General features: G+C 46.2%; 52 protein-coding genes and 1 other RNA gene (2 of these 53 only partly in view). 13 read left to right on the plus strand and 40 right to left on the minus strand.

Annotated elements, in window-relative coordinates:
• Positions 1–204, minus strand: partial view of a response regulator transcription factor gene (locus tag C6P39_RS26595; protein WP_095172516.1) — the start only. 471 nt of this gene lie to the left of the window's left edge; the window shows 204 of its 675 coding nt (coding positions 1–204); the start codon lies at positions 202–204; its stop codon lies beyond the left edge, outside the window.
• Positions 205–532: 328 nt separating this feature from the next.
• Entirely contained in the window at positions 533–1,303 is a 771-nt protein-coding gene (locus tag C6P39_RS26600; RefSeq protein ID WP_104805737.1) for a Tim44 domain-containing protein, read from the minus strand.
• Between the two features lie 187 nt (positions 1,304–1,490).
• Here C6P39_RS26600 and ssrA point away from each other — a divergent pair.
• Positions 1,491–1,842: a transfer-messenger RNA gene (ssrA, locus tag C6P39_RS26605) on the plus strand.
• A gap of 211 nt (positions 1,843–2,053) precedes the next feature.
• Here the strand turns inward: ssrA and C6P39_RS26610 are convergent.
• Complete coding sequence (locus tag C6P39_RS26610) at positions 2,054–2,542, minus strand: GNAT family N-acetyltransferase (protein ID WP_104805738.1); 489 nt, start codon at positions 2,540–2,542, stop codon at positions 2,054–2,056.
• Positions 2,543–2,782: 240 nt separating this feature from the next.
• On the opposite strand from C6P39_RS26610, the gene C6P39_RS26615 reads away from it, so the two are divergent.
• The 6 genes from C6P39_RS26615 (at position 2,783) to C6P39_RS26645 (ending at position 8,226) form a co-directional block, all read left to right on the plus strand.
• Positions 2,783–3,106: a sporulation initiation factor Spo0A C-terminal domain-containing protein gene (locus tag C6P39_RS26615; RefSeq protein WP_095172513.1), complete on the plus strand. Its 324-nt coding sequence runs from the start codon at positions 2,783–2,785 to the stop codon at positions 3,104–3,106.
• Between the two features lie 286 nt (positions 3,107–3,392).
• The gene (locus C6P39_RS26620) at positions 3,393–4,058 is read left to right on the plus strand and encodes a response regulator transcription factor (protein WP_104805739.1); all 666 of its coding nucleotides are present in this window, start codon (positions 3,393–3,395) and stop codon (positions 4,056–4,058) included.
• A 2-nt stretch (positions 4,059–4,060) separates the two neighbouring features.
• A complete protein-coding gene (locus C6P39_RS26625) occupies positions 4,061–5,140 on the plus strand; it encodes a sensor histidine kinase (protein WP_330407134.1) in 1,080 nt (359 codons plus the stop codon).
• Between the two features lie 244 nt (positions 5,141–5,384).
• Positions 5,385–6,230: an ABC transporter ATP-binding protein gene (locus C6P39_RS26635; protein ID WP_104805742.1), complete on the plus strand. Its 846-nt coding sequence runs from the start codon at positions 5,385–5,387 to the stop codon at positions 6,228–6,230.
• Positions 6,230–7,222, plus strand: a complete 993-nt coding sequence (locus C6P39_RS26640; protein WP_104805743.1) for an ABC transporter permease — start codon at positions 6,230–6,232, stop codon at positions 7,220–7,222. Before C6P39_RS26635 ends, C6P39_RS26640 begins: the two co-directional genes overlap by 1 nt.
• A gap of 2 nt (positions 7,223–7,224) precedes the next feature.
• Positions 7,225–8,226 carry an ABC transporter permease gene (locus C6P39_RS26645; RefSeq protein ID WP_104805744.1) on the plus strand — a complete coding sequence of 334 codons (1,002 nt, stop codon included), beginning with the start codon at positions 7,225–7,227 and terminating at the stop codon, positions 8,224–8,226.
• A 52-nt stretch (positions 8,227–8,278) separates the two neighbouring features.
• Here the strand turns inward: C6P39_RS26645 and C6P39_RS26650 are convergent, their stop codons facing one another.
• The 11 genes from C6P39_RS26650 to C6P39_RS26700 form a co-directional block, all read right to left on the minus strand.
• Complete coding sequence (locus tag C6P39_RS26650) at positions 8,279–9,958, minus strand: M3 family oligoendopeptidase (protein WP_104805745.1); 1,680 nt, start codon at positions 9,956–9,958, stop codon at positions 8,279–8,281.
• Between the two features lie 43 nt (positions 9,959–10,001).
• Positions 10,002–10,469 (minus strand): SsrA-binding protein SmpB, encoded by a 468-nt coding sequence (smpB, locus tag C6P39_RS26655; protein WP_095172506.1) that lies wholly within the window; start codon positions 10,467–10,469, stop codon positions 10,002–10,004.
• Between the two features lie 4 nt (positions 10,470–10,473).
• Complete coding sequence (gene rnr / locus C6P39_RS26660) at positions 10,474–12,702, minus strand: ribonuclease R (protein WP_207657158.1); 2,229 nt, start codon at positions 12,700–12,702, stop codon at positions 10,474–10,476.
• Positions 12,703–12,778: 76 nt separating this feature from the next.
• Complete coding sequence (gene secG, locus C6P39_RS26665) at positions 12,779–13,015, minus strand: preprotein translocase subunit SecG (protein WP_095172505.1); 237 nt, start codon at positions 13,013–13,015, stop codon at positions 12,779–12,781.
• Positions 13,016–13,229: 214 nt separating this feature from the next.
• Complete coding sequence (gene eno / locus C6P39_RS26670) at positions 13,230–14,549, minus strand: phosphopyruvate hydratase (protein WP_104805746.1); 1,320 nt, start codon at positions 14,547–14,549, stop codon at positions 13,230–13,232.
• Positions 14,550–14,634: 85 nt separating this feature from the next.
• A complete protein-coding gene (locus C6P39_RS26675) occupies positions 14,635–15,327 on the minus strand; it encodes a TasA family protein (protein ID WP_095172503.1) in 693 nt (230 codons plus the stop codon).
• On the minus strand, positions 15,302–15,799 hold the full coding sequence (locus C6P39_RS26680; protein ID WP_158661699.1) for a signal peptidase I: 498 nt from the start codon (positions 15,797–15,799) through the stop codon (positions 15,302–15,304). The genes C6P39_RS26675 and C6P39_RS26680 overlap by 26 nt, the downstream gene beginning before the upstream one ends.
• The gene (locus C6P39_RS26685; RefSeq protein ID WP_095172501.1) at positions 15,796–16,452 is read right to left on the minus strand and encodes a hypothetical protein; all 657 of its coding nucleotides are present in this window, start codon (positions 16,450–16,452) and stop codon (positions 15,796–15,798) included. Before C6P39_RS26685 ends, C6P39_RS26680 begins: the two co-directional genes overlap by 4 nt.
• Entirely contained in the window at positions 16,449–17,030 is a 582-nt protein-coding gene (locus C6P39_RS26690) for a hypothetical protein (RefSeq protein ID WP_095172500.1), read from the minus strand. The genes C6P39_RS26685 and C6P39_RS26690 overlap by 4 nt, the downstream gene beginning before the upstream one ends.
• Positions 17,023–20,121 carry an MSCRAMM family protein gene (locus C6P39_RS27640; RefSeq protein WP_158661700.1) on the minus strand — a complete coding sequence of 1,033 codons (3,099 nt, stop codon included), beginning with the start codon at positions 20,119–20,121 and terminating at the stop codon, positions 17,023–17,025. The genes C6P39_RS26690 and C6P39_RS27640 overlap by 8 nt, the downstream gene beginning before the upstream one ends.
• Before the next feature lie 232 nt (positions 20,122–20,353).
• Positions 20,354–21,610, minus strand: coding sequence for a uroporphyrinogen decarboxylase family protein (locus C6P39_RS26700; RefSeq protein WP_104805748.1), 1,257 nt, complete (start codon positions 21,608–21,610; stop codon positions 20,354–20,356).
• A 336-nt stretch (positions 21,611–21,946) separates the two neighbouring features.
• Between C6P39_RS26700 and C6P39_RS26705 the strand changes: the two genes are divergently transcribed.
• Complete coding sequence (locus C6P39_RS26705) at positions 21,947–22,822, plus strand: helix-turn-helix domain-containing protein (protein ID WP_104805749.1); 876 nt, start codon at positions 21,947–21,949, stop codon at positions 22,820–22,822.
• 298 nt (positions 22,823–23,120) lie between these two features.
• Here the strand turns inward: C6P39_RS26705 and gpmI are convergent, their stop codons facing one another.
• The 5 genes from gpmI to C6P39_RS26735 all read right to left on the minus strand — a co-directional run bounded on the left by gpmI (position 23,121) and on the right by C6P39_RS26735 (position 28,863).
• Positions 23,121–24,662: a 2,3-bisphosphoglycerate-independent phosphoglycerate mutase gene (gpmI, locus tag C6P39_RS26715; RefSeq protein ID WP_095172495.1), complete on the minus strand. Its 1,542-nt coding sequence runs from the start codon at positions 24,660–24,662 to the stop codon at positions 23,121–23,123.
• 233 nt (positions 24,663–24,895) lie between these two features.
• The gene (locus C6P39_RS26720; protein ID WP_095172494.1) at positions 24,896–25,636 is read right to left on the minus strand and encodes an amino acid ABC transporter ATP-binding protein; all 741 of its coding nucleotides are present in this window, start codon (positions 25,634–25,636) and stop codon (positions 24,896–24,898) included.
• Positions 25,626–26,321: an amino acid ABC transporter permease gene (locus C6P39_RS26725; protein ID WP_095172493.1), complete on the minus strand. Its 696-nt coding sequence runs from the start codon at positions 26,319–26,321 to the stop codon at positions 25,626–25,628. The genes C6P39_RS26720 and C6P39_RS26725 overlap by 11 nt, the downstream gene beginning before the upstream one ends.
• A gap of 79 nt (positions 26,322–26,400) precedes the next feature.
• Positions 26,401–27,180: a transporter substrate-binding domain-containing protein gene (locus tag C6P39_RS26730; RefSeq protein WP_104805751.1), complete on the minus strand. Its 780-nt coding sequence runs from the start codon at positions 27,178–27,180 to the stop codon at positions 26,401–26,403.
• Positions 27,181–27,414: 234 nt separating this feature from the next.
• Complete coding sequence (locus tag C6P39_RS26735; protein ID WP_104805752.1) at positions 27,415–28,863, minus strand: L,D-transpeptidase family protein; 1,449 nt, start codon at positions 28,861–28,863, stop codon at positions 27,415–27,417.
• 189 nt (positions 28,864–29,052) lie between these two features.
• Between C6P39_RS26735 and C6P39_RS26740 the strand changes: the two genes are divergently transcribed.
• Positions 29,053–29,973, plus strand: coding sequence for a radical SAM protein (locus C6P39_RS26740; RefSeq protein WP_167398053.1), 921 nt, complete (start codon positions 29,053–29,055; stop codon positions 29,971–29,973).
• A 50-nt stretch (positions 29,974–30,023) separates the two neighbouring features.
• Here C6P39_RS26740 and tpiA read toward each other — a convergent pair whose 3' ends face one another.
• From tpiA to gap, 3 genes are all read right to left on the minus strand, one after another.
• Complete coding sequence (gene tpiA / locus C6P39_RS28085; RefSeq protein WP_065541205.1) at positions 30,024–30,773, minus strand: triose-phosphate isomerase; 750 nt, start codon at positions 30,771–30,773, stop codon at positions 30,024–30,026.
• A 45-nt stretch (positions 30,774–30,818) separates the two neighbouring features.
• Entirely contained in the window at positions 30,819–32,012 is a 1,194-nt protein-coding gene (locus C6P39_RS28090) for a phosphoglycerate kinase (RefSeq protein WP_095172489.1), read from the minus strand.
• A 402-nt stretch (positions 32,013–32,414) separates the two neighbouring features.
• Positions 32,415–33,434 carry a type I glyceraldehyde-3-phosphate dehydrogenase gene (gap, locus tag C6P39_RS26755; protein WP_104805754.1) on the minus strand — a complete coding sequence of 340 codons (1,020 nt, stop codon included), beginning with the start codon at positions 33,432–33,434 and terminating at the stop codon, positions 32,415–32,417.
• A gap of 208 nt (positions 33,435–33,642) precedes the next feature.
• Between gap and C6P39_RS26760 the strand changes: the two genes are divergently transcribed.
• Complete coding sequence (locus tag C6P39_RS26760) at positions 33,643–34,443, plus strand: histidinol-phosphatase HisJ family protein (protein WP_104805755.1); 801 nt, start codon at positions 33,643–33,645, stop codon at positions 34,441–34,443.
• Between the two features lie 105 nt (positions 34,444–34,548).
• Here the strand turns inward: C6P39_RS26760 and C6P39_RS26765 are convergent, their stop codons facing one another.
• The 5 genes from C6P39_RS26765 to C6P39_RS26785 all read right to left on the minus strand — a co-directional run bounded on the left by C6P39_RS26765 (position 34,549) and on the right by C6P39_RS26785 (position 38,651).
• A complete protein-coding gene (locus C6P39_RS26765; protein ID WP_242987228.1) occupies positions 34,549–35,118 on the minus strand; it encodes a GNAT family N-acetyltransferase in 570 nt (189 codons plus the stop codon).
• Between the two features lie 312 nt (positions 35,119–35,430).
• A complete protein-coding gene (gene mnmA / locus C6P39_RS26770) occupies positions 35,431–36,507 on the minus strand; it encodes a tRNA 2-thiouridine(34) synthase MnmA (RefSeq protein ID WP_104805757.1) in 1,077 nt (358 codons plus the stop codon).
• Complete coding sequence (nifU, locus tag C6P39_RS26775) at positions 36,507–36,944, minus strand: Fe-S cluster assembly scaffold protein NifU (protein WP_065541200.1); 438 nt, start codon at positions 36,942–36,944, stop codon at positions 36,507–36,509. The genes mnmA and nifU overlap by 1 nt, the downstream gene beginning before the upstream one ends.
• Before the next feature lie 39 nt (positions 36,945–36,983).
• Positions 36,984–38,183, minus strand: coding sequence for a cysteine desulfurase NifS (nifS, locus tag C6P39_RS26780; RefSeq protein ID WP_095172485.1), 1,200 nt, complete (start codon positions 38,181–38,183; stop codon positions 36,984–36,986).
• A 12-nt stretch (positions 38,184–38,195) separates the two neighbouring features.
• Complete coding sequence (locus C6P39_RS26785; protein WP_065541198.1) at positions 38,196–38,651, minus strand: RrF2 family transcriptional regulator; 456 nt, start codon at positions 38,649–38,651, stop codon at positions 38,196–38,198.
• Positions 38,652–38,863: 212 nt separating this feature from the next.
• Here C6P39_RS26785 and C6P39_RS26790 point away from each other — a divergent pair, with 212 nt between their 5' ends.
• Positions 38,864–40,195 (plus strand): polysaccharide biosynthesis protein, encoded by a 1,332-nt coding sequence (locus C6P39_RS26790; protein WP_104805758.1) that lies wholly within the window; start codon positions 38,864–38,866, stop codon positions 40,193–40,195.
• Positions 40,196–40,215: 20 nt separating this feature from the next.
• Here C6P39_RS26790 and C6P39_RS26795 read toward each other — a convergent pair whose 3' ends face one another.
• The 3 genes from C6P39_RS26795 to C6P39_RS26805 are packed head-to-tail and all read right to left on the minus strand — an operon-like array spanning position 40,216 to position 43,355.
• On the minus strand, positions 40,216–41,598 hold the full coding sequence (locus C6P39_RS26795; RefSeq protein WP_104805759.1) for a M56 family metallopeptidase: 1,383 nt from the start codon (positions 41,596–41,598) through the stop codon (positions 40,216–40,218).
• Between the two features lie 12 nt (positions 41,599–41,610).
• Positions 41,611–41,970 carry a BlaI/MecI/CopY family transcriptional regulator gene (locus C6P39_RS26800; RefSeq protein ID WP_104805760.1) on the minus strand — a complete coding sequence of 120 codons (360 nt, stop codon included), beginning with the start codon at positions 41,968–41,970 and terminating at the stop codon, positions 41,611–41,613.
• Between the two features lie 38 nt (positions 41,971–42,008).
• The gene (locus C6P39_RS26805; RefSeq protein WP_158661702.1) at positions 42,009–43,355 is read right to left on the minus strand and encodes a C40 family peptidase; all 1,347 of its coding nucleotides are present in this window, start codon (positions 43,353–43,355) and stop codon (positions 42,009–42,011) included.
• A gap of 298 nt (positions 43,356–43,653) precedes the next feature.
• On the opposite strand from C6P39_RS26805, the gene C6P39_RS26810 reads away from it, so the two are divergent.
• Positions 43,654–44,685 carry a 3-deoxy-7-phosphoheptulonate synthase gene (locus C6P39_RS26810; RefSeq protein ID WP_095172482.1) on the plus strand — a complete coding sequence of 344 codons (1,032 nt, stop codon included), beginning with the start codon at positions 43,654–43,656 and terminating at the stop codon, positions 44,683–44,685.
• Positions 44,686–44,829: 144 nt separating this feature from the next.
• Here C6P39_RS26810 and xerD read toward each other — a convergent pair whose 3' ends face one another.
• From xerD to C6P39_RS26860, 9 genes are all read right to left on the minus strand, one after another.
• Positions 44,830–45,714, minus strand: coding sequence for a site-specific tyrosine recombinase XerD (xerD, locus tag C6P39_RS26815; RefSeq protein ID WP_095172481.1), 885 nt, complete (start codon positions 45,712–45,714; stop codon positions 44,830–44,832).
• Between the two features lie 282 nt (positions 45,715–45,996).
• The gene (locus C6P39_RS26825) at positions 45,997–46,566 is read right to left on the minus strand and encodes a stage II sporulation protein M (RefSeq protein ID WP_104805762.1); all 570 of its coding nucleotides are present in this window, start codon (positions 46,564–46,566) and stop codon (positions 45,997–45,999) included.
• A 699-nt stretch (positions 46,567–47,265) separates the two neighbouring features.
• A complete protein-coding gene (gene rny / locus C6P39_RS26830) occupies positions 47,266–48,825 on the minus strand; it encodes a ribonuclease Y (RefSeq protein WP_095172479.1) in 1,560 nt (519 codons plus the stop codon).
• A gap of 128 nt (positions 48,826–48,953) precedes the next feature.
• Complete coding sequence (locus C6P39_RS26835) at positions 48,954–49,565, minus strand: regulatory protein RecX (RefSeq protein ID WP_104805763.1); 612 nt, start codon at positions 49,563–49,565, stop codon at positions 48,954–48,956.
• Positions 49,566–49,708: 143 nt separating this feature from the next.
• Positions 49,709–50,842, minus strand: a complete 1,134-nt coding sequence (gene recA, locus C6P39_RS26840; RefSeq protein ID WP_095172477.1) for a recombinase RecA — start codon at positions 50,840–50,842, stop codon at positions 49,709–49,711.
• Between the two features lie 353 nt (positions 50,843–51,195).
• Positions 51,196–51,453, minus strand: a complete 258-nt coding sequence (locus C6P39_RS26845; RefSeq protein ID WP_065541188.1) for a spore coat protein — start codon at positions 51,451–51,453, stop codon at positions 51,196–51,198.
• Positions 51,454–51,466: 13 nt separating this feature from the next.
• On the minus strand, positions 51,467–51,652 hold the full coding sequence (locus C6P39_RS26850; protein ID WP_065541187.1) for a hypothetical protein: 186 nt from the start codon (positions 51,650–51,652) through the stop codon (positions 51,467–51,469).
• Between the two features lie 87 nt (positions 51,653–51,739).
• Entirely contained in the window at positions 51,740–53,740 is a 2,001-nt protein-coding gene (locus C6P39_RS26855; RefSeq protein ID WP_104805764.1) for an FtsX-like permease family protein, read from the minus strand.
• Positions 53,730–54,497 (minus strand): ABC transporter ATP-binding protein, encoded by a 768-nt coding sequence (locus C6P39_RS26860; protein ID WP_095172475.1) that lies wholly within the window; start codon positions 54,495–54,497, stop codon positions 53,730–53,732. The genes C6P39_RS26855 and C6P39_RS26860 overlap by 11 nt, the downstream gene beginning before the upstream one ends.
• A gap of 431 nt (positions 54,498–54,928) precedes the next feature.
• Here C6P39_RS26860 and C6P39_RS26865 point away from each other — a divergent pair, with 431 nt between their 5' ends.
• On the plus strand, positions 54,929–56,893 hold the full coding sequence (locus C6P39_RS26865; RefSeq protein ID WP_104805765.1) for a sodium-translocating pyrophosphatase: 1,965 nt from the start codon (positions 54,929–54,931) through the stop codon (positions 56,891–56,893).
• Between the two features lie 61 nt (positions 56,894–56,954).
• Here the strand turns inward: C6P39_RS26865 and C6P39_RS26870 are convergent, their stop codons facing one another.
• Positions 56,955–57,671, minus strand: partial view of a sensor histidine kinase gene (locus tag C6P39_RS26870; protein ID WP_104805766.1) — the 3' portion only. Its footprint extends 300 nt past the window's final position; the window shows 717 of its 1,017 coding nt (coding positions 301–1,017); the start codon falls outside the window, past its right edge; the stop codon is at positions 56,955–56,957.

Consider the following 57,671-nt stretch of genomic DNA (forward strand, 5'->3'; position numbering starts at 1 on the left):
CCTGCACACTTCCCAGCCGTCCATCTTAGGCATCATCACATCAAGGATCAAAAGAGCAATATCCTTTGTAGCATAAAAAATATCCAGTGCCTCCTCACCGTCGCCGGCCTCCAGCACCTCGAAATCTTTCTTTACCAGGAAGTCCCGCACCAGCTTGCGCATCCTGCTCTCATCATCCACTACCAGTATTTTGCATTTTTCCATATCGGTTCCCTCTTTCTATCTCTGCAGACTTATCTGTCCGATCTACTCTATGATAACGGTTCATTTCCTTTACAATCACTGGCAAAAATCCATATAAAAACTTTTGGCCATGGGATTCTGCCTGGCGGCTGAATCGTTCCATTGTATGTACTTAAATATATCAGAAAATTTTGTTGAATCTGTGAACAGTAATATTAATACGTTTCACGATACACATAAATCGAGTATTTTGCACCATACCCCGCTGGCGGCCTTAGGGGCTTCATAAGCAGACACCTAAAAAGCACTTGACAGGACAGCGGCTGTGAATGGTAACCCACAATTAATTTTATATAAACTGATTGATATCCATTTCATCCTGCTGCCTGATCTCATGCAGTACCCAGCGTTCATTTCGGTAAATAAATTTCCAGTATTCATAAAAGCTCTCTTTTTTTGTGTTGCCGCGCACACAGATCCTTGTGTTCCTGTTCATATAATAGCCCACCATACTGCCGTGGATCAGATACCAGATACAATCGTTTTCCTCCCCCAGCTCATCGTAAGCACTCACAGGCACAGCGCTCAAAAGCTTTACATGCTTCTGAACCACCGCTTCCTCCCTCACTTCCATCCACTGGATTTTCATATTAAAGTCTTCCAGCAGTTCTTCGCTGAGATAAGCCGCCGCGTAGCCTGCATCCATCCGCCTCCAGCACTCCTGGATCTGAAAGTAGGCTTCCTCTACCTGACGCTGCACTTCCCGGTAATCCCAGTTACCGCCGATTTTTTCATACTGCCGCATTAAATTTTTGCTTTTCATGGCCGCCTTTTTTGATTTAACGGCAAACACAATAGCTCCGCCGCAGGTGATCAAAACGGCATTGACCCCGAAAACAATATTTCCCACTAAATTGCTGCGGGATGAGGAACGGCCGCTGTGGTAACTGCCTCCGCCGGAGCTGCCGCTGTATCCGCCCCCGCCTCCTGAACTTCCGCCGCCTCCTGAGCTTCCCCCTCCGCCGGCCCGTCCCCAGACAGGCACTGCAAGAATGATCATCAGTATTGCCAAAAGCAAAAAACCATGCCGCAATTTTCTTTTTTTATTAAAAAACTTCATATTTCCCAAATCTGCAAAGAAACCGTCATGCTGCCCGGATACTATGCTCTCCCCTTTTATTTCTTTTTAATAAGTCTATCCCAGACATAAATATCTGTCAAGACTGGTAAACTTTTTTCATTTCTCCTTGACAAAATCATAATAAAGTGATAATCTATAATACACTTCCACAGTGAAGTCCAGAAATGGGCTTGTACTGGTTTCGACGGGGGTTTTGAAGTTGGGGAAGCCATCCGCAGACTCCGGGACTGCGTACCAACCTGGAACTTAAATATAAACGCAGACAATAATAATTTAGCGTTAGCTGCCTAATTGCAGCTTGTCGGCCCCAGGTCACCTGCTGCCTGGGAATCCGGCATCGACTTTGCAGGGCCCTTTACTTTCAAAGCTTTGAGAAAGTAAAAGATTTATGAAGCTACTAAGTACATCAGCCTGTCATCCGGCGGTTGTATAAGGGAATGTTAAAAGAATGACTGTGATGGGAGATGCCTCAAGGGATAGACTTTCGGACGCGGGTTCGATTCCCGCCAGGTCCACTATTTGTAAGCCGCCGGAAGCGGCTTACCTGCACAGAGCCATTGAATCCGGATGAAGTTTGGATTCAATGGCTCTGCTTTACTTAAAATGTAACGGATCCGAACTTTTCACAGCATTCGGATCGTTACGTTTTACTCCAATGACAAAGGGTTCCTTTATTATAAGGGAGCCCTTTTATTTAGACCCATTACACCAATACTCCCCGTGCGATGTTCACCGGAATGTCTGGCTGTTGTTGATATCATATACAAAATGCGGAACCGGCCGATTGTCCACTATAGATTTTGACTCTCCATCCTGTACGGCACCCATTTTTTCATAAAATCCTGTGGCCTGAGGGCTGGTGACAAAATGTATTGTTAGAATCCCCTGTGCCTTGCACCAGCCAGTCATATGGTTCCACATCTGCTTTCCGTATCCTCTGCCAATCTCCTGCTCCGCCACATAAAAGTATTCCAGCTCCCCTTGTTCTGCATTCCGCCTCAGGCCCCAAAATGCAGCTGGTCTCCCGCCTTCCCGGCACACATAAACCGGATTTTCTAAAATAAACTGTTCTGTGATATTAAACTTATGGTCAAATACCTCCATAAATTCTTTTTTATATCCCCAGTGCTCTTCTGACTTCCACGCAAGGAGACGCAGACTCCGTGTATCTTCCGGCTTCGCCGGTACGAAATCCATGGCTCTTTTGGCTGCTGCCATAATATCCCGCCTTTCCGCATTCCATAGAATACATGATGTACTTTTTTAATACGATGATGCTACAGGCCAATTTTACTATTGCAAGGTTAAACTGTCAAACACTGGCCCGTGCCTAAACGGTCCGGCAGGGTGAAAAAAAAGGGACCGGAGGTCTTTTTTTGTATTATAATGTCGAACTTTCCTTCCTTGACAGCTTTCTCCTCTATAATATTATAGAAAATATGAGGAGGGTTAATAAATATGCATACAAAGGATAGAATCATACGCCAATTCGGCATCACATCAAAATATAAGGGGTACCGCTATCTGCTGGACGCCATTCATATTGCCGCCGAAAATTATGATGAGTGTCTTAAAGTGACAAAGGATATCTACCCTGTCATTGCCCATAAATATGGGGTTACCAAAGTCAGTGTGGAACGCGACATCCGGACTGTAATAGAAAAATGCTGGGATAATAATAAAGCATATCTGCAGGAACTATCCGGGTATAAACTCTCCAGATGCCCTTCAAACAGCGAATTCATAGATATTATTGCCTACAAAGTGTACTGTAATAAATGAATTACCGCGGATTTCTCCATAACTGAATTACCTGTCCTGAATGCAAAAATAAATCTCACACCAATGCACATCACCTAAAAAGGGCTGTCTGCCGGATGATATGTGATCTGATGCCTCCTAAGTGGACAGCTCTCTTTCTGTTTGCATTCCCTTTTAGAACGTAATATAATGAAATCGAATCCAGCGGATTTCATGACCGCTGACACAGGTAAGTCCCTGTCCGTACCTTTTCTACTATATTATGACAGGTCCTTACAGGATAAAGCAAATACAAAAGGAGGCAAAAATGGCTCTCATATTAATAGCAGAGGATGAAAAAGGTATGCAGGAAATCCTTACGGACTATATGCGCCGCGGCGGACATACCTGTATAACGGCTGATGACGGTATAGACGCTGTGACAATCTTGAAAAACAATCCTGTAGATTTGGCAGTGCTTGATATTATGATGCCCCATCTGGACGGACTCTCTGTATGCCGGATCGCCAGAGAAATGTGTAATATTCCCATCATTTTTCTCACAGCAAAAGACAGCGAGACAGATAAATTAAAAGGCTATGAGTACGGAGCTGACGATTATATCACAAAGCCCTTCAGCCCTAAATTACTTCTCGCAAAAATCAATGTCCTTCTGCGCCGGGCCATGTCCGTCAATCCCCATGATATTGTAACAGCCGGGGAAATCGTAATGCAGCTCTCCTCCCACACGGTCACCGTCTGCGGCAGGGACACGGTGCTGACTCATAAAGAATTTGAACTGCTGCGCCTCTTTATGCTGAATAAAAATCAGGTCTTTTCCCGTGACCAGCTCCTTAACCGTATCTGGGGATATGATTTTGAGGGAAATACCAGAACAGTGGATACCCATATGAAAACCCTGCGCCAAAAGCTGGGCAGTGAAGGACAGCATATTGTAACCCTTATCCGCTCCGGTTATAAGTTTGAGGTATGACTATGGAAAAAATAGTATCTGCATTTCACTTGAACACTGTCCGCAAAAAAACCCTTCTGCTTTCAAAACTGGTGGGAGGAATCATTGTTTTATTCTACCTTTTTACTTCAGAGCTTCCCACAAACCGCAGTTTCGCCTTTCTGATATGGTTTATTCTTATGGCAGCCGTTATCACAAGTATAGATCATCTGCTGGGTCGTCTGATCTCTAAACCTTTAAATGAAATTAACCGGGAAGCCGAGCGAATGGCTCGTCTGGATCTCACTGCACGCTGCCAAATCAAGTCTAATGATGAGTTTGGCAGACTTTCACAAAACCTGAATACCATGTCCGCTAATCTGCAGGATACTCTGCAGAAACTGGAGTGTGCAAATATCCAGCTTGAAAAGGATATGCAGAAAGAACGGCTCCTGCAGGCTCAGAGAAAAGAGCTGACTGATAACCTGTCTCACCAAATGAAAACGCCCCTGGGACTTATACGTGCCTATGCAGAAGGGTTAATAGACGAGGTGGATGATACAAAAAAGCAGCAGTATATCCATGCCATATTATCTGCTGAGGACCGAATCAACCGTATGCTTGTATCACTGCTGGATCTGTCTGCAATGGAAGCCGGTTCCGCAGAGCTTTTAGATGAAACCTTTGATTTCATTGAACTGGCAGAGACATCTGCAGGCCGCCTTCTTCTCGACACCCCGGATCGTGATTATCGTTTCACTTACCAGCTTCCCGATCATCCCGTTTTCATTCAGGCAGACCCCAAACGCATGGAACAGGTGCTGGACAATCTCTTTGAAAACGCCGGAAAAAATGTCCAAAAAAAGGGAGAAATCCGTCTTACAATAAGCTGTACGGAAAAGGAACTGCTCTTTTCCCTATATAACCAGTGCTGTCCGATCCCGGATGAGGATCTTCCCAAAATCTGGTCCAAGTTCTACCGCGGACAAAATACTGCCGGCAGCGGCTCCGGCTTAGGACTGGCAATTGTAGCTCAGGTTCTCTGCCTCTATCAGGCTCCTTATGGGGTACAAAATCTGGATAACGGGGTAGAATTCTACTTTTCCTTTCCCTTTCTCACATAACCAACTGCAAGGCATAATTTCACATGAACTTCACAGCAGCCTCATACTGACTTCACCTTCCCTGTATAAACTCTCTTATACAAGGGAGGTGATTTTATGTTATTAGGACTTAAGTGGTATTGGTGGCTTATACTCACTGTGATTTTCATACTCTCCTTACCTCTTAAAGTTATTTTTGTGAAATGGTGGAGCAGACACCGTTCGGATAAAGAGAGACAGCAGAAAGATAAATGGGGGAAGGATCATGATCGACGTGAAAGACTTGCGCTTTTCTTACAAAAAGGCCCGTGAAACGCTGCATGGCCTTACATTCTCTGTGACAGACGGAGAAATTTTCGGATTTTTGGGACCAAATGGTTCCGGCAAATCCACAACGCAGAAGATATTAACAGGAATCCTTGGGGGTTACCATGGTGAGGTGTCACTTTTCGGACAAAAACCAAATGAAGGCCAAAAGGACTTCCGGAATGAAATAGGTGTTCTTTTTGAATTTCCATATCTTTATACTAATTTGAGCGCTCTCGATAACCTGAATTATTTTGCCTCTTTCTATCCGGCGGGTAAAAGAAGGGATGCAATGGAACTTTTAGAGATGTTGGAATTTAAAAAAGATTTTTTGAAAAAACCGGTATCTTTTTATTCAAAAGGAATGAGACAGCGTGTCAGTATGGCCAGAGCTTTGATGAATCATCCCAGACTACTGTTTCTGGATGAACCAACCAGTGGACTTGACCCATCAGGTGCAGTCCTGTTTCGGAAGATCATTGAGCAGGAACGCCGAAAAGGCACTACTGTCTTTCTCACCACCCATAACATGATGGACGCTGACCTGCTGTGTGACAGGGTGGCGTTTATTGCCGACGGTGAGATCAAAGCGCTGGACACACCTAAAAGGTTAAAAGAGCAAAGGAGCGGCAATGCAGCGGAAATCGTATATACCTACGAAAACAAACGCTGTTCTCTCAGTCTTGAACTGCCCCGGCTGACCCAGGCTTTCCCATTTCCCCATGATAAGATCATAAGTATCCATACAAAAGAACCGACTTTAGAGGACATCTTTATCCAATATACAGGAAAGGGGCTGATATAATGGGACATGCGCTGTTGTCTTTGGTTAAAAAAGATCTGCGCCTGATGGTGGCTTCAAAGTTTTTCCTGCTGGCGCTTGGTTCCCTAATTCTCTACTCCAGCTATATCCATCTGGCCTATGTACGCCTGGATCAGGAAATTTACCCGGTATACCTCTATGATCCTCACGGCATTCAAACTGTAGCCGCACAAAAAACCGTGAAAGCAGATACCCTCAAGCAACTGCAGGAAGCCTGTTCAGACGGCTATGCCGTAGGCATCGACGCTTCAGGTCAGATTCCGCGGATATATATGGTCTCTTCCGGTTTGGAGAGCACAGACAACAGCCGGGCAGCTTATGCAGTGTCACTGCTTTCTTCTATAGACCGAACAAAAGCTGAAATCATAGGCGCTCATGACAAAGAGATGAAAAGCCGGCGGGAGATCACCTGCGAGTTTCTCTTTTTTGAATTGTCCGCGGTAGGTTTTCTTGGCCTGGCCTCAACACTATACAAAGAAAAACAGATGGGGGTGATCCGGGTACACAGTACACTGCCGGTAAGCCGGACAGCCTTTATTCTCACAAAACTGACACTCTTCGTTCTAGCGGACTTAATCTTCTCCATTTTGCTCACACTGATAAACCTGGGACTTTTGGGGGGATTTTCTGTACTGCCTGCAGTTATGGTCCAGGCAGGTATCCTTTCGGCCATCATGGCACTTACTGGCTTCTTCTTTGCTATATGCCTGCAGGGTTTCCGGCAGTTTTCTCTTCTGTATCTTGTATTTGCCGTATTTATCACAACACCTGTATTTCTTGCAGGACAGACGGGTATTTCCTTGGACTGGATCGTGTACCATCCTATGTATCACCTGTTTATGGCTATGAAAAACGCATACTTCGGTGTAAAACCGGCGGGAATTCTCTGCTATACTGCCTGTACAACTGCTATTATCCTATTGTTTACAGCCGTCCGCCAGGCACTGGTTCGGGAAATGGCAAAGGAGGGATGACATTGCTTGGGATAAAATTTCAATTAAAAAACATTCGCCGGGACAAGATGTGTATTCTGACCTTTCTCCTTCCTATCCTGGCCGGATTAGCTATCAACCTGCTGTCAGGCATTGGCTTCACCTCTGTCAGTGAAACTGCTTTTGCTGCCGTCAAAGGAAATCTCAGACCTGATACTGCCTCTTGGCTTCAGAGCATAGGCCGGGTGGAAACTTTTGAGAATATGGGAGATCTGAGGATCGCAGTCAATGAACCTTCCACACAGCTTATTGGAGTGATACAAAAAGGAGAGGACATTACAGCTATTCTTTCCGGTGATGAACTGGAAGTAAATACTGTTATAGGAAATACCCTCCCACAGCTATATAAGGAGCGCTTAAAACTATCCTCCTATGAAATGGATATTCAGCCGGGCAAAAGCAATGATAGTTTAAGATCACTTTTGACCGCCATTACACTGGTAACTGCACTGTTCATGGGGTGTACATTCAATGCTATGAATATGATCAGCGAAAAAGAAGATGGTATTGGATTTGTTAATGAAGTGATACCTATGACTAAGATGAACTATATGGTCCAGAAAATTTCTCTTGGGTATATGGGTGCCGTGCTGTCCGCTGTTCTCACAGCATTAATCTGTACGCATATACAATCCCGCATGATGCTCCCCTTGGTCTTGATCATTATGTTGTCCGCTTTCTTAGCTGCTCTTGTGGGATTGTTCATTGGACAATTTTCAGATGGGCTTATGTCCGGGATTGTCTGCATCAAGATAATTATGATACTGTTTCTCGCACCTCCGGTGCTGTTCTATCTGGTTCTTTCAAAAGACAGCGTTCTGTATACCTTAACGTATCTGCTGCCATCCAGCGCGGCTTTTTACGGAATTCTGGATCTCATAACCGGGTCTGCCAGACAAATACCGGAATACATCTGTGTGCTTCTGTTTCACTGTATTGTCTGGCTGACCGTATATCTTTTTATAAATCACCGCAAAAGTTCCTAGGCAGGAAAACTCATATGCTTTACAGCGGCCGGACAATCCCCGGCCGTTTCTTTTATCTGGAGATATCTTTTCTTAATTTATCAACTATTTCCCGGATACACCCATCCTCAAAGGGGGAGCGCAGACCGGCTTTCTGAAGAAGATTTTCAAAATAATCTGAGGCAGATAGTCTGCAGAGCTTTAAATAACTCTTCCAAGCCTCCTCATAATTCTCCTGCATTTTATTTTTATATTCAAATGCACAGAGCTGTGCGATCACATAGTCGATATAGTAGAGAGGAAAACTGTATATATGATGCTGTCTCTGCCAGTAACCGCCATCCGCAAAGAACTGCAGGCTGCCGTAATCCAAATGAGGCTTATAGACATGTTCCAGCTCCTTCCAAACGGATTTTCTTTCAGCCGGCGTCATATCCGGTTTATCATAAATCCGGTGCTGGAATTCATCCACCATGCAGCCGTACGGGATAAATAGAACCGCATCCTCCAGATGCATTTCCTGATATGCCTTTGCCTCTTCTCCTGCAAAAAACAGTGAATACCAAGGTTCTGCAAAGAATTCCATAGACATGGAATGGATCTCTGCAGTCTCCATACCGATATCTGCGTGTTCACGAATCAAGTCTTCGGATGCCAGATATCCCTGAAACGCATGACCACACTCGTGAGTAATCACATTCACATCATCACTGGTTCCGTTAAAGTTGGCAAAAATGAACGGAGACTTATAGTCCGGTATATACGTCATATATCCGCCTACTGCTTTTGTCTTTCTTCCAAACACGTCCAGCAGTTCATTCTCTATCATAAAATCAAAGAATTCTCTAGTCTCTTTGGAAAGCTCCCCGTACATTTTCTGTCCGGCTTCCAGAATCTCTTCCGGTTTACCAAAAGGCTGGGGATTCCCTTTTGTTCCATACACCTGTTCATCTGAAAAATACATCTTAGAAAGCCCCAGACGCTTTCTCCTCTGCTCATACAGACTTTCCGCGAACGGAACAAATACTTCCTTTACCTGCCGCCTTAAATTCTCCACCTGTACTCTCTGGTAACTGTTCCTCTGCATGCGCAGATATCCCAGTTCTGTATAGGTTTCAAATCCCAGCTCTTTTGCCTGAAGCGTCCTGTTCTTTACCAGCTTATCATACAGTTCATCCAACTTGTCCTCAATACTCATAAAAAACGCATTCTGTTTTTCATAGGCTTTTCTTCGGACTTCGGGGTCTTTGTGCTTGAGGTAAGGACCTAACAGAGACAGATTTAAAGTCTCCCCATCCCAATCTATTTTTGCACTGGCCAGCAGTTTTTCATACTCTGTCACCAGGGCATTTTCCTCCTGCATGAGGGGAATCACCGCTTCACTCACAGAGCGGAAGGAAAGTTCCATATTCTTAAAAGCTACAGGCCCGATTATCTGCTCCAGTTCCTCCCGGTACAAAGAATGATACAACAGTTTCAAATATTCCACAGATAAGTTGCTGTAAGCGGGAACCTGCTCATCATAATAAGCCTTTTCTTTTTCATAAAAAGCGTCTGTGGTATCCATACTGTGCCGGATGGATGCCAGGGTCACCTGTGTGGACACTTTATCTGAGAGCCGATAATATTTTTTATGGATCTCAAACTGTTCCTGTGCGCTTTTCGCCATTTTAAAGGCTTCCATCAGTCCCAGCAGTTCCTCTTTTACCTTCTCAAAGTCAATTCTCTCATAGGGCATGTCACAAAATTTCATATTGGTCTCCTCGCTTTTCACTGGATTTATTACTATGCGGTTCTTACAGGTTCTTTACTTTGAATTCCCGCTCAGCTTCCCTTTTCTGGTCCTTTTTGGCAATATCCTGTCTCTTATCGTACAGCTTCTTGCCTTTTGCGATTCCGACCTCCACTTTCACAAGGCTGCCTTTAAAGTAAACTTTAAGCGGTACCAGAGTATATCCTTTCTCTGCTATTTTTCCCGCAATCTTGCGTATTTCATACTGATGCAGCAAAAGTTTTCTGGTTCTGAGAGGATCTTTATTGAAAATGTTTCCTTTTTCATAAGGACTGATATGCATGCCATAAACAAAGACCTCACCTCGGTCAATCTGGATAAATGATTCCTTGATGCTGCATTTTCCCATGCGCATGGACTTTACCTCAGTACCTGCAAGCTCGATCCCTGCCTCATAGGTATCCTCTATAAAATAATCATGATATGCTTTTTTGTTGTTTGCGATCAGACGAATCCCTGATTCTTTTCCCATAATCTTATTCCTTTCCTCTCACCTTTTCTGCACTCTCCTCGGTTACTGGCGAAAAATCCACTGTCTTTGTAACGATATCCGCATTCTCTACCCGTACCTTTATCTTTTGTCCCATAACATATTGTCTCTTGGTGGTTTCTCCGGTCAGACTGTAATGTTCCCTGTCAAAGACATAGTAGTCATCTGTCAGAGTGTTGACATGTACCAGCCCTTCCACAGTACTTAAAAGCTCCACATATAGTCCCCACTCCATAACACCGGATATGGTCCCCTCAAAGATCTCACCGAGATGGGCTGCCATATATTCTGCCTTCTTCATTTTCACAGTTTCCCGTTCCACTTCCTCTGCCCTGCGCTCCAGGGTACTAGACTGGTTGGCCACTGCATCCAAAAAATCAGCATAATGCTTTTTCTTCTCCTGGGTCATCCTTCCATGAATGGTCTCTTTTATGATCCGGTGTATCTGCAGGTCAGGATATCTCCTGATCGGGGAGGTGAAGTGGCAGTAATATCTGGCCGCCAGTCCAAAATGCCCGCTGCAGTCTGTGGTGTATTTGGCCTGTTTCATAGAACGCAGAAGGAGTCTGGAAAAGAATGGCTCACAGTCCATACCCTCAATCTCATCCAGAATACGCTGTACTTCTTTTGGGTGTATCTCCTGTTTTGCCTTTTTCACTTTAATTCCCGTTCCGCGTACCATACTAAGCACTGCTTCCATCTTTTCTGGGTCCGGATTATCATGTGTTCTGTATACAAACGGAATATCCCTGAAATAATACTCTTCCGCAACCGTCTCATTTGCCAGCAGCATAAAATCTTCGATGATCTCTGTCGCCACGTTCTGTTCATAAGAATATATCTCCGTGGGCCTGCCGTTCTCATCCAGTTTGATCTTGCTTTCCGGAAAATCAAAATCAATGGCTCCCCGCTTTCCTCTTTTCTTTCTTAGAATTCCCGACAGTTCCTGCATGAGAAAGAACATGGGCGCCAGCTCTGCGTATTCCCTGGTAATCTCCTCATCTTCATGAAGAAGAATCTTTTTCACATTTGTATACGTCATCCTCCTGTCCACATGGATGACCGTCTCGGCGATCTTATGGCCGATCACATTGCCCTTCTTATCAATATCCATCAGACAGCTCAGTGCCAGGCGGTCTTCACCGGCATTCAGGGAACAGATTCCATTGGACAATTTTTTTGGCAGCATGGGAATGACCCTGTCAACCAGGTAGACACTGGTGCCTCTTTTCAGTGCTTCTCTGTCAAGCGCGCTGTTGTACTGTACATAATTACTTACATCGGCAATATGCACTCCCAGGTGGTAAAATTCCCCTTCCTTGGTAACAGAGATGGCGTCATCCAGGTCTTTTGCATCTTCACCGTCAATGGTAACCATGGTCCAGTCTCTCAAATCCATGCGCCCGTAATAGTCCCCCTCATTGAGGGAATCTTTGATTCTCTCCGCCTGGTTCAGCACCTTTTCCGGAAATTCCATAGGCAGGTCATAACTTCTGGCCACTGACATAACATCCACGCCTTTTTCACCCTGATGTCCCAGGATCTCCTTTACTTTCCCCTCCGGATTTCTGCTTCTGGTGCCATAATTACGGATAGATGCAACCACCTTATCACCGCTGACAGCCCCCATAGAATGTTCCATGGGAATAAAGATATCCCTGGAGAATTTTCTGTTGTCAGGAACCAGAAAGCCGAAACTGTCACTTTTCTCATATGTGCCCACGACTTCTTTCATTCCACGTTCCAGCACCTTGACCACCGCGCCTTCCCTGCGGCGCCCGTCACGCTCCTCTTTTAAGATACGCACCTGCACGGTATCCTTGTGGAGCGCATCACCGGTGTGTTCCTCCGGGATAAAAATATCTTCCGCCTCACCTTCCACTTCCACAAAGCCAAACCCCTTGGCATTGCCCACAAAGATTCCGGTCAGATAAAATTCCCGTTTTCCTTTATTTTTCTTCTCATATTCACGGGAAGGCTCTTTTTCTTTCTTCCCGCTTTCTTTTCTAACCGCCTCATAGCGGCCCCGCTTGTTGATGCTTATCTTGCCTTCCTCCAGCAGCATGTCCAGGGTTTTATGAAGCTCATCCCTTTTTCCTGCCGGAATCTGCAGAAGCACTGCCAGGTCCTTTGCCCGCATGGGCGTGTACTCTTTGCAGCACATGATTTCATACAGCATCTTTCTGCGTTTTTTTACTTGTGCATTTTTTTTCAAATATTTACTCCTAACTTAAGGCGTGTTCCGCCTATAAAAATATGACACCCTTGCGTGACTGCAAGAGTGCCATCTCTTAAAATTTCAGATTCAAAACCAGTGCCAGAACGAAGAACAAAATTCCCATGATCTTTGTGGCTTTAACCAGTGCCCCTTCCATAGAACGGCCCTTGTTTTTACCCCAATAGGTATCAGCTACACCGGCAATTGTGCCCAGTCCCTGAGATTTTCCTTCCTGCATCAGAATAATAACGGTCAACCCAATACAATCAATAACGAATAAAATCGTCAGTACAATTCTCAAAATTTCCATGATTACACCTCCTAATCGTCAAACAAAATTAGTGTATCACAGTATTTCCGAGATTTCAACTGTTTTTCGGCGATTCCGACCTGTTTCTGGAAATATTTTGTTACTGCTCGCAAACAGCCGTCCCAAAAGGCGTTTTCCCCACGGGAAGCCGCGCAAAGCGTGTTACTGAACAAAAAACTACGCTTTCAGCATATTGTGAGCTGCTGCACATCTTTTATCTCTCAAATGGTGTCTCGTAGCAGGCCTGTGCGTCGAGAGAATCCTCAATTCTAAGAAGCCTGTTATATTTTGCTGTACGTTCTGAGCGGCACGGGGCCCCTGTTTTGATCTGTCCTGCATTCACTGCTACCGCCAAATCAGCGATAAACGTATCTTCACTCTCACCGGAACGGTGTGAGATCACTGCTCTGTACCCTGCTTTCTGTGCCATCTCCACAGCATCCATGGCCTCTGTCAGTGTACCGATTTGATTTACCTTGACTAGTATGGCATTTCCCGCATTTAGTTTAATACCGCATTTAAGCCTTTTAACATTTGTGACAAACAGATCGTCTCCCACAAGCTGTACTTTTTCACCCAGTTCCTGGGTCATAAGCTGCCATCCATCCCAGTCATCTTCATTTAAACCGTCTTCGATCGAAACAATGGGAAACTGATCAAGCAGTTCCCTGTAGTATTCCACCATCTCTCTGGAACTCCTCTGTACTTCACTGCCGCTCATCTGGGATTCCCCAGGGAAATAATAACAGTCTTTTTCCTGGTCATACAGTTCGCTTGCTGCAGCATCCATGGCATAACAGATTTGTTCTCCCGGTGCATATCCGCACTTTTCCACAGCCTGATTCAGGATTTCAAAGACTTCCTTGGCACTGCTTAAATTTGGTGCAAAACCACCCTCATCGCCTACGCCTGTAGACAAATCTTTATCTTTCAGTATTTTTTTCAATGCCTGATAAATCTCCGTACACATGCGCAGCCCTTCATGAAAACTCTCTGTTCCCACAGGCATGATCATAAATTCCTGAAAATCCACAGTATTATCTGCATGTTTTCCACCATTTAAAATGTTCATCATAGGTACCGGCATTCTTTTTGCATGGCAGCCTCCCAGATATTGATAGAGAGGAAGCTTCAGCGCTTTAGCAGCCGCCTTTGCTACAGCCAGTGATACGCCCAGAACTGCATTGGCGCCTATATGCTCTTTGTTGTCTGTTCCGTCTGCCTCCAGAAGAAGGCTGTCAATATGGCACTGCTTCAGGGCATTTTCTCCCAGAACCGCATCTGCCAGTTTTACATTGACGTTGTTCACAGCCTTCTGGACACCCAGGCCTCGATACCTCTTTTCTCCGTCTCTAAGTTCCACTGCTTCAAATCTTCCCGTGGATGCACCGGAAGGAACGATTGCCCTGCCTGTCACCCCGTCTTTTCCCACTATTCCTTCACCGACTGTCACTTCAACTTCCACGGTCGGATTTCCTCTGGAGTCTAATACTTCTCTGGCGTATACCTTTCGTATTGGCAAATAACGATACATGGCATTACCTCCTGCAATTTCTTCATACAAAACTAGTATTGTCTGGCTGAAGTAAAAATATGCCTTGACAAATTATTTTACGTTGTCAGGATTTATTCTGTGTTTCAAAAATTTTCCATACATTTGCCGGGTCTGTCACATCCTTTTCCGTAAGATCTGTGGTCTGGATCGCAAAAGCCTTCAGATCAATATCCGTCTCCGCCTCCTCCATGGAAGTTCCGTCCGGCATCTTTTCCCCTTCAATCACATTGGCAAATGTCACGGAACTGAACAGCTCCGGTGTTGTTACTCCTTTTGCCAGTGCAGTACAGACTGAATCTGTTCCGTATACATATTTATACTCATGTGCCACAACTACATTACTCTCATTTTTTACTTCTGCAGCATTTCCCATTTTCGTCCAGCCGCTGTTGACCGTCCAGGAATAGAGTTCCGTAAGTGCCTTTGGGTTTCTGCTACCATCCTGATTTGCAGTGATAACATTGGCAACAGGCACCTGGACTGTGACAAAGACAAAGGCGTCATTTATTCCTACGTTTGTCACTTTTGGATCTTTTATCAGTTTTTTATTTGGCGTAATATCCTGTTTTTCCTTGTCCGGTACTGCGTCCCACTTGGGTTCTGTCAGTGTGATATCCACTTTACCGATGGTGAGATGGTTTTTCACCTGTTCTGTATCCGTAAAATAGGCTGCTGCACTTCCAATCAAAAATATAGCTGCCAGTGCCAGGCATAAGATCACTGCTTGTTTCTTATTTTTCATTGTTATTTTTCTCATGGTATTTTCCTCCTGAAAATTTCACTGTTTTTAGTAGTATAAATAAAACCACACTGCCCACTGTAAAAAATACGGCAAACTCTCCGGCATTTCTCATAAATGCTTTTCCCACATACGGAACCGTAAACAAAACCCGTCCTTTTATCTGGTGTTCTCTCACCAAAGCCGGATCCGGTGTTTGATTTGCATCCCCCTTAGTCACCATTCCTGCTTCTGTCTTTCGGATGATCCGATGCAGGACCAATTCCCCGTCGTTTCTCTTAAAAGCCAGAATATCCCCCTGTTCCATGCAGCTGGCATCTGCATGGAGATTTACCCAGGATATACTTCCCGTTTTTATAGCCGGTTCCATGGAACCGCTGACCACAATAAAAGGGCGTATCCCTATGATGCATAACAGAAGGTTGAGTATCAATACCAGGCATAGTGCCCAGTAAACGATCTCCCCGGCCAGATAACATGCCCTTTTCATGACTTTCTCCATTTCCAGGCTGCGAAAGCTCCGGCTAAAGATCCCAGACACAGGACTGCCGTCAGAATGATCGGTGCATCATCCCCTGTTTTCGGGGAGTGCACCGTCTGTACCTCTTTTGACCAGTCCCCATCCCCCACAGCCTCCACCGTCACCACGATATCCAGACTGTTTTCCGTATAATATTTTCTGATATTCCCTTTGTCGTCATATTTTGTATTCCAATTTGGGGGGATCGTGAAAGAACGGAAGATATCTGTTTTCTCACCTTTTTTTAATTTTTTCTCATAGTAATACCAGCCATCCTCATGCTTTTTCCAGCCCTTTGGCATTCCCTTTATCATATCCTCCGTGACAGGGATTTCCACTTTCTTCCCCATGGAAACTTCAATCTTAGCCCTGATCTCACATGTATTCTGCAGATTGGTGACTCTGGGGATCTTCACAATTTCCTGTCCCGGCATCACAGCCTCCAAGTCTTGCCATGTCACCTCCCGGCCTTTTTTATCCAGAGTAAACTCTTCAAGCCTGATATCCACCTTTCCCTTTGCCTTCTCCAATCCTGTCTGTCCGGCAAAGACAAGGCGGGGCAGGCTTAATCCCAAAAGCAGAAGGAAGAAACACAATGTCTGAAAATATCGCTTTCTCCTCATACACTCCCCTCCTCATTCCACGCCTTCTGATTCTTTTCAAAATGTTTCCACGCTTCCTGCCAGGCCTCTTTTAAAAACTGCCCCTGCTGGTAGGATTCCGCATAGACGTTCAGAGAGAAGCCGCGCTTTAGCAGTTCTTCCGGGGCATCTTTTGCCACTTCAATCTGTTTCAAAAGTTCTGTTGTGATCTCACCTATCTCCAGCGCACTTTTATAATAATAATATCCGTCTTCCGCTTTTACCCAGTTTTCTGTGTCCAGTCCCAGGTTCAGATATGGCAGGATCCCCTCGTCATCCAGAAGAAGCCTGCACCGCACAAAACAGCTGGATTTACCTTTATTGGTGATCTGCACACTTTTTGCTATGATCTCACCGGGCTTCAGTTCATCCGGTGGATGGAATTCCTCTGTTATCTCCAGATTGCTGTCTCCCGGCTTGATCCGGTTGCTGCGCGCGTCCTGGTCACTGAAATAGGCACTCCCCACGCCCACCGCTAACCCGGCTGCTGTCAGCAGAAGGATCAGCAGCAGCAGTGCCGCAGCTTCTCTCCGCATCTCTCTTTTCCTGACTTCACTCATTTTCTACCTTTTCCCTCTTCAAAATAATATTTTCACAGACAGATGTATCTGACCAGTCCTGCCATTCATCTTTCCGGTTGATAAAGACTGCATGACCTGCATCGTTTTGGATCAGATCAAATTCCACGGTATCCAGTGCTCTGACACCTCCTGAAATTTCTGTAATGTCTTTCAGTGAATACCGCATGACTTTCATCTCACGAGCGGTATATGTGCCGGCTGGCAATTCCAAAAATGTGATGGTCCTGCGGACTTTATTATCATTGTTTTTCTCCTGTTCCACATATTCTTTTGTAAATTCCGTAATGCCGTGAAGAATATGGGAGTTTCCTTCCAAATCCACCCCTTCTACTTCAAACAGAAAAATAGGATTACCGTTTGCAAAATTTATTTCATCGGCATTTATCTCCTTCTCCAATACGATCTTTACGGTCCTCGGCGTATTTTCTGCGGTAAGCTCCACTGTTTTGCCGGTGGATTCCTTATTTATGGCAAACTCAATCTTTTTGTCAGACAGCTCATATCCATCCGGAGCCGTCTGTTCAATAAAGAAGTAACTGTTCCAGGGTAAATCCTTGACGATGATACACCCCTCCTCGTCCGTGGTATACTCTCCTACTTTTTGGTTTTTGCCTGTATACAGATAAAAGACCGCCCCTTTTAAGGTTTTGCCAGACCCTGAAGATATTTTTTTCAGCGTCACACTTCCCTTTTTCACAGGCTCTTCTGACCGTACGCTTTTACGGTACACACTCTGAGTCAAATCTGTATTTGTAAAGGTCACTGTGTAGGTTTTTTTATCCAGTTCATACCCTTTTGGGGCAGTAATCTCCTTTACCGTATAGGTCCCTGTGGCAAGTGGAACACTGGTTGCTTTTCCTGATGTATTTGTGGTCATTTTATCAACCACAGTGCCGGCCTTATTTTTTACCTCATATACCGCACCCGAAAACTCAGCATTTCCCTGCGGTTTTGTCTCACCGGTCTCCTTGTCCGCTTTTTGGAGATCTATGTAGCAGCTCACTGCCTTTTTGGGAATCTGTGCCGTGACTGTTTTTTTGTGGGCTGCAGAACCCCCACCGCCCTCCAGCATGGTCACCATTTGGTATTTGGAATTATTGCTTTTATAGACCCAGCCCGCCAGATACAGAGAATGTTCGCCTGATATGGAAGCTGTGACCTTAGCACCTTTTTCCTGCAGCAGCAGATATTGTGATTTGGGAATCCAGATTCTGAACGCTGACGCGTCACCGCTGTCTTTCCAGATAACTGTGGCACCGTTGTCCGCGGTTCCTTTTTTTGAAGTGATATACTCACTGCAGTCTGTGATCCCGTCTGACAAATTCTGGTTTATCCATTTTGTTATAAATCCCTCTTTGCCATTATAAGCCTGCGCGGTCCATGTAACACTTGTCTCGGACAAGGTATAGTCAAAGCTTCGCCAGCCATCGGCAAAAGGTGTATAATAGGGGGGATGATTTGCATCGTTCACCATCTTGTTTATGATGTTATAGAATTGCTCTTTTTTTGATCCTTTGAGATGATTGTACAGAGTGTTCAGGGAGAATTCCCCGTTGACTATATGAATCGCATACTGAGTGGCCAGCGCATCGTATTTCCAGCCGTATCCTGTCCTGTAATTCGGCCACAGACTCTCTTTCCCCCAGTATCGGCAGCCCCAGTACATAAGATATGCAATAGACGGTGAGACACGCCCTGCCCCATCCCAGGTGATCTGCCCTTCCGGCGCATTATGCTGATACTGCACACAGTATAGAAGACGCCACTTTCCCCGCATATCCGGGTTGTCGGTATCGCTGGAGTCCACATACTTGATAGATACGTTATAAGGGTCATCCAGATTTAAAAGTCCGGGATCTATAGAACCCAGGGATTCCTTCCAGCCAACCTGTATGGTGCTGGTCACTGCACTTCTCATGTGCATATCGGAAATTCTGGAATACTGGCCCGGTACCGGTTCCTCCAGCGCCTTTTCCAATGTATCCTGTTCCTCCTTATGCTCTTCCTCCTTCCGGTTTTCTTCCTCTGTGTTCTCTTCCCCTGTGTTTTCTTCCTCTGTGTTTTCTTCCTCTGTGTTTTCTTCCTCCTTGTTTTCTTCCTCCTGCTCGTTTCCCTGGCTTACTTCCGTATTGCCGCTTCCGAAAGAATTATCGGGCTGTTTTTCCCCAGTGCCGGTTTCCGCATTATCCGAACGTTCCGGCTCCTTGAGACTGCCTGGGTCTTCCGGACTTTCCGCATCAACATGAGGCTCTGAATCTGCCGTTCCATTTAAATCATCCGGATTCTGCTCTGCCTTTTGCGCTTTTGCCTTCTCCTGTATCTGCGCAGACCTTCCTTCTTCTGTCTTTTTCTGTATCTGTGCAGTCATCAGATCGACCTTGGCTTTCGCACAAATATTTTCCCTGTTTTTCTGTTTATATTTGGATTCCACGACAGAATTTTGGAGGATTGCGCTCTTTTGTACAGCCTCCTGACCGGATATACAGAGCTCCCCTGATCGCAGCACTCCTGGCCGACCGGAAACCTTCTGCATTCCTTCTGTTTCCAAACCTGAATGACCGGAGACTTTTTGTGATCCTGCAGATGTACCGGGGACAGACTTTTCCCTTCCCCCTGTCTCCAGACCGGAACTCTGGCCTGTTCCTGACATCTGCCCGGATTCCATGTCTTTTTCATAACCTGACGTTCCCTTATCACCTGTCTTGATACCGGAACTATATTTTGCTTCCTCCCCTGTGGTGCTGCACAATCTCCTTTTCTGACTGTTAACATGCTCTGCATCCTCCTTTGTGGTGCTGCACAATCTCCTTTTCTGACTGTTACCATGCTCTGCTTCCTCCTTATGATATGCGATTTTCTCCTTTTCTACGGACTGCAGTCCGCGTTCCTGTACTCTGCCTGCCCTGAATGGAGGGCCTTTTCCCTCCGAAGCGGTCCGGATAGCCTGCCCCATTGCATCTGCATACAGAATCTCCCCGCCTTTTTCGGCAGAAACCGCCTGTCCACAGACAGCATTGGAAAAAAGGACCGTAAGAAGCCCTGCTGCCAGAACCTTCTTCCATTTTTTCATAAAATAACGCCCCTTTCCGCATCAGGGCATAAAATCCCCTGTAAAGGCATTTTTACCCCTTCTGCTTTTTCTTTACATTTGGAAATTTCGGCCGAATGGCCTTTTCAGATTTTCGGAATCATTCCGAGATTTGAAATGTAGATAAATCATAGCACAGGAAATTCGCAAAAACAAGACGGAAACTTTCACAAATTCCCGCCTTGTTTTACCCTGCAATTTTGTACAAATATTTTTACTTATCCCCGTTAAACTCTTTTACCGCATCAATCATAGCAACTATATTTTCAATGGGTGTGTTGGCCTGAATATTATGTATGGTGTTGAAAACATATCCCCCGTCCTTAGAGAATATCTCCAGCCGCTCCAGGACCTGCCTGCGCACTTCCTCCGGCCTGCCAAAGGGCAGTACCTGCTGCGTATCCACACCGCCGCCCCAGAACACAATATCTTTGCCGTATGTATCCTTCAGCGTTTTGGGGTCCATTCCCTCCGCGGAACATTGTACCGGATTGATCCCGTCAAATCCGCCCTCGATCATGTAGGGCAGGATTGGGAAAATACCGCCGCAGCAGTGTTTCAGTGTTTTCCATGTTGTGTGCGCATGCACCCAGTCATTCATCTTTTTATAATAAGGCATATACAGGTCCCGGAACACTTCCGGACTCATAAAAGGCCCTCTCTGGGTTCCAAAGTCCGTACCGCAGATAAACAGGATATCAATATCTGAACCGAATGCATCCCAGTATTTCCTGAAACTTTCAATGGCAATCTCTGTTCCCTTCTCAAAAACCTCCTCCACATATTCAGGATAGAGAAGGGGGGCCATATACCACTCCTGAATACTTCTGATCCCCCTGGGATTCTTCAGATTCGGTCCCGGTATATTATTAGCGTCACCCAGTCCAAAATAGCCAGGCCCCACCTGAATGGCTCTCTGTGAGCCGCTCACTTCAGCCAGAACTTTTTTGTGGTAGGCGATCTGTTCATCTGTCACATGGGTATAATCTTCCACATTGTCATCGGGATTGGCCTCATCCTCATCAAATTCCGGTGTACGTGTCAGATTGTCAAAATAAAATCCATTGGCCGGCATATGACCGGACGGCGGCAGGGTGTCATCCCCTTCTGGATATACGAAATAACCACCCTTACCGTCATCCTTTACAACTGCGTTGGATGGGATCAGAACTGTCTCACCGCGGTATTTCCACTCTTTCCAGTCTGTATTAATATGTCCGTAAGTATCTCCATAATTATAAAGCTGCTGCACATCACATCCCAGACAGTCTGCCAGATCAGGCTCCACAAAAGCTGTCATGGTGGACATATCATTGATTTTCGGCGGACGGTACTCCAGCCCATAATATGCCCGCAGGTCCTTCAGCACAATGGCATTGATCATGGAACAGCACATACCCCCAAAATCTACCGGCACCTTATCCGGCTGCCTGTGTTCAAACGCCGCCCGAACTCTTTCTCTTGATGTCATAACACTTCTCCTTTCTCACAGTATAGAAAGCATCCACCAAAATTGAAATCCACCTGCGCAGATACCCAAAACACTTGGTAACCATAACTGCTGACAACAGTTATAAGCTTTCTATTGCTGTACACCCATCAGCAAAATACTTTACCCTGTTTTACTGTACATCCTAAGCACACAATGCCCTCATAATAAACAAAACGTGCGCAGATAATAATTACCCACAAGTCTCCACATTTCCGTCTTGCTTGTTTCTAACTCCTAATATATACTATTCTTATAGTTTTTTCACTACTCATTCATGCTCATTAATATACATTTTGTGCTATAAGGAGGCTGCCTATGATACTGGAAAAAATACACGAGGAAGGTATGATCCCGGGAGAGCGGGGAATCATGAGCAAAAAAGGGATTTACTTCCACTCTCCCTCCCCCTTTGCCAAGGAACATCTTTTCTGCGTCTACTGGGGCGCTGAATATCTCTGTGCGCCGCCCTACCAGGTCCGGCGGAGTGGTCTGCACTCTTACCTTTTCTTCTGCATCCTGTCAGGAGAACTGCACTTTACATACAGAGAGCACGCCTTCACAGCCGCAACAGGAGATATTGTCCTTCTGGACTGTATGCACCCGCACCACTATTATACCCCAAGACAGGTCAGGTTCCAGTTCTTTCACTTTGACGGGAACATCACCCCGGACTACTGTGAATACCTCTACCGGAAAAACGGTGCCTTATTCCGGAATAAATCCGAGGCCGCCTTAACCTTCCAGCAGATTTTGGACCAGCTCCGCCTTCCCCAGCCTGATGACCACCGCCTGTCTTCCATGGTCCACACCTTACTGGGCTCCCTTGCTGCCAAGATCCGGAAGCCTCCCAGCCCATCCATCCAAAAAGCCTGCCGCTATCTGGAAACACACTTTCAGGAACCCGTTACCGTGGAGGATGCAGCACGCCAAACAGCCCTGAGCAAATATCACTTTTCAAGGGTTTTTAAGGCCGAGACCGGCTCCTCCCCTCATGAGTACCTGTCCACCCTCCGCCTGCGGCATGCAAGGGAGCTGGTCATGGAAACTACACTCTCCATAGACGCCATAGCGGCAGAATGCGGCTTTTCCAGTACCTCACACTTTATCCGGGCATTTAAAAAAGACCTGGATTTCACTCCTGCTGTTTACCGCAAATTCTTTGACCCTTCCGGATTTCAGAAGTTTCCATGATCGTAACAGTTCAGCCTTCCTCTGTCCCGTGAGGTGTTGCCTTGCAATTGCAAGGCAATCCCGAGACAGCCACGCGCCAGACTGCGGTTTATGCAGTCTGTACCCTGAAGGGCAGTACTGTGCATGCTTTTGTTGCTATGAAGCCGGAAGGCTGAATAGTAACCCCTGATCTGCATCCTGCCGCATAAGAAAGTTTGACCGAACTTTTCCGCAGCACAAAAAGAACGCTGTTCCCCGCCGGCTGCTGTAAACCGGCTGCAAGAACAGCGCTCTTTAACATTCCGTTGTATTTAGCGGATCATTTCTTGATCAGCAGGGATTTTCCGGTCATTTCTTTCGGCTGTTCCATCCCCATCATTTCAATCAATGTAGGTGCAATATCTGCCAGGCATCCGCCCTCTCTCAGACCATAACCCGGTTCTGCATTGACCAGGATAAACGGCACCGGATTTGTTGTGTGAGCAGTAAAGGTTTCGCCCGTCACATAGTCTTTCAGCTGCTCCGCGTTTCCATGGTCCGCGCAGATGAACATCTGTCCGTCCACTTCCTTCACAGCATCCACGGCTTTGCCCACACATGCATCCACGGCTTCCACGGCTTTGATAGCCGCATCTTCCACACCTGTATGGCCTACCATATCCGGATTTGCAAAGTTGATGATGATCACATCGTATTTGCCGGAACGAATGGCCTCTGTCAGCTTGTCGCAAACTTCGTATGCGCTCATCTCCGGTTTCAGGTCATATGTGGCAACCTTGGGGGATTTCACCAGGATTCTGTCCTCCCCTTTGTTTGGCTCCTCCACACCGCCGTTAAAAAAGAATGTAACGTGTGCATATTTCTCCGTCTCCGCGATACGTGCCTGCGTCATGCCATTGGCAGCCAGGAATTCACCGAACGTATTACTGATAGCTACCTTATGGAAGGCCACGTCTTTATTGGGGATGGTGGGATCATACTCAGTGAAGCATACATATGTCAGATCCAGCCTCTTATCTCTTGCAAATCCGGTAAACTCGTCATCACAGAAAGCTCTTGTGATCTCACGGGCTCTGTCAGGACGGAAGTTAAAGAAGATCACAGAATCTTTGTCTTTGATGATCCCAACCGGCTGACCGTCCTTTACAATGGCTGTCGGCTCTACAAATTCATCTGTCTTCTCTGCCGCATAGGAATCTTTCACCGCGCAAACTGGGCACTCTGCCTGATTTCCTTCCCCTTTTGTCATAACATTGTATGCTCTCTCCACACGGTCCCAGCGGTTGTCACGGTCCATGGCATAGTAGCGTCCCATAACAGATGCTACCTGGCCTACACCCAGCTCTTTCATCTTGTCATTCAGCTCTTTGATATATTCTTTGCCCGCTGTGGTAGGAGTATCACGTCCGTCCAGGAAGCAGTGTACAAATACTTTGGAAAGCCCTTCTCTCTTAGCCAGCTCCAGAATACCATATACATGAGTATTATGGCTGTGCACACCACCGTCAGAAAGAAGTCCGAATAAATGCAGTGCGGAATCATTTGCTTTTGCATTGCGTACTGCTTTCAGCAGCGCTTCGTTCTGAAAGAAATCACCGTCTTCAATCTCTTTTGTGATCCTCGTCAGCTCCTGGTAGACAATGCGGCCTGCACCCATATTCAGATGACCCACCTCGGAGTTTCCCATCTGACCTTCCGGAAGGCCTACTGCCATTCCGCTTGCATTGCCCTTTACAAAGGGGCACTGGGATTTTAACTGGTCCATAATAGGGGTCTTTGCCTCGCATACGGCATTCGCCTCACAATTGTCGTTCAGGCCATATCCATCGAGAATCATTAATACGGTTGGTTTTTTACTCATATTTTCTCTCCTTTATATGTCAAATTCCATTTCTGCGTCTTATACCTTTTTTATTTTAACAGAAATCCAGAATTTTTCAATCCTAATTACAAGATTTGGACGGTTTTTGTTAAAAAAATGACAGAAATTATAATGCATTTTGGCTCCGCTGTACAGTGGACAATAGCAGAAAACCGGGGGCTAAACAGCAAAGGACAGGAAGATCTTAGATCCATCTGTCCTGTCCCCGGTCATTATAATACTTTTGATAAAAATTCTCTTAATCTGGGATTTTTCGGGTTTTCAAAAAATTCCTTTGGATGGTTTTCCTCCTGGATCTTTCCCTCATCAATGAAGATCACCCTGGATGCCACCTCTTTGGCGAATCCCATCTCATGGGTGACAACCACCATGGTCATTCCGGACTCTGCCAGTTCTTTCATAAGCTCCAGCACTTCCCCCACCATTTCAGGGTCCAGGGCGGAAGTGGGTTCGTCAAACAGCATAACATCCGGGTTCATAGCCAGTGCTCTTGCGATAGCAATCCTCTGTTTCTGGCCGCCTGAGAGCATGTCCGGGTATGTGTCTGCTTTTTCCGGGAGCCCGACTCTTGCCAGAAGCTCATCCGCTTTCTGTGACGCTTCGCTCTGTGTCATGAGTTTTAACTTCACAGGGGCCAGCATAATATTTTCCTTTACTGTCATGTTCGGAAAAAGGTTAAACTGCTGGAATACCATGCCAATCTTCTGGCGGTGACGGTTGATATCAACCTTTGGATCCGTAATATCTGTACCCTCAAACAAAATCCTGCCGCCTGTGGGCACTTCCAGCAGGTTCAGGGAACGAAGAAATGTGGATTTACCGGAACCGGAAGGACCAATGACTGCAACCACTTCACCCTGACGGATATCCGTTGTTATGCCGTCCAGCACGTTATTCTCTCCAAAAGCTTTCTTAAGCCCCTGTACTTCCAGTAAAATGTTGTTATCGCTCATTGGTTCTCAACTTCCTTTCCAGCTTATTCATACATGCTGTTAAAATCATAACCAGTACCAGATAAATCAGGGCGGCTGCCAGCAGAGGCAGGTACGCATTATAAGTACGGCTCTGGATCAGCATAGCGCCCTTTGTCAGATCCATCATACCGATGTAGCCCACAATAGAAGTCTCTTTTAAGAGCACGATCATCTCATTGACCAGTGCAGGAAGCACATTCTTAAATGCCTGGGGCATAACAATGGACTTCATGGTCTGAGAATAGTTAAGCCCCAGAGAACGCCCGGCTTCAAACTGTCCCTGGTCCACTGACATAATACCGGAACGGACAATCTCCGCCACATACGCTCCTGAGTTAATACCAAAAGCAAGGCCGCCCACCAGCACAGGGTTGATGGAAAAGCTGCCAAAAATAACAAAATTCATGATCAATAACTGGATCATGGTTGGCGTACCGCGGATAACCGTCAGATAAACTTTAAATACCCCGTTCAGGATCTTAAAAGAACCGTTTTTGTCATGGCTGGAACGCACAATGGCTACCAAAAATCCGATGATGATACCGATGATCACTGCCAGAAGTGTGATGAGCAGTGTATTTCTCAAACCTTCCAGCAGCCACATATACCGGTCATCTTTTATAAAGTTGTTATAAAGCTGTTGTGAAATCCCTAATACACACATTTTTCCACCTGTCTTACTTTCTCCCGCAAGGAAAGCTGCCGGCAGGATCGTCAGCAGCTTTTCTTTTCAAGGGTCCTCTTTATTTCTTTACTATGATAACCTGGCTTGCATTTGCATAAGTATCCGTAAAATCAACACTTTCCAGACGTTCTTCATTTACAGTCATACCAGCTGCACCAAAGTCTGCTTTTCCGGACTGCACTGCAGGAAGGATCGCGTCAAATTCCATATCGGAAACTTCCAGCTCATATCCCAGTTTGTCACAGATAGCCTGAGCAATATCTACGTCGATGCCCACAATAGATTCACCGTCGTGGTATTCCCACGGCTCAAATTCCGCGTTGGTCGCCATTACCAGTTTGCCTTTGGAACGGTCAGCATCCGCAGGTGATTCATATGGGTTTTTGCCCGCCTCATCGCCAATGTAATTGTTTACGATATCGGAAAGAACACCTTCCTTTTCCAGTTCTCCCAGAGCTTTGTTGAAGGCATCTTTCAGCTCTGTATTTCCCTTTTTCATACTGATGGCATACTGCTCATCATCAAACTGGTCCTCGATCATCTTCAGGTCGTCATTCAACTCAACAAATTTCTTGGCCGGCTCTGTATCGATCACCACACAGTCAATCTGGCCTTTTTTCAGCGCCTGGATTGCCTGAGCGCCTTTGTTATAGCGCTTTACTTCTTTGGCCCCCACAGAAGGTTCTGATACCGTAGTATCACCTGTTGTTCCAAGCTGTACGCCGATAACGGCATCCTTCAGATCCTCTTTTGACTCAATTTTCTTTGTGCTGCTGCCGCATCCTGCCAGAGACAGTACCATGGCAGCTACTAAAGCTGCTGCTGCTAATTTTTTCATATTCCTCTCTCCTTATGCATTCATTTTTATGCATTATTAATGTATATTATGTATTTTTATTCAACTGATTAGCATTATATCAGTTTTACACACAAATTTCAACAGAAAACCGCAAAAACAATACACGCGTTTACACCTTCCCGCGTCACAGCACTGCTGTTTTATGGGTATAAAGGCAAAATCCTGATTTCTGGACATAGTTTCAGCCGGAGCATATAAACTCCGGCTGTTTTCCTAATACACTACAATCGGTGTATTCACTTCAATATTATTGTAAATCATTTGTACCGCATCAATCGGCGTGTTGACACAGCCATGAGAACCATTGCTCAGATAGATATCACCGCCGAACGCATCCCTCTTCACCAGGTCGTGGATGCCCACGCCGCCGTTGAATGGCAGCCAATAGGTAACCGGCTCTTCATAATCAATACTTCCGTCCGGCTTTTTCCCCACAAGGGTGAAAGGACTCTTTTTGTCTTTCAGATTCCAGGCACCTCCTGCCGGTGTTGCATGTCCTGTGTTTGGATTACCAGTCACTACCGGAGTATCCACAACAAGGCTGCCGTTTTTATAGAACCACATATGCTGCTGGGAAATGGATATCTCCACATAAGTGCCGTCAATCTCATTGCCGTCATGTTTCTGTGCCTTGTACAGCCAGGTCACTTCCAAAGTTGTACTCTGTCCGGCATTGAGCGTGTTCATCAGGGACTCTGTGGTCTTATCCTGCCACAACTGCCAGCCATAGTCGCCTCCGGTAAGATGAACCGTACTTCCGCCTGTAGTAACAAAGTCTCTAGCTTTTCCTTTAGTGTTGTATACTGTGGAAAGGTCTATAATATATTGCTTCACCGTAGGCTCGTCAAAATAATAATTGCCAGCGTCGTCTTTCTTCAGCCAGGATTTCAAAAGGTCTCTGGTGATCGTTTCCTGCCCATGACCGAAATCCAGAACGATCTGCATGGTAGTCAATGCATTCAGCTTATCTCTTTCCTGGGTCAGAGCCGCGTCATCCTGCCGTACAGCAGGCGCCTGATAACAGCCTGACTCCTCCAGGGAGACTTCCCCTTTCCTTCCGTTCACAGCATCCTTGATCACCTTCACTGTCTTTTCCTGATCCAGGGTATTGCCTTCCACCTCAGGGACAATCTGATATGCTTCCCCGGTATCCTCCAGATAAGCATCCTGCGGCGCTGTCATATTTTCCGGCTTGAGACAGGCCAGGCTGCTGATAACCGTATCCAGACTTGCCTCATCATAGGAATTATCCAGGCTCACCTCATAATTCTTATTTTTTGCCAGGCTGAATATCCACAGCCAGGAATTCTGGTCCTTCAAAAGCTGTTCCAGTTCTCCGTCATCCTTATAAGTCAGCTTGATGTCAGCGGCCTGTACCACATCCTGCTTGTCATCCCGCTCTTTGATGGTCAATGCATAAGTTTCCGCTTCCTTTTTGATGATCTCCTTGATGTAGTCCACCGATTTTTCACTGCAGTCATATCCATTGATGGTGGTTCCGCTGTAGAATTTATCCTGGTAATAATACCCTACCGCACAGTAAATTCCTACCACTGCCAGCAGCAGCACGATCAGCAATGCTATCAGTATTCTTTTGACAACCTTGCTTTTTCCCTTATTCTTTTTTTCTGTTTTTTTGTTTTCTTTTGTTTTTTTACTCATTTTCACACCCTTTAATTATTAGACGCATTTCTCCCCTAAAAAGTTTCACATGGATTATTTTAACGCAAAATACGACAAAAAGGAAGAGGTTTCAGGCATACACTTGAAATTTTAGGAAATTTTCATTATGATGTTAATAAAACGAAACAGTTTTGGTAAAGAAATGAAATGTTTGGAGGAAAATCGCTGATGAACCAGACGGACGAATATAAAAATTGTTCACTCTGCCCAAGAAACTGCCATGTTGACCGTCATTTGCGCAGAGGCTACTGTCAATGTACCGACAAACTGATGGCTGCCAGAGCTGCCCTGCACCATTGGGAGGAGCCGTGTATCAGCGGTACAAAGGGCAGCGGCACTATTTTTTTCACAGGCTGTACACTCCGCTGCTGCTTTTGCCAAAATCATTCCATAAGCAGCCAGGGGTTTGGAAAAGAAATCTCTCCGGACAGACTGTCTGAAATTTTCCTGGAGCTACAGGATGCCGGGGCCCACAATATCAATCTGGTGACACCCACTCAATATCTGCCCTCCATCCTCCCTGCCCTTGACCGGGTAAAAAGCCGTCTTCATATACCGGTTGTCTACAACTGCGGAGGATATGAAAAACAGGAAACCTTAGCGCTTCTGGATGGCTATGTGGATATCTATCTGCCGGATCTAAAATATCATGACAGTGAACTGTCCGCTTGTTACTCCGGAGCCGCCGATTATTTTTCCGTGGCTTCCAAAGCCATTCAAGTTATGATAGAACAGAAGGGTGCACCCGTCTTTGACAAAGACGGCCTTTTGAGAAGCGGTGTCATCATCCGGCACATGGTTCTTCCCGGCAGCCGAAAAGACTCCCTCCGTCTGCTGCACTGGATAAAGGAAACGCTTCCGGATGACCACTATCTCATCAGCCTGCTGAGCCAGTTTACTCCTTTCTATAAAAGCAGCGAGCATCCAAAGCTCAACCGCAGAATTACCACATATGAATATGAAAGTGTACTGAACGAAGCCATCCGCCTTGGCCTCACAGACGGATATATGCAGGAAAAGAGCAGTGCCAAAGAGGAATATACCCCGCCTTTTGACCTTGAGGGAATCCAGGCCCCGGGTCATCCCTGACAAAAAAGCCCTCCCTTTTACAGGGAAGGCTTTTCTAATGCTGCAATAGATTATTTATAATTGACGATCTGTCCAAAATCCGGTTTCAGGGAAGCGCCGCCTACCAAACCGCCGTCGATATCGTTCTGAGCGAACAGTTCCGGAGCTGTCTTAGCATTTACAGATCCGCCGTACTGGATACGGATAGCTTCTGCAGTTGCCTGGTCATAGACTTCAGCGATACATGCACGGATGTCTGCACAAACTTCCTGTGCCTGCTCTGTCGTAGCTGTTTTTCCTGTTCCGATAGCCCAGATCGGTTCATAAGCGATAACCGCTGTCTTTGCCTGGTCTGCTGTCACACCCTGGAATCCAACTTTAACCTGCTGACGGATAAAGTCCATGGTCACACCCTGTTCCCTCTGCTCCAGAGTCTCTCCGCAGCACATGATCGGAGTGATTCCGTGTTCAAATGCTTTCAGCATTTTTTTGTTTACCGTCTCATTTGTCTCTGCGAAGTATTCTCTTCTCTCAGAATGACCTAAAACAACATATTTTACACCTGCGTCTGTGAGCATGTTGGGAGCGATCTCGCCTGTGTAGGCACCTTTCTCCTCATAGTACATGTTCTCAGCGCCAACCTGGATGTTTGTGCCTTTGCAAGCCTCCACGACCGGGATGATATCAATTGCAGGTACGCAGAATACTACGTCCACTTCTTCGTTTGCTACCAGAGGTTTTAATGTGTTTACTAATTCAACTGCCTCGCTGGGAGTCATGTTCATCTTCCAGTTACCAGCAACAATTTTTCTTCTTGCCATGATCCGATTTTCTTCTTTCTATCTTCCCGCAAGCGGCGGGATATTTTATTTATCGTTCGCTGCTGCCACACCCGGCAGTTCTTTGCCTTCCAGGAATTCCAGGGAAGCACCGCCTCCTGTGGAGATGTGTGTCATCTTGTCCCCATATCCCAGGATATTGACAGCTGCTGCTGAATCACCGCCGCCGATAATGGTGGTAGCGTCTGTATCAGCCAGTGCTTTTGCAACTTCTTCTGTTCCATGAGCAAAATTCGGCATCTCAAAACATCCCATTGGTCCGTTCCATACTACAGTCTTGGCATCTTTGACAGCTTCACAGAAAATTTTCTCTGTCTCAGGTCCGATATCCATGCCTTCCCATCCGTCCGGAATCTCACCGCGTTTTGCCACCTGGATGTTGCAGTCATTTGAGAAGTCATCACCAATACGGTTGTCCACCGGCAGTAAAAGTTTTACGCCTTTTTCTTCTGCTTTTTTCATCATATCCAGTGCATACTGCAGATAGTCATCCTCACAGAGAGATGTACCGATGTGTCCGCCCATAGCCTTTGAGAATGTGTAGGACATTCCGCCGCCGATGATCAGGGTGTCCACTTTGTCAAGCAGGTTGTTGATAACAGAAATCTTGCTGGAAACTTTAGCGCCGCCTAAGATCGCAACAAAAGGTCTCTTAGGATTGTCCACTGCATTTCCCAGGAAGTCGATCTCTTTCTGCATCAGATATCCGACAACTGCGGTATCTACAAACTGTGTCACACCAACATTGGAGCAGTGTGCTCTGTGGGCAGTACCAAATGCATCATTTACAAATACATCGCACAGAGATGCCAGCTCTTTGCTGAATGCCTCTCCGTTCTTCGTCTCTTCTGCACGGTAACGTGTATTTTCCAGTAAAACAACATCTCCGTCTTTCATTGCCTGGACAGCAGCCTTTGCATTTGGTCCGACTACTTCCGGGTCAGCGGCAAATTTTACTTCCTGTCCCAGTAATTCTGACATTCTCTTTGCAACAGGTGCTAAAGATAATTCCGGTTTTGCCTCTCCCTTGGGTTTGCCCAGGTGAGAACACAGGATCACTTTTCCGCCGTCAGCGATCAGCTTCTTGATAGTTGGAAGAGCTGCTACCAGACGATTTTCATCTGTGATCTTACCATCCTGAAGGGGAACGTTGAAATCACAGCGGACTAAAACTTTTTTACCTTTTACGTTGATGTCATCAACTGATTTTTTGTTGAGCATTGGATGATGCCTCCTTTAATATTTGTTCTTGTAACGGTTCAGTATCCCCACATCTGCAGACAAAGATCCATGCAGAATTGCCTTTGGTGATGGGATTTTACCTGGCTGCGGAATGTTTTCCTTACGGCCAGCTCAGTAAATGGGCAGACCTGCTGAATCGTTACTTGTTCTTATCAAATAATACTTCCCATTTCACGAATGGACGAAAGAAGCCCGGTCCAAAATAGACCGGACCCCTTAATGAGTCATTATTCATAACTATTCCATCCATGGAGCAGTTACGAGTATCCGCCCGTTAAAATCGCTCTGCGATGGAACGAATACCTGCTGCCGCCACTCTTATGCACGGTCTGCTCAGTAAATACGCAGGCCCGGCTGAATGGTTATCTTTATTCTTAATGATTATTTCTCTAATAATTTTCCGAAGTATTTGATTGTTCTTACCATCTGGCTTGTGTAAGAATTCTCATTGTCATACCAGGAGATTACCTGTACTTCTGTTGTGCCATTGTCTAACGGCATAACCATTGTCTGAGTTGCATCAAACAGAGAACCATATCTCATACCGATAACATCGCTGGATACGATTTCATCTGTGTTGTATCCGAAGGACTCTGTAGCCTGCTCTTTCATGATTGCATTTACCTGATCTACAGTTACAGTTCCGTCAACAACTGCTGTCAGAATTGTAGTAGAACCTGTCGGGGTCGGAACACGCTGAGCAGATCCGATCAATTTGCCGTTCAGTTCCGGGATAACCAGACCGATAGCTTTTGCAGCACCTGTGCTGTTCGGAACGATATTAACTGCTGCTGCACGGGATCTTCTTAAATCACCTTTTCTCTGCGGTCCGTCCAGTGTCATCTGATCACCTGTGTAAGCGTGGATCGTGCACATGATACCGGATTTGATCGGAGCCAGGTCATTTAATGCTTTTGCCATTGGTGCCAGGCAGTTTGTTGTACAGGAAGCAGCTGAGATGATGTTGTCATCTTTTGTCAGTGTCTCATGGTTTACATTGTAAACGATGGTCGGAAGGTCGTTTCCAGCCGGAGCGGAGATAACAACTTTCTTAGCGCCTGCTTTGATATGTGCTTCTGCTGCACTTTTGGATGTATAGAAACCTGTACATTCCAGAACTACATCTACACCGATCTCTCCCCAAGGAAGTTCTTCAGCTTTTGCTTTTGCGTAGATCTTGATCTCTTTTCCATCAACTGTGATGGAGTCTTCACCTGCTGTTACTGTATCGCCAAGTGCATATCTTCCCTGTGTAGAGTCATATTTCAGTAAGTGAGCTAACATTGTCGGAGATGTTAAATCATTGATCGCTACGATTTCAAATCCTTCTGCTCCAAACATCTGTCTGAAAGCAAGACGTCCAATACGTCCAAATCCATTGATTGCTACTTTTACTGCCATGTTATTCATTCCTCCTAAAAGTGTTTGTATTCCGTGAGGTTTCTATTAAGATTGTTAAAGAAACATCAACCTATTTGATATTGTACCTAATCTGAGACAAAAATTCAAGCATAAAATGAAAAATCGTACCAGTTTTACATTCTCTTTATGTACAATTCCCTTTCTTTCCTATATAATTAGGGCAGCAAAAGAAAAGGAGATGTCATCTATGTACGCAGATTATCACATGCACACGTCATTTTCCAGTGACAGCGAAGCCCCTATGGAACATATGGTCCTTGGGGCTATTCACAGAAATATGCCCAGCATTTGCTTCACGGAACATATGGATTTCGATTTTCCTCCCGGAGAGTTTGATTTTCTGGTGGATATGCCGGCCTACCGGAAGAAACTGATGGAACTCAAAAAGAAGTATGAGGATAAAATAGAGATATATTTCGGTATGGAGCTTGGACTCCAGCCCCATCTGACCGGAAAACTGCCCTCCTTTGCCGCCAGCTTTCCCTTTGACTTTATCATCGGCTCTGTACATGTTGCGGACGGATGTGACCCCTATGACAGGATATTCTTTGAAAACCGCAGTGAGGAGGAGGCCTACCGCAGTTACTTTACCTGTCTTCTTGAAAACCTGAAAGTCCTTTCCTGCTTTGATGTATGCGGTCATATTGACTATGTGGTGCGCTATGGCCCCAACCGTAATCTGTACTACTCCTACGAAAAATACAGGGATATCCTGGACGAGATTCTTCATGTGCTGGTGCAGAAAGGCATTGGTCTGGAGTGCAATACAGCCGGCTTCAAATACGGCCTGGGCCACCCCAATCCCACAGAGAACATACTGATCCGTTATCGGGAACTGGGCGGCGAAATCCTGACCATCGGTTCCGACGCCCACGCACCGGAACATATCGCCTATGATTTTGAACGTGCCGGAGCGCTTTTAAAGGAATGCGGCTTCAAATATTATACTGTTTTTAAAAACAGAAAACCGGAATTTCTTCCTTTATAAAAGAATCCCGGTCCCAAAAAGCATCAGGCCGGCAGCCTTTCCTGCCCGCCAACGGTTCCCACAGGGTATTGTTCTGCGCGGCTGCCTGTACTGGTGCTGTTTTTATCACAGCCATTTCACCTGGCTGCCATATGCGATCTTAGGTATCACAGTGCGATAAATACTGTCCAGTTCTTCCCTGCAGCGCATTTGTCTATGCTCTTCCTCCATACAGTCCGCCTTTCCCAAAATCCTGTATTCCACGCCAAACAGGCGGCATATATTCCGGGAATCAAAAAAGCCGTTCTTTTCATAAAAGCTGATTCTTCTTCTGCGAACCTGTCTTTCCGTCTCCCGGGCTGCAAAAGATGGTTCTTCAGATTCTACCATGACCAGATTCTCCCCAAATACATCCTGAAGTGCCCGAAGACACGCGCTGCCATATCCTCTGTCTCTCAGGGACGGCAGCACAGCCAGATAATCAATGAGATATGCCCTGCCCGATGGTGCCTTTATCAAAAATGCGTAACCTGCCAGTTCCCTTTCATTATAAAACCCGTACCCTTCACCTCTGTTCTGCTCTATGAGCATCAAAATACTTTTCAGCGGTTTAAGCTCTGCCCTTGGAAAATCCTTTTTCATATAGCTTTTATATATATACCGGATTCTCTCCTCGTCCAGCAATTCTGCTTTCACTTTCAAGTTTTTCTTTCCCTCCATGTAAAAAATATGGGATACGTCCCCAGCATGTCCCGCCTATTAAGCTGATTACAAACTTTGTGGACACGAATCTAAAAACTGCCCGGAAAACAGAAAGCTAAAAAGTCTGTTTCCCAGGCAGGTTTACTATGTAAGTTACTGCTCACTCCGTGTCCAGTAAACGCTTCGCGATACACAGATATGGAGCATTCTGCCCCATATCGCGCTGGCTGCCTGGGGATTTTCATGCTTTCGGCATGAAAACGCCTCCCGGTACAGTGGTCCGTGAACAGTAACCCATGTAGATCATTATAAAATAATACCGCCCCCGGCAACATATTCTCCATCATAGAAAACAACTGCCTGCCCGGGCGTAACGGCTCTCTGAGGTTCCTCAAAGATCACCCGAATCCTATCCTCATCCTCCCTGTGGATGACAGCGGGAGCACCTCTGTGATTATATCTTATTTTTGCCATAACACGCATATCCTCCCGCAGATCGTGAATGGACATAAAATTGATCCTGTCACAGACAAGCTCTCTTTGAAACAGATCCTCATTTTCCCCGATCACCACCTCATTGCTCTCGGGGCGGATTTCTGTCACAAAGACAGGATGTCCCATTGCAAGGCCCAGGCCTTTCCGCTGTCCAATGGTATAATGGGTAATCCCCTTATGGCGGCCGATCACCGTACCGTCTGCCAGCACATAATTGCCCTCTTCAATCTTATTCTGCGTATTTTCTTCTATAAACCCGGCGTAATCCTTATCCGGCACAAAGCAGATTTCCTGGCTGTCCTTTTTTTTCGCCACCGGAAGGCCAATCTGTTCTGCGATCTTTCTGATTTCATCTTTTTCATAGACACCCACAGGCATCAGTGTGTGTGAGAGCTGGAACTGGGTCAGATTGTACAGGGCATATGTCTGGTCCTTCCCTGTGGCATCTGACATTTTCAGGGAGTATCTGCCGCTGTCCGTCTGCACGATTTTGGCGTAATGGCCTGTGGCGATATAGTCTGCACCGATTTCCATACTCCTTTTCAGCAGGGATTCCCACTTCACATAGCGGTTGCAGGCAATACAGGGGTTAGGCGTCCGGCCGTCCAGATATTCCCCGATGAAATAGTCAATGACGTTTTCCTTAAACTCATTCTTAAAATTCATCACGTAGTAGGGAATCTCCAGCATATTCGCCACTCTTCTGGCATCATCCACTGCGCTTAAACCGCAGCAGCCGCCGTTCTCCTCCTGTGCTGCATTGTCCTCATCCTGCCAGATCTGCATGGTGACTCCAATCACATCATATCCCTGTTCTTTCAGCAGATAGGCCGCCACAGAGGAGTCCACACCGCCGGACATCCCCACAACTACCTTCTTTTTTTTCATTAATACTCTTCCTCTACTTCCTCTTCGGAGATATCACTCTTGGGCTTATCCAGACCCTCAATCTTAATCCCATGCTTTTCCGCATAATCCCAGAGAGCTGCGTGGATAGCCTCCTCCGCAAGCAGGGAGCAGTGTACTTTCACGGGAGGAAGTCCGTCCAGGGCTTCCATAACCGCTTTGTTTGTCACCTGCAGGGCTTCCTGAATGGTTTTTCCCTTCACAAGTTCTGTAGCCATACTGCTGGTTGCCACTGCGGCGCCGCAGCCGAAGGTTTTGAATTTGCAGTCGTGGATAATGCCGTTCTCGTCAATATCCAGATACATTCTCATGATATCTCCGCACTTGGCATTGCCTACGGTTCCCACACCGCTGGCGCCTTCAATCTCTCCCACATTTCTCGGATTCTGAAAATGGTCCATTACTTTTTCACTGTACATAATATATTTCCTCCATAATTTGTCTGTTTTATTATTTTCTCAGGCTCTGCTCTGTTTTTGTTTCTGTTTTTTTACGAAATCCTCAAACAGCGGAGAAAGTTCACGCAGACGGTTTACAATCTCCTTTATCTGATCCAGTGTGTAATCCAGATCTTCCTTTGTTGTCTCCTCGCTGATGGTCATTCTGAGGGAACCGTGGGCGATCTCATGAGGCAGGCCAATGGCAAGCAGTACATGGGACGGGTCCAGGGAACCTGAGGTACAAGCAGAACCGCTGGACGCTGCGATTCCCTTCATATCCAGCATGATCAGAAGGGATTCTCCCTCAATAAACTGGAAGCTGACATTAATGTTATTTGGCAGACGCCTCTTTGCATCGCCGTTCAGGCGTACATAAGGAATCTCATTTAAAATTCTGCCGATAAAATAATCCCTGAGCTCTATCTCTTTCTTTGTGCGCTCCTCCATAGTCCTGGCTGCGCGCTCTGCTGCCACACCGTATCCCACAATAGCCGGCACATTCTCTGTTCCTGCCCGTCTCTTCCGCTCCTGGGCACCGCCATGTACAAAGCTGCGGATTTTCACGCCCTTGCGGATATATAGGAAACCGATCCCCTTTGGTCCGTTGATCTTATGGCCGCTGGAACTCAGCATGTCGATATTCATCTCATCCACGTCGATTGGAACCTGTCCGAATGCCTGTACCGCATCTGTGTGGAATAAAATATCGTGTTCTTTTGCGATCATACCAATCTCTTTGATCGGCTGGACGGCACCAATCTCATTGTTGGCAAACATAATAGAGATCAGGATCGTCTCCGGTGTGATAGCTTTTAACAGATCATCCATTTTTACGATACCGTTCTCATCCACATCCAGATATGTCACCTTTGCACCACGTTTCTCCAGATATTCACAGGTGTGCAGAATGGCGTGATGCTCAATCTTTGTGGTGATAATATGGTTTCCTTTATTTTTATATGCCTCAAATGCCGCTTTCAGCGCCCAGTTATCTGCTTCGCTGCCGCCTGCGGTAAAATAGATCTCTTCTGCTTTTGCACCCAGCACTTCTGCGATCTGTCCTCTGGCTTTGGTGATGGCCTCCTTGCTCCTCTGTCCGATCTCATAGATGCTGGATGGATTTCCATAGCTTTCCGTGAAATACGGAAGCATGGCATCTACAACCTCCTGTGCTGTCTTTGTTGTTGCTGCATTATCCAGATATATTGTTGTCTTCATATTTCCTCTCTCCTAATTGTCACATTTTTGCACCTGAATCTGCCCCTTATCCCGCATAATGCGGCTTTCCTCTACGAGCTGGTCCAGCATGATGGAATCTACAGTTTCTTTTATACTATTATTGATACGCTGCCATACATATCGGGTGACACATAAGTCAGCACCCTGACAGCTATGTTTTTCTCCTCCATTACAGGTAACGGCATCCAGACTGCCCTCCAGTGCCCGAAGGACATCCCCTACGGAAATCTCACCGGCAGGTCTGGCAAGCTTATATCCGCCCTGCGCACCGCGGACACTTACTACCAACCCGGCACTCTTTAACTTGCGTACCAGCTGTTCCAGATAACTGTCAGAAATATTCTGGCGGGTTGCAATGCTCTGTATGGAAACAGCCTCTGATTCACTGTACAAAGCCAAATCAATCAGGGCTCTCAAGCCGTACCTACCTTTGGTTGATAATTTCAAATCATCACCATCCTTTTCAAATTCCGACTGTTTTACTCGGATTTAACTGTAGAATATCATTCTTATCCTGTTCTGTCAAGATACTTTTTGGAATATATTGTGAAAAAGGCTATAAAAGTTACTGTTGCTTTCTCTGCTGCTAGAGCGTGTTTGAAAGTTGCTTTCGGCAAGCTGTGCGTCGCCGGGGCACTGGTAACTATAAAGGACTTCTTATGGATAACAAACATATTTTGCTGAAAGGAACACTTATCCTGACTCTGGCCGGTTTCCTGACAAAAATCCTTGGGTTTCTCTATAGAATATTCCTGTCGCAGACAATTGGTGCACAGGGGATGGGTATCTACCAGCTTATCTTTCCCATCCACACCCTCTGTTTTGCACTGACAGTAGGAGGAATCCAGACAGCGATCTCCCGCTTCGTGGCCGCCAGGGTCGCTCTGAAGGATGAACAGGGTGCCCGGGATATTTTTCTGATCGCCACTTCCCTGTCCATGGCAATATCCTTTGCCGTCACCTTTTTGCTGTACCGCCATGCCTCCTGGTTTGCCGTACATATCCTGCTGGAGGAGCAGTGTACCGATCTGCTGCGCGTCTCCTCCCTGTCCATTCCTATGGGCACCTTCCATTCCTGCGCCTACGGCTATTATATTGCCAGGAAGAAGACCGGGATCCCCGCATGGTCCCAGCTTGTGGAACAGACCGCCCGCATGAGTGCCACGTATCTTCTCTATCTGGTATGGACCGGGGAAGGACACCCGCTCACACCTATGCTGGCTGTTGTGGGACTTTTTGCAGGAGAACTGGTCTCTATGCTTTTTTCCCTGCTTTTTATTCTTTGGGATTACAGAAAGTATCATTACCAAATCAGCAATATCCATGCGCCCGGAAAAGATTTAAAAGACATTGTTTCCCTGTCCCTGCCGCTAACAGGCAACAGGCTGTTTATCAATATCCTTCACAGCATGGAATCTGTACTGATACCCGGCCATCTGCGGCTTTTCGGCATGGACAGCGCCTCGGCACTCTCTGTCTATGGTGTACTGAATGGCATGGCGCTGCCGCTTATACTTTTCCCTTCTGCCATCACCAATGCCGTCTCAGCCATGCTCCTGCCCTCCGTGGCAGAAAACCAGGCAATGGGAAATTATAAAAAAATACGGAGTCTTATCTTCACTACAACCCGTTACTGCCTGCTTCTGGGCTTTCTCTCCACAGCTGTTTTTTATTTTACCGGAGATTTTATGGGGCTGTTTTTATTTAAAAATGAGTTTGCGGGAACCTTTATCAAGACGCTCTCTTTTATCTGTCCCTGCCTGTATCTCTCCAGCACGCTCAGCGGGATTCTGAACGGTTTGGGGGAGACAGGAAAATATTTTGCCCAGAATCTGCTTGGCCTTTCCATCCGTCTGCTTTTTGTATTCTTCATTATTCCCAAATTTGGCATTCTGGGATATCTGTGGGGCCTGCTGGTCAGTGAACTGGCAATCACCCTTCTCACTCTGTATTTCTTAAAAGATTACATGAAAACAGCGCCGGGCGAATAAACCCGGCGCTGTTTTAACAACTATCTTATCCGGTATGGGATATCAATCACTTTACATATTTTCCTATACCTGAGCGGTGAAATTTTCACGCCCTCTCTGGCGTTGCTGGCATGCACCACTTTGCCGTCTCCCAAACTGATCGCCACGTGTTCCGGCATTTGATCCTTTCCGTAAAATACAATACTGCCCGGTCCCGGTGTTTCCCCGTCTGCTTCCTGCCCCTGTCTGGCCATGTCCTTCATATGGTCCGGAAGAGATATTCCAAACTCCTGATAAACAGCTTTCACAAATCCCGTGCAGTCCGTTCCGCCTAAAAGATTCTTTCCATTATACATATATGGTTTGCCCACAAGTGATCTGGCATAAACTGCAGCCTGTTCCCCCAGCGTAAATTTATCTTCCACTTTCTGGAGAACTTCCAAACCCTCTGCCTTTATACCGGTGCCTGTAAAAAACAGCACTACAGGCACTCCAATGAGAAGGGCTGCCGCAAAGGCACTGCCGGCGGTCCATTTTCTCACCTTCATGACAGCTCTCAGTCTGCCGGCCATCCATTTTTCAGAAAACCGTACTCCCGATATCTTCCCCCATTCCCTTCGCTCTTCCAGTCCCAGAAGAAGCATGGCGTATTTCTCCCTCTGGTTCGGCCAAACGGTCTTTACCACCTTTTCATCACAGGCCAGCTCCATGTCACGCTGCGCCAGGAAAAAAAGAATCCATACCACAGGATTAATCCAGTGCACACAAAGGGCTGCTGCCAAAAGGTACTTTAACCCCACATCCATTCTTCTGATGTGGATCCACTCATGTTCCAGCACATAGACCAAAGCTTCCGGATCTAAAAAATGAAATCGGGAGGGCAGAAGAATGACCGGGTGAAGGATACCATAAGTCATGGGGGAAGAGATGGTATCCAGGGTTCTGATGCGGACCTGCCGCCTGCATATATGCTTTTTCTGCCAAGATTGTACCTCTTTGTTCCCTGTCGGCAGGGAAGTTTTCGCGTGTAATACAAAGCGGATATGTGCCAGAAGAAAAAAACACGCCATCGCCACGGCACCTGCTATCCAAACACAAAATCCCACAGAAGCCCCGCCTGCTTTGCCCGCTGCGGCTGCCTGCAAAACATCATGCCCCATTTGAACTACCCCTGTTCCCTCTCCCGCCACGATTCCATGTCCCGATAATATTTCATTGGACCGGATACTACGCCCGGTCCTTTGCCATAAACTGTAGATATTCCATCTTGTCTCCACAGAAAAGGGAATCAAAAGTCTAAAAGCTGCTGCCCACCATAAAAAAACAAAGGTGCGCTTAGGAACACGGTAGAGCAGAAGCATTCTAAGAAAGACTGCCGTCAAAACCAGCAGAGATGCCTGTGTACCCATTATACCAATGTGCATAATACACCTCGCTCACCTTAAATCTTCAACCAGCTTCTTCAGCCTCTCAATCTCTTCACGTTTCAGCTTTCTGCTTCCCAGTATGGATGCAACCAGCAAATCCGGGGAACCATCATACATCTTATCTATCAGTTCCTGCGTCTCAAACTCCCTAGTCTCCTCAATGGTGACCAAAGGTCTGCAGATAAAATTAGGTTCTATTCGTTCTATGGCGCCCTTGTCGATACACTTTTTGATCACCGTGTATGTTGTCGTCTTGCTCCATCCAACCTGTTCTTTCAGACACATAGCAATTTCCCTGGCGCTGATTTCTCCCTTTTCCCACAGCAAATCCATTACTTTCAGTTCCGAATCAAATAACTTTACTGTCATGGCAAAGCTTCCTTCCTGATATGTTTGTTACCTCTATTTTAACCTATCAGGCGTCTCACTGCAACTATTGGCATATAAGCGGCATTGTCACTGACTTTGATTCCTCCCTTCGGATAAGGCTGGCTGTTGGCAGCATGTACAATCTGACCACCGCCCATATAGATTGCCACATGACCTGAATAGAGGATGAGGTCCCCCGGCTGTGCCTCCGTGTAGGATACCCCTCTGCCGCACTGCTCCTGATCTCCAGTATAGTGCGGAAGACTGATTCCAAAATGTTCATATACCTTCATAGTAAATCCGGAGCAGTCTACACCGTCTGTCAGGCTCTCACCACCCCACACATAGCGTCTGCCCACAAACTGCAGTGCATAATTGACTACATCCTCACCGCTGATTCCTCCGCTTTCGGAGGTGTTATCCTCTTTCGTATCCAGGGAAGTGTCTGCATCAGACATCTCCGTGTTTTCAGACGTATCTATACTGTCCTGATCAGCCGATGAATCCGGCTTATTCAACACCGTCCCGCTTTCTTTACTGCTGTTCGTATCAGAATCTTTCACCTTTGGCCCTGAGAACTGTTCTTCTGTGCCGCTTTTGGAGTTCTCTGCCGCCTGTGATTTTGCTGCCTCCTGCGCCTGTTTTTCTGCCTCTTTCTTTCTGGCCTCCTCCAGACGCCTAAGTTCCTGGTTCTGCTCTTCTATCAGGACTTTATACTGGGATGCCTGGACCTGCACTGCCTCAAGCTGTGTTTCATAGTCATCGGCCGCGGCCTTTTTCTCATCCAGAGATGCCTCTAAAGACGCCTTCTGCAGTTCCTGCTCATTTTTCATTTCTTCCAGATCCGCTTTCTCTGCAGTCAGCTTGTCTGATAATTCCTTAACCTGCCTGATCGTCTCTGCATATTCCTCCAGGCTTTTTCTGTCGTAGTCATACAGTTTCTCCGTGTATTCCGCTTTGTTTAGAAAATCCGATAAATCCTCCGCCTCCAAAATGGAGAGCATCCATGCGGCCTGACCGCCCTTTTCGTATATGTACTGGATTCTCTTTTTCATGGCTTTATACTGCTTCTGTTCTGCTTCTTCTGCCTCTCCAAGCCTGGTATGGGTCTCCTCTATCTTCGTCTCTTTACCCGTGATCTGCTCCTTTAGCAGGTCAATCTGCGCAAGGACCCTGACAAGCCTTTGATCCAGCTCATCAATGGCAGAGAGCATCTGCTGCTTCCGGTATTCCAGATCATCAATCATTTGGTTTGCATCCGAGAGTTTTCTGGCATTCTCTTCTTTCTCTGCCTGAATCTCCTCTTCCCGGGCCGCCGATACAGACAGCACCTGGCTGCTGCACAAGGTCAGAGCCAATAAAATGCAGACGAGTCTTTTTCTCATATTCCTGTTATTCCCTTTCATATTATTCGTTCTACTGCAATAGAATACTTTTTCATTCTATTACAATAGAGTAAATATGTCAAGATTTTTTAATATGTCTGTAACATTTTTCTTTTCTTCCAGCTCCGCCTGGCAAAACTGCTCCTCTCACCACCTCCCTGTCCACAGAATTTTACTCCTTGCAGTTCTAATCTTCACCACTTAAACGCTTTAAAGCAAAAAATTATTCAAAACTGTCGACAACTGGAAGGTTTTGTATTATAATATTCAACTAGAAAGTCAAACAAAGGAGATAACTATGAGCTTCAAATTCGTAAAACAACTGCCCTCTCCGGATGAGATCAAGGCACAGGCCCCGGTATCCGAAGAGCTGAAACAGATAAAAGCTAAAAGAGACAAAATGATCTGCGACGTCATCACAGGTGCTTCTGACAAATTTCTTGTCATTGTTGGCCCCTGTTCCGCAGACAATGAAGATTCTGTATGCGACTATACCAACCGTCTCGCAAAGATCCAGAACAAGGTAGAAGACCGCCTGGTACTGGTTCCCCGTATTTATACCAACAAACCACGTACTACGGGAGAGGGTTACAAGGGTATGCTCCACCAGCCGGACCCGGAGGCAAAACCGGACGTACTGGCAGGCATCCTTGCCATCCGCCATATGCATATCCGCTCCCTGCAGGAGACAGGACTCAGCTCCGCGGACGAGATGCTTTACCCGGACAACTATCACTATCTGTCTGACCTGCTCTCCTATGTGGCGATCGGCGCCCGTTCTGTGGAAAATCAGGAACACCGTCTTATGGTAAGCGGCCTGGATGTTCCTGTTGGTATGAAGAACCCCACCAGCGGGGATTTCTCTGTTATGCTCAACTCCGTAGTTGCAGCACAGCAGGGCCATGACTTCATCTCCAGGGGATGGGAAGTCAAGACAGAAGGGAATCCGCTCACCCACACCATTCTGCGTGGTGCGGTGAACAAACACGGCAACACGCTTCCCAACTACCATTACGAGGATCTGCAGCTCCTTCTGGAAATGTACAATGACCGAGACCTGGAAAATCCGGCTGTCATTATTGATGCCAACCATGCCAACTCCGGCAAGAAATACGAACAGCAGGTCCGCATTGTAAAAGAAGTGCTGCACAGCCGCCTGGTATCCCGTGATATCCGCCATCTGGTGAAAGGTGTCATGCTTGAAAGCTATCTGGTATCCGGCTGCCAGAAAATCGGTCCTGATCATATTTATGGAAAATCCATCACAGACCCCTGCCTTGGATGGGAGGAAACAGAAAAACTCCTCTATACCATTGCAGAGCTGTGCTAAACCATAGAAAGCAGGCTCCGTAAATGTTCTTCGGACATAAACAAAAGGCATTTGTATCCAACTTTAAAATAGGGATACAAATGCCTTTTTTGTAAATTTTTCCCAAAAAGAAAGGATCCGAAAACTCATCTCTTTTCGGGTCCTCTATTTTCTCGGATGTGCCTTCAGATACACATCTCTGATCTTGTTCACATTCATATTCAGATAAATCTGGGTTGTTGATATATCGGAATGCCCCAGCATCTCCTGTACACTCTTTAAATCCGCACCGTTCTGCACCAGGTGGGCTGCAAAGGAATGCCGCAGTGTATGAGGTGTAATATCCTGCTGAATCCCTGCAGAGGCTGCGTATGTCTTCAGCACCTTCCAAAATCCCTGCCTGCTCATGGGTTTTCCGGAACAATTAACAAACAGGCAGTCGCTTTCTTTATGGCTTAAAAGCTCCTCCCTTGCCTGCTCCAGATACTCCTTCACCGCCTTTTTCGCCGCGTTTCCAAAAGGTATTACCCTCTCCTTCTCACTGGCCTCACAGGTGATATATCCCAGTTTTAAATTTATATTTTCCAGCTTCAGTCCAATCAGCTCGCTCACCCGGATTCCTGTAGCGTATAAAAGTTCCAGCATTGCTTTATCCCGGACTCCCTTGGCTGTATTTTCCTTTGGCTGGTTCAACAACAAATCGACTTCTTCTACAGTAAGAATCCCAGGCATCTTCTTTTCAATCTTAGGCGCCTTCAGTATATCTGCCGGATTCTCCAAAAGCAATCCCTGCTGACAGCAATACTGAAAAAAAGCACGCATTGACGCGATACTCCTGGAAATAGTGGAAGCGGCAAATTTCTCCCGCTCCAGATACATCTCATAAGAATTCAGATTCGTGGCGGTCACATTCTGGACCCTGTCCACTCCTTCATTCCCCAGAAACTGTTCCATCTTTCGCAAATCCCGTTCATAGGATACTTCTGTATTTTTGGAAGTGCCTTTGGTGTTATGTAAATAGGCTATAAACTCTTCAATCTCGCACTTCATGTATGATTATCCCTCGTTAAGTTTTTTATTTCATTCCGCATTCCAAGTCCATAAGTTTTCCCGGAATGACACAGCATTTAACCCGCTGTTCCATGAAAAAGGCCACACCTTTCCAAATCATAATGAAATTATATATCAACTTCCATAGAAAAAGCAAACGGATTTTTCCAAAGTTTTTCTTGTTTTTCAGGCTTTTTTTACATTTCCACAACATATCGAAAAAGCACTAATTATGTCTACCAGATGTGGTAAAATTCCAATTGTTAATTTTTTGTTAATTTTTTATAAAAACCTCTCAATCACAAAACTCAACACGTTTTGATTTACATAACTTTCCATAAAAAGGGCAAGCAGGAATAAGATACCAATGCCTGTCATAAAAAACAGATACGCTCTGTAATCCGCCCTCACCCGGATTCCCTTCCCCCAATACTTCTGGCTCATCTGCACAATAAAGAAAAAAAACAGCAGCACAGAAGGCACATAAAAAATCCCCTGAGGAAAAAAACAGGCAAGTGCCGCTCCAATCCCCCGAATCCCATACTCCATCAAAAACACCGTCATCAGATTCCCGCCCAAGAAACCCGGCCAAAGCAGCCCTCCCAATACCAAGGGAATCCCAAAAGGTGTCACACCGCTAATCATATAAAGCAGAACCCAACCCCCCCTTCTCTCAAACAGCCGCAGAAAGATCCCGCTCCCCGAAACACTCCCCGCCGCCCGATCCGCCATATAAACCCCCAGCAGACTGGTCTGATACCCCGCATAATTCCTCAAAAAATTACTACACAGCACCCCCACCACAAATCCCCCCAAATACAGAAGGAAAAACACATTCAAATATTTTTTCATAATCTCACCCTATATATTCTATGCCCCTCCCCCCACAATTAGTACCCACCTCCTTCTACTGCTTCTCTCCTTCCACAGACGCTCTAAGATAAGCTGCTTTTCTCCTTCCGCAGACACTTTCAAGTAAACTGCTTTTCTCTTTCCGCAGATGCTTTCAGATTAACTGCTTTTCTCCTTCCGCAGACACTTTCAAGTAAACTGCTTTTCTCTTTCCGCAGATACTTTCAGATTAACTGCTTTTCTCCTTCCGCAAACACTTTCAAGTAAACTGCTTTTCTCTTTCCGCAGATACTTTCAGATTAACTGCTTTTCTCCTTCCGCGGACGCTCTCAGGTGAACGGGTCGGTGTGGTGGGGGAATGCGCGTGGAGAAACGGGAGCGGCGGCCTGGGGGAGGGCAGATGGGATACAGGATGGCGAGTGTCAAGCGGAGCGAGCCGAAGATCCACTGGCTGTGAGCACTTAGTGAAGAAGGCTCTCCTGATGAACTTAGTGCGAACGCCAAGTTAGCTGAGGGGAACGGAGCCAGGAGCCATCCTGTATCCCATCTGCCCTGCCCCAGGCCGCCGCTCCCGTCCTCCACGCGCATTCCCCCACCACACCGACCCATTCACCGTCCCTCCCAAACAAAAAAAGTACAGAACCCCGCAATGACATAAAAAAATATCATCGCAGCATTCTGCACCTCTCTCAGTCCAGCCTACTTTGCATAATCTACAACGCGGCTCTCCCGAATCACATTAACCTTAATCTGTCCCGGATACTCCAGTTCAGCTTCAATCTGTTTTGAAATACTCCGAGCCAGCAGCACCATATCGGAATCTGTTACATGTTCCGGTACTACCATCACTCGAATTTCCCTACCTGCCTGAATAGCAAAAGATTTGTCCACTCCTTTGAAAGAGTTTGTTATGTCTTCTAATTGTTTTAATCTGTTGGTATATGTTTCTAAAGTTTCTCTTCTAGCACCAGGTCTTGCTGCGCTGATCGCATCAGCAGCCTGTACAATACAAGCCACCAGAGATGTGGGTTCCGTGTCCCCGTGATGGGATTCCACGGCGTTGATAACCACCTGGGACTCTTTATATTTTCTACATAAGTCAGCACCAATCTGAATATGGGAACCTTCCACTTCATGATCGATGGATTTTCCGATGTCATGTAACAGACCTGCACGTTTTGCCATGCGAATGTCTGTCCCAACTTCACCCGCCAAAAGGCCGGCAAGCTGTGCCACCTCAATAGAATGCTTTAAGGCATTCTGGCCGTAGCTGGAGCGGAATTTCATACGTCCCAGCAGACGGATCAATTCCGGATGAATACCGTGTACGCCAACTTCCAGGGCAGCGGATTCACCTTCTTCTCTCATCATGGTCTCTACTTCTTTTTGTGCTTTTTCTACCATCTCTTCGATTCTGGCCGGATGGATTCTTCCGTCCACAATCAGTTTTTCCAGCGCAATACGTGCTACTTCACGCCGGATCGGATCGAAACCGGACAATACGACTGCTTCCGGGGTATCATCAATAATAAGATCTACACCCGTAAGTGTTTCCAAAGTTCGGATATTGCGTCCTTCCCTTCCGATAATACGGCCTTTCATTTCATCGCTTGGAAGCTGTACAACAGAGATTGTAGCTTCCGACACATGGTCTGCCGCACATTTCTGAATGGCTGTCACCACGTATTCCTTGGCCTTCTTATCGGCTTCCTCTTTTGCCTTGCTCTCCAATTCCTTGTAGAGCTTTGCAGTGTCAATCTTTACTTCGTCCTCAACAGTTTTTAACAAATAATCTTTTGCTTGTTCGGAGGTCAGACCGGAAATTCTTTCCAGTTCTTGTACTCTCTGGTCATGTAATTCATCGACTTTCTTTTCTTTCTTTTTTAGCTCAGTTTCTTTTGCTGTATAATCTGCTTCTCGTTTTTCCAGGGCATCGGCCTTTTTGTCTACTGCTTCTTCTCTGGATAAAACACGCTTCTCATACTTCTGAAGTTCTGCACGTCTCTCTTTTGTCTCTTTCTCCAACTCGTTTTTCGTACGGAGATTTTCTTCTTTTGCTTCTAAGAGAGCTTCACGTTTCTTCGTTTCCGCAGTTTTCAATGCTTCATCTATAATGCTTCTTGCTTTTACTTCTGCTGTTCCGATTGTTTCAGCGTCTTTTTCCGTTTTTTTCTTAACTGAAATGTTGGCTGTAACAGGAACCGCAATCAGCAGCGTGATTACCACAGCAACAATTGCAACTATTACATAGATTGCCACAGGAGCACCTCCTTATTTAGTTTTCATTGTACAAATACAACAGTTTAATTTTATACTGTTTTTACTGAAAAGTCAACATAAAACCTTTTTTTCTAAAAGACAAGTATGTGAAATCTGTCCAAGATTTTTCAGCAAAAATCTTCTTTTTCTTTTAATACGGACAAAATATCAGAGGACGAAAAACCTTTTCTCATTAAATAGCCGTAAATTCTCTGCCGTTCTCTGTCATCCATGGGGCCGTCACCCCTTCTTCTCTTCCTCACCAGCTCCCGGATGGTGTCCCTGCAGTCATCCAATTTTGCCTCATCAAGGACTTCCTCTATGATGTTTCTGTCCACACCTTTTTGGGCCAGTTCCATTTTCAGCCGCGCTTTCCCTCTGCCCTCTTTTTTACACTCCACATAATGTCTGGCATATCTTTTGTCATCCAGATATCCAAATGATTCCACATACGCAAGAGCCTCCGCCACGGCTTCCCCGGGATACTCACTTGACTGCAGCTTTTTCTCCAGCTCTGCCCTGGTCCGGTCCATGCTTTCCAAAAGATGCATGGCACGCAGTTTGGCACGCTTTGTGAGCACCTGGCCCACAAGCTCCTCATAAACCGGCTGCAAGATTTCATGCCCCTCTTTTATTCCATAGCGAGACAGCTCGCCTTTGTATACAACAAAGGCGGGCTGTCCGTCAAGCTCGATTCTATATTTTTGTTTTGTTACAGCCTGTATTTTTGTGACAAGCATTATACTTCCTCATTGTGAACGTTCAGTACCTACAAGGTTACAGGCAAAAATCCATACAGAATCGTCTTCGGCGATAAAATTTTGCTTGACTCCTGAACGTTTCTTTACGGTCAGCGCAGTTAATGCGCTGACCCGGTCAATAGTTACTCCTCATTTTCTTTCTTTGTACCCTGGGCAGCAGATATCTCTGCGGCTTTCAGATCCGGTGCTTTGGCTGCAGAAGCTTTGGCGTCAGCTTTCTTTTCTTTTGTATCTTTGCTGCTCTCTTCTTCTGTCTTTCCTTCTGTGAGTCCGTAGTGTTCCCGGACTTTTGCTTCCACTTCTTCTGCCACCTCCGGATTCTCTTTCAAATACTGTTTGGCATTCTCGCGTCCCTGGCCAATCTTTCCATCCTTATATGCATACCAGGCGCCGCTTTTGTTTATGATTCCCAGATTTGCTGCCAAATCCAGAATATCCCCGGCTTTTGAGATTCCCTGGCCGAACATGATATCAAACTCCGCCTCTTTAAACGGAGGCGCGATCTTATTCTTAACCACTTTGATCCTGGTACGGTTACCCACAATCTCACCGCCCTGCTTCAGGGCCTCGATCCTTCTCACATCCAGACGGATGGAGGAATAGAACTTCAGGGCACGTCCGCCTGTAGTGGTCTCAGGATTCCCGAACATTACGCCCACCTTCTCACGAAGCTGATTGATAAAGATAACGATACAGTTAGATTTGCTGATAACCGCTGTCAGTTTACGGAGAGCCTGTGACATCAGACGCGCCTGGAGGCCCACATGGGAATCTCCCATATCGCCTTCGATCTCCGCCCTCGGAACCAGAGCCGCAACAGAGTCCACGATCACAATATCCACAGCACCGGAACGAACCATAGTCTCTGTAATCTCCAGAGCCTGCTCACCGTTATCCGGCTGGGAGATATAGAGGTTGTCCACATCCACACCGATATGTCTGGCATATACAGGGTCCAAAGCGTGCTCCGCATCAATAAAGCCTGCGATTCCGCCCCTCTTCTGCACCTCTGCTACCATATGCAGCGCCACTGTGGTCTTACCGCTGGATTCCGGTCCGTAGACTTCCACTACCCTTCCTCTGGGGATTCCGCCCAGTCCCAGGGCAATATCAAGGCTCAGGGAACCTGTTGGTACAGTCTCCACATTCATATGTAAAGAGGAATCACCCAGTTTCATAACAGAGCCTTTTCCAAACTGCTTTTCAATCTGACCCAAAGCCGCGTCCAGGGCTTTTAATTTATCTTCTTTGACCATTTGTTATCTCCTTTATTTGATTGATCTCATGATTTCTTCTTCTGTCATACTCACGAACTTATGTTCGTATTACTGTTATCATAATAGTACACTTTTTCTTCCTTGTCAACTGTTATTTTCCTGCCTGCAATACGCATCACATCCTTTCTGCGCGTTCTTTTTTTAATGGGGATACCGGCGCAGCGGAATGCTGCTTGAATAGATAAAAAGACAGAACTGCCTTTGACGGTATGTGTTAAGTATGTAGCATCCGGCCGTATTTGTCAAGAAAAAAGGACACCGGATAAGCATCCGATGCCCTTTGCCGTAACGGTTCACGAACCGCGGCCTTTGCTATTCTGTCAATTGGCTTTTTACTGAGCAGATAACTGTGTCAGTACATTCTTTACATGGCTGACCTCTTCCGGAGTCGCTTTTGCAGCAGGAACGTAATAGCTTTTTGCTCTAGCGATCTGATAAATCTCTTCCTGTGACATTTCTGCCTGGTTTCTCATCTGTTTTAAAGTCTGTTTTAACTGAGCATTTTCTGTCTGAGGGATCATTGCACCGTAATGTCCCAGTTCACCGTTGATACCTACCAGGGTATCGGATACCATTGTCTTATCTGTCATCTCTTCTTACCTCCTACTGTAAAAACTGCATAAGCTGCTGTTTGCTTTCCATTGCTGACTGTGCAGCCTTCTGGAAGAACTGTTTCACCTGGGGATCCTGTGCCTCGTGTGCATAATCCTGCATTTTGCAGTGGCTGGTCTCAAATCCGCCGATCAAATGGCGCAGATTCTGTAAGTCAAGTACTGAAAGTTCTGTCATGACATTTTCCTCCTATTTCTGTTTTTGGTGGTTCTAACACCGTTTTGTCTACAGAAATAGTATGGCTTTGCAAGGTTTTTCTTATTCTCATTTCCCCTGAATAATTCGCTTGCTGCCCAGATATGTGGTCAGAAAATAGCCGCCGTAGATCACTAGCAGGATCAGCGCTGTAGTGAGGATGGAACCAAAACGGTTGACTTCTCCCATTGTTATCATCATGACCCTGACAAACTGCAGGCCAAAAATGGAATGCACCACGGCAAGACTTAACGGCATCAGGAAGAATATTCCAATTTGTTTGAAAAGAGAGCGGTTTATCATTCTCTCATCCGCACCGATCTTCCGCAGCACCTCATACCGGTCCCTGTTATCAGAACTCTCGGAAAGTTCTTTGAGAGCCAGTATGGCTGCCCCTGAGATAAGGAATATGATACCCAGGTAGATGGCTACAAAAGTGATGATGGTGGAAAGCCCCATACTTGCAGACACAATATCTGTCCTGGTGTTGCTGTATATCCCCAGTTCCCTGGGAATCGCGTTTATCTTAGCATCCGCATCCTCCACACCTTTTTTGTCCTGTCTGGCATAATCGGCTGCCAAAAATCCCCGGTTCCTCCACTCTTCTTTCACAGCGTGGTCAGGAAGCACATAAATGCCCGGATTTATGCGGTTTGTCATCATCTGGAGAAATCCATCCTGGCACTCCCCGTATTTCGGTGAATAGGATATACCGTCTAATTGGATCTTCTCCCCTTTTTTCAGCATTTTATCTCTCTGTATCTTTACATCATCCATATTGCACAGTACCAGATATTCGTCATCCTTCAAGTCATACTGAGGATTCCCGTAAAGCTTTGCCAGCCGGTTGTAATCAGACAGCCGGATCATATCCTCCTCCAGTTCGGCATTCAAGAACATAAAGTTTTTTGACACTTCCGACATATTCTCCCCTAGGGTCAGGCCCATAGTAAGCTGCCCGGTACTATAGATCCCCATTTCCACATAATCCTCCTGCAATACATGCAGATCAAAACCTGCATCCTGCAGTTTATCTGAAACAGGAGTCCCGGCGCTCTCTCCGCTTGGAGGCATATATTCCACATTCACATCCACCGGTGTCAGTTCCATTAAGGATTCCCGGAAAGAGTGGTTGATCCCCAGTCCGCTTGACAGGACTGTAATAGTCATAAAAAGCATAATGCAGATGATCGTCATGGCAACTACCGTAGTGTTGACCTTGCTGTTGATCTGCCTAAGGACAAAAGCATTCAGATCCTTCAGATAGTATTTTCTGTTTCTTTGCATCATATGCAGAAGGAAGCCTGACAGGGACCAGAAAAAAAGGAAGGTGGCCAGACAGCCCAGTGCAATAATGATCCCGTACGTGCCTGTATCCAGTTTAGTGGGAATACAGGCCACCAAATAGTAAAGGACGCCCAGAAGGGCTACGGAAAAAAGAAATAATACCATACAGACCGCAGGCTTTTTCATCTTAATCTGTTCCGCCTTCTTTCCTGCGGACAAAAGGTCTATCAGACTGCATTTGGAGATACTGACCGTATTGAATACCAGTACAGCCAGATACATGATCCCAAAATATAAGATTGTTTTGAAAAAAGCCGCTTTGGAAAATACGAAGACATAAGACTCCATATCCACTTCAAACATCTTTACCACCAGCACAGACATAAACTGTGCTCCCAGTACACCTATAAACAGCCCCACCGCCAGAGACAGAAGGCCGATGAGGAAGGTTTCCCCTACAAGGATCCTGGATATCTGCCCTTTTCCCATGCCCAGTGTCATGTACACGCCAAATTCTTTTTTCCTTCTTTTGATCAGAAAATTGTTGGCATAAACGATCAAAAAGGCCAGGATACAGGAGACAAATACAGAAACGCCGCTCAGCATGGTAATCATAAGTGAAATGATCTCTTTTTTGGAGGACGTCAGGTCTGTCATGGCCTGCTGGGAATCCAGGGAATTAAAAATATAGAAGATAGCAACCCCCAGGATCAGTGTCATAAAATAAATGGCATAATCCTTCAGACTCTTTCTGATATTCTTAACCGAAAGTTTAAATAACATCGTTCAGCTCACCTCCCAGGAGAGTAACCACCTCAATGATACGGTTAAAAAACTCTTTTCTGGTGTCTCTTCCCTTCACCAGCTCATTGAACAGTTTTCCGTCCTTGATAAAGAGGATCCGGTTGGCATAACTGGCAGTGAAGGCATCGTGTGTGACCATGAGGATCGTGGCTGCCATCTGCTGGTTTAAATACTGGAAGCTCTCCAAAAGCATTCTGGCCGATTTGGAATCCAGGGCACCGGTAGGCTCATCCGCCATAACGATCTGGGGATTGGTTATCATGGCCCTTGCACAGGCCACACGCTGCTTCTGTCCGCCTGACATCTGATAGGGATATTTTTCTAAAATATCCTCAATACCCAGCTTGTCTGCGATCTCATTTACCGATTTGTGGATCTTTGCGGGGCTGACCCGCTGGATGGTAAGGGCCAGGGATATATTTTCATAGGCCGTCAGCGTATCCAGAAGATTAAAATCCTGAAAGATAAAACCAAGTTCCTCTCTCCTGAACTGATTGAGGTGATTTCCTTTGAGTCTTGTCACGTCTATATCATTGACAATGATCTTTCCGCTTGTCACACGGTCTATGGTAGAGACACAATTCAGCAGCGTTGTCTTCCCGCTTCCTGAGGCTCCCATGATTCCCACAAACTCCCCTTCCTCCACGGAAAAACTGATTCCGTCCAAGGCTTTTGTCAGATTACTTTTATTTCCATAATATTTTTCCACATTTGCTACTTCTAATACTGTATTCATAATGGCAGCTCCTTTCTTGATCAATGATCCGTAATTGTTCAGTATCTTCACAGTCACAGGCCGAATCGTCTTTGGCGATGGGATTTTTGCTTCACTGCGAAACGCATTCTTGCGGGCAGTGCAGCGGATGCACGGACCTGCTGAATAATTAGGATGATTTTATTATACGGCCATTTAAAGTTCCATCCCATCGATTTCACTTACATTTATCTTGCAGATTTGTAAGGTTTCCCAAACATTTTCAGTAAAATTAGCGATTCACCGAAAAATTTCTTATTTTTTTAAGTTTTTTTATGTATTTTAGACATATTTGTTATATAATGATATTATAAAAACTTATTTGTGACAGGACATACGTCCGCGCCGGGTGAAACTCCTCCGCACCCCTGCACAGTCAAATGTCCTCACAGGGAAAGGAAGGGAATTATATTATGGAACAACTGCTTTATCTTGTCCCTGTTATAGGGATACTGGGACTTCTCTTCGCCTTCTTTCTAACCTGCACCATAAAAAAACAGCAGGCCGGAAATGACAGGATGAAGGAGATCGCCTCCTATATTCATGAGGGGGCACAGGCTTTTTTGATGGCTGAGTACCGGATACTGGTTATTTTCGTTGTGGTATTTTTCCTGATACTGGGGATTGCACTGAAAAGCTGGATGACAGCCGCCGCTTTTCTTATGGGGGCACTTTTCTCCTCCATATCCGGTTACTGCGGCATGCAGGTAGCCACAAAAGCCAATGTGCGCACAGCCGGTGCGGCAAAGGAATCCGGCATGAAACAGGCACTCTCCATTGCTTTTTCAGGTGGTTCTGTGATGGGAATGTGTGTGACCGGCCTGGGACTTCTGGGCGTCAGCCTGGTATATCTTGTGACAAAGGATGCAGGCATTATCTCCGGTTTTGGCCTGGGAGCCTCCTCCATCGCCCTCTTTGCCCGTGTGGGCGGCGGTATCTATACAAAAGCCGCGGATGTGGGTGCTGACCTGGTGGGAAAGGTGGAGGCCGGGATTCCCGAGGATGATCCCAGAAATCCGGCTGTTATTGCCGATAATGTAGGGGATAATGTAGGAGATGTGGCAGGTATGGGTGCCGATCTGTTTGAATCCTATGTAGGTTCTCTGGTGTCTGCCATCACGCTGGGTCTTATTTATTTTAAAGGCTCCGGCGCGGTGTTCCCGCTGGTACTGGCAGGCGTGGGGATTCTGGCCTCCATGGCCGGAACCTTCCTGGTAAAAGCCAGCAGCAGTGCGGACCCGGGTAAAGCGCTGAAAGTGGGGACCTATGGTTCCAGTGTGGTGGTTTTGGCCCTTTCCCTTGTGTTAAGCCATATGTTCTTTGGTGATTTTAAAGCGGCTATTGCCATTATCAGCGGACTTGTTGTGGGACTGCTGATCGGTATCATGACAGAATACTATACTTCTGGTGATTATAAACCGGTGCAGAAAATTGCAGCCCAGTCTGAGACAGGAGCAGCGACTACTATCATCAGCGGCCTGTCTGTAGGAATGCGTTCCACCATGCTTCCCATTCTTTTTATTGCAGTGGGCATACTGGCTGCTTATCATTTCAGCGGATTGTACGGCATCGCCCTCTCAGCGGTAGGGATGCTTTCCACTGCAGGTATTACCATTGCCATTGATGCTTACGGACCGATTGCAGATAATGCAGGTGGTATCGCGGAGATGGCAGGACTGGACGAATCTGTGCGGAATATTACGGATAAGCTGGATTCTGTGGGTAATACCACGGCTGCCATGGGCAAGGGTTTTGCCATAGGCTCCGCAGCACTCACCGCTCTGGCCCTGTTTGTCTCTTACGCGGAAGCGGTAAATCTGGATACCATTGATATTTTGAACCCGCAGGTCATTGTCGGATTGTTTATCGGCGGTATGCTGCCGTTTTTGTTTTCCGCCCTGACTATGGATTCAGTTTCCAAGGCGGCGAATAAGATGATCGAGGGAGTACGCAGGCAGTTTAAGACAATCCCCGGCATTATGGAAGGGACAGGGAAGCCGGATTATTCTTCCTGTGTGCAGATATCCACACAGGCGGCTTTGAGAGAAATGATGGTTCCCGGCATTATGGCTGTGGCGGCTCCGCTGCTTGTGGGACTGGTCCTTGGGCCGGCAGCACTGGGCGGGCTGTTGGCGGGAGCGCTGGTTACCGGTGTGTTAATGGCTGTATTTATGGCAAATTCCGGCGGAGCCTGGGATAATGCCAAGAAATTTATTGAAGAAGGCGCCCACGGGGGCAAGGGCAGCGAAGCCCATAAAGCAGCGGTTGTCGGTGATACGGTGGGCGATCCCTTTAAGGATACTTCCGGGCCTTCCATCAATATACTGATCAAATTGATGACCATTGTGGCGGTGGTATTTACACCCCTGTTCCTTTGATGTGATAAAAATAATAAAATACGGGCGGGCCGCTTTGGCGGTTCCGCCCTTTTTTGGTCTCTCACTCCAGAAAGCCGGTCATGCTTCCCTTTGGAAAGTCTATGAATACTTCACATCCTTCTCCCTCTCTGGAAGTGAGATAAATCCTGTGTCCCATTTTTTCACAGAGTTTTTTGCAGAGATAGAGACCTATACCTGTGGACTTTTTACCGGAACGGCCATTGGCTCCTGTAAATCCTTTTTCAAAAATACGGCCCTGATCCATAACAGGAATCCCCATCCCGTTGTCTCTCATACAGAGGATGACCTTTTCCTTTTCTGTAACTGCATACCACTCAATTTCCGTTCTGCCTTCTCTCCGGTACTTTATGCTGTTAGCCAGTATCTGATTCAGAATATAGGCCAGCCACTTGCTGTCAGAATACACAGATACGTCCAAATCATGGAGATCGATCTTGAATTTTCCTTTTATGAGAGCTTTCTTATTTTTTCGTATCACTTCACGGACCAATTCTTCCAGGTTCAGTTTTTTCAGAATGTAATCCTTTTCCACATAATTGCTCCTGGCATAAAAGAGGGCCTGTTCCGTGAAGTCATCTATTTTGTCAAATTCCTCCGTAAGGCTGTCACTATAGCTGTCCCTGTTGTTTTCAAGAATCATTTTCCCGGTGGCAATGGGAAGCTTTACTTCATGGACCCACAGTTCAATATATTCCTTGTAATCATCGCTCTTGCGCCTATACTCTCCCACACGCCAGTTCATGGATTCCATCATTTC

The organism is Blautia marasmi (assembly GCF_900258535.1).
Classification (GTDB): domain Bacteria; phylum Bacillota; class Clostridia; order Lachnospirales; family Lachnospiraceae; genus Blautia; species Blautia hominis.

Excerpts from the sequence above, each read along its gene's own strand:
- C6P39_RS26600 (WP_104805737.1), bottom strand. The coding sequence starts at position 1,303 with ATGAAGTTTTTTAATAAAAAAAGAAAATTGCGGCATGGTTTTTTGCTT.
- C6P39_RS26610 (WP_104805738.1), bottom strand. The coding sequence starts at position 2,542 with ATGGCAGCAGCCAAAAGAGCCATGGATTTCGTACCGGCGAAGCCGGAA.
- C6P39_RS26615 (WP_095172513.1), top strand. The coding sequence starts at position 2,783 with ATGCATACAAAGGATAGAATCATACGCCAATTCGGCATCACATCAAAA.
- C6P39_RS26620 (WP_104805739.1), top strand. The coding sequence starts at position 3,393 with ATGGCTCTCATATTAATAGCAGAGGATGAAAAAGGTATGCAGGAAATC.
- C6P39_RS26625 (WP_330407134.1), top strand. The coding sequence starts at position 4,061 with ATGGAAAAAATAGTATCTGCATTTCACTTGAACACTGTCCGCAAAAAA.
- C6P39_RS26635 (WP_104805742.1), top strand. The coding sequence starts at position 5,385 with ATGATCGACGTGAAAGACTTGCGCTTTTCTTACAAAAAGGCCCGTGAA.
- C6P39_RS26640 (WP_104805743.1), top strand. The coding sequence starts at position 6,230 with ATGGGACATGCGCTGTTGTCTTTGGTTAAAAAAGATCTGCGCCTGATG.
- C6P39_RS26650 (WP_104805745.1), bottom strand. The coding sequence starts at position 9,958 with ATGAAATTTTGTGACATGCCCTATGAGAGAATTGACTTTGAGAAGGTA.
- smpB (WP_095172506.1), bottom strand. The coding sequence starts at position 10,469 with ATGGGAAAAGAATCAGGGATTCGTCTGATCGCAAACAACAAAAAAGCA.
- secG (WP_095172505.1), bottom strand. The coding sequence starts at position 13,015 with ATGGAAATTTTGAGAATTGTACTGACGATTTTATTCGTTATTGATTGT.
- eno (WP_104805746.1), bottom strand. The coding sequence starts at position 14,549 with ATGTATCGTTATTTGCCAATACGAAAGGTATACGCCAGAGAAGTATTA.
- C6P39_RS26675 (WP_095172503.1), bottom strand. The coding sequence starts at position 15,327 with ATGAGAAAAATAACAATGAAAAATAAGAAACAAGCAGTGATCTTATGC.
- C6P39_RS26680 (WP_158661699.1), bottom strand. The coding sequence starts at position 15,799 with ATGAAAAGGGCATGTTATCTGGCCGGGGAGATCGTTTACTGGGCACTA.
- C6P39_RS26685 (WP_095172501.1), bottom strand. The coding sequence starts at position 16,452 with ATGAGGAGAAAGCGATATTTTCAGACATTGTGTTTCTTCCTTCTGCTT.
- C6P39_RS26690 (WP_095172500.1), bottom strand. The coding sequence starts at position 17,030 with ATGAGTGAAGTCAGGAAAAGAGAGATGCGGAGAGAAGCTGCGGCACTG.
- C6P39_RS27640 (WP_158661700.1), bottom strand. The coding sequence starts at position 20,121 with ATGAAAAAATGGAAGAAGGTTCTGGCAGCAGGGCTTCTTACGGTCCTT.
- C6P39_RS26700 (WP_104805748.1), bottom strand. The coding sequence starts at position 21,610 with ATGACATCAAGAGAAAGAGTTCGGGCGGCGTTTGAACACAGGCAGCCG.
- C6P39_RS26705 (WP_104805749.1), top strand. The coding sequence starts at position 21,947 with ATGATACTGGAAAAAATACACGAGGAAGGTATGATCCCGGGAGAGCGG.
- gpmI (WP_095172495.1), bottom strand. The coding sequence starts at position 24,662 with ATGAGTAAAAAACCAACCGTATTAATGATTCTCGATGGATATGGCCTG.
- C6P39_RS26720 (WP_095172494.1), bottom strand. The coding sequence starts at position 25,636 with ATGAGCGATAACAACATTTTACTGGAAGTACAGGGGCTTAAGAAAGCT.
- C6P39_RS26725 (WP_095172493.1), bottom strand. The coding sequence starts at position 26,321 with ATGTGTGTATTAGGGATTTCACAACAGCTTTATAACAACTTTATAAAA.
- C6P39_RS26730 (WP_104805751.1), bottom strand. The coding sequence starts at position 27,180 with ATGAAAAAATTAGCAGCAGCAGCTTTAGTAGCTGCCATGGTACTGTCT.
- C6P39_RS26735 (WP_104805752.1), bottom strand. The coding sequence starts at position 28,863 with ATGAGTAAAAAAACAAAAGAAAACAAAAAAACAGAAAAAAAGAATAAG.
- C6P39_RS26740 (WP_167398053.1), top strand. The coding sequence starts at position 29,053 with ATGAACCAGACGGACGAATATAAAAATTGTTCACTCTGCCCAAGAAAC.
- tpiA (WP_065541205.1), bottom strand. The coding sequence starts at position 30,773 with ATGGCAAGAAGAAAAATTGTTGCTGGTAACTGGAAGATGAACATGACT.
- C6P39_RS28090 (WP_095172489.1), bottom strand. The coding sequence starts at position 32,012 with ATGCTCAACAAAAAATCAGTTGATGACATCAACGTAAAAGGTAAAAAA.
- gap (WP_104805754.1), bottom strand. The coding sequence starts at position 33,434 with ATGGCAGTAAAAGTAGCAATCAATGGATTTGGACGTATTGGACGTCTT.
- C6P39_RS26760 (WP_104805755.1), top strand. The coding sequence starts at position 33,643 with ATGTACGCAGATTATCACATGCACACGTCATTTTCCAGTGACAGCGAA.
- mnmA (WP_104805757.1), bottom strand. The coding sequence starts at position 36,507 with ATGAAAAAAAAGAAGGTAGTTGTGGGGATGTCCGGCGGTGTGGACTCC.
- nifU (WP_065541200.1), bottom strand. The coding sequence starts at position 36,944 with ATGTACAGTGAAAAAGTAATGGACCATTTTCAGAATCCGAGAAATGTG.
- nifS (WP_095172485.1), bottom strand. The coding sequence starts at position 38,183 with ATGAAGACAACAATATATCTGGATAATGCAGCAACAACAAAGACAGCA.
- C6P39_RS26790 (WP_104805758.1), top strand. The coding sequence starts at position 38,864 with ATGGATAACAAACATATTTTGCTGAAAGGAACACTTATCCTGACTCTG.
- C6P39_RS26795 (WP_104805759.1), bottom strand. The coding sequence starts at position 41,598 with ATGCACATTGGTATAATGGGTACACAGGCATCTCTGCTGGTTTTGACG.
- C6P39_RS26800 (WP_104805760.1), bottom strand. The coding sequence starts at position 41,970 with ATGACAGTAAAGTTATTTGATTCGGAACTGAAAGTAATGGATTTGCTG.
- C6P39_RS26805 (WP_158661702.1), bottom strand. The coding sequence starts at position 43,355 with ATGAGAAAAAGACTCGTCTGCATTTTATTGGCTCTGACCTTGTGCAGC.
- C6P39_RS26810 (WP_095172482.1), top strand. The coding sequence starts at position 43,654 with ATGAGCTTCAAATTCGTAAAACAACTGCCCTCTCCGGATGAGATCAAG.
- xerD (WP_095172481.1), bottom strand. The coding sequence starts at position 45,714 with ATGAAGTGCGAGATTGAAGAGTTTATAGCCTATTTACATAACACCAAA.
- C6P39_RS26825 (WP_104805762.1), bottom strand. The coding sequence starts at position 46,566 with ATGAAAAAATATTTGAATGTGTTTTTCCTTCTGTATTTGGGGGGATTT.
- C6P39_RS26835 (WP_104805763.1), bottom strand. The coding sequence starts at position 49,565 with ATGCTTGTCACAAAAATACAGGCTGTAACAAAACAAAAATATAGAATC.
- recA (WP_095172477.1), bottom strand. The coding sequence starts at position 50,842 with ATGGTCAAAGAAGATAAATTAAAAGCCCTGGACGCGGCTTTGGGTCAG.
- C6P39_RS26845 (WP_065541188.1), bottom strand. The coding sequence starts at position 51,453 with ATGACAGATAAGACAATGGTATCCGATACCCTGGTAGGTATCAACGGT.
- C6P39_RS26850 (WP_065541187.1), bottom strand. The coding sequence starts at position 51,652 with ATGACAGAACTTTCAGTACTTGACTTACAGAATCTGCGCCATTTGATC.
- C6P39_RS26855 (WP_104805764.1), bottom strand. The coding sequence starts at position 53,740 with ATGTTATTTAAACTTTCGGTTAAGAATATCAGAAAGAGTCTGAAGGAT.
- C6P39_RS26860 (WP_095172475.1), bottom strand. The coding sequence starts at position 54,497 with ATGAATACAGTATTAGAAGTAGCAAATGTGGAAAAATATTATGGAAAT.
- C6P39_RS26865 (WP_104805765.1), top strand. The coding sequence starts at position 54,929 with ATGGAACAACTGCTTTATCTTGTCCCTGTTATAGGGATACTGGGACTT.